At 70.4% G+C, this 57671-nt stretch carries 50 protein-coding genes (2 of these 50 only partly in view); 26 read left to right on the top strand and 24 right to left on the bottom strand.

Features of this window, described 5'->3' with window-relative positions:
* Positions 1 to 87: the final stretch of a DegV family protein gene (locus ACQPZF_RS34790; protein WP_433264346.1), read on the top strand. 756 nt of this gene lie to the left of the window's left edge; the window shows 87 of its 843 coding nt (coding positions 757–843); its start codon lies beyond the left edge, outside the window; its stop codon occupies positions 85 to 87.
* 69 nt (positions 88 to 156) lie between these two features.
* Positions 157 to 300 carry a hypothetical protein gene (locus ACQPZF_RS34795; protein ID WP_433264347.1) on the top strand — a complete coding sequence of 48 codons (144 nt, stop codon included), beginning with the start codon at positions 157 to 159 and terminating at the stop codon, positions 298 to 300.
* 4 nt (positions 301 to 304) lie between these two features.
* Here ACQPZF_RS34795 and ACQPZF_RS34800 read toward each other — a convergent pair whose 3' ends face one another.
* The 3 genes from ACQPZF_RS34800 to ACQPZF_RS34810 all read right to left on the bottom strand — a co-directional run bounded on the left by ACQPZF_RS34800 (position 305) and on the right by ACQPZF_RS34810 (position 2440).
* Positions 305 to 817 carry a hypothetical protein gene (locus ACQPZF_RS34800; protein WP_433264349.1) on the bottom strand — a complete coding sequence of 171 codons (513 nt, stop codon included), beginning with the start codon at positions 815 to 817 and terminating at the stop codon, positions 305 to 307.
* Between the two features lie 67 nt (positions 818 to 884).
* Complete coding sequence (locus ACQPZF_RS34805; protein ID WP_433264351.1) at positions 885 to 1478, bottom strand: hypothetical protein; 594 nt, start codon at positions 1476 to 1478, stop codon at positions 885 to 887.
* Positions 1475 to 2440, bottom strand: a complete 966-nt coding sequence (locus ACQPZF_RS34810; RefSeq protein ID WP_433264353.1) for a hypothetical protein — start codon at positions 2438 to 2440, stop codon at positions 1475 to 1477. Before ACQPZF_RS34810 ends, ACQPZF_RS34805 begins: the two co-directional genes overlap by 4 nt.
* Before the next feature lie 316 nt (positions 2441 to 2756).
* Here ACQPZF_RS34810 and ACQPZF_RS34815 point away from each other — a divergent pair, with 316 nt between their 5' ends.
* From ACQPZF_RS34815 to ACQPZF_RS34825, 3 genes are all read left to right on the top strand, one after another.
* Entirely contained in the window at positions 2757 to 3503 is a 747-nt protein-coding gene (locus tag ACQPZF_RS34815; protein WP_433264354.1) for a class I SAM-dependent methyltransferase, read from the top strand.
* Positions 3500 to 4966, top strand: a complete 1467-nt coding sequence (locus ACQPZF_RS34820; protein WP_433264355.1) for a 1,4-alpha-glucan branching protein domain-containing protein — start codon at positions 3500 to 3502, stop codon at positions 4964 to 4966. Before ACQPZF_RS34815 ends, ACQPZF_RS34820 begins: the two co-directional genes overlap by 4 nt.
* An 82-nt stretch (positions 4967 to 5048) precedes the next feature.
* A complete protein-coding gene (locus ACQPZF_RS34825) occupies positions 5049 to 6299 on the top strand; it encodes a glycosyltransferase family 4 protein (RefSeq protein ID WP_433264357.1) in 1251 nt (416 codons plus the stop codon).
* A 26-nt stretch (positions 6300 to 6325) separates the two neighbouring features.
* Here the strand turns inward: ACQPZF_RS34825 and ACQPZF_RS34830 are convergent, their stop codons facing one another.
* On the bottom strand, positions 6326 to 7261 hold the full coding sequence (locus tag ACQPZF_RS34830) for an NADP-dependent oxidoreductase (RefSeq protein ID WP_433264358.1): 936 nt from the start codon (positions 7259 to 7261) through the stop codon (positions 6326 to 6328).
* 66 nt (positions 7262 to 7327) lie between these two features.
* Between ACQPZF_RS34830 and ACQPZF_RS34835 the strand changes: the two genes are divergently transcribed.
* Positions 7328 to 7735 (top strand): winged helix-turn-helix transcriptional regulator, encoded by a 408-nt coding sequence (locus tag ACQPZF_RS34835; RefSeq protein WP_433264359.1) that lies wholly within the window; start codon positions 7328 to 7330, stop codon positions 7733 to 7735.
* 31 nt (positions 7736 to 7766) lie between these two features.
* Here the strand turns inward: ACQPZF_RS34835 and ACQPZF_RS34840 are convergent, their stop codons facing one another.
* Together ACQPZF_RS34840 and ACQPZF_RS34845 are read right to left on the bottom strand one after the other, a co-directional pair.
* A complete protein-coding gene (locus ACQPZF_RS34840) occupies positions 7767 to 8513 on the bottom strand; it encodes an acyltransferase (RefSeq protein ID WP_433264361.1) in 747 nt (248 codons plus the stop codon).
* Positions 8510 to 8932 (bottom strand): GNAT family N-acetyltransferase, encoded by a 423-nt coding sequence (locus ACQPZF_RS34845; protein WP_433264363.1) that lies wholly within the window; start codon positions 8930 to 8932, stop codon positions 8510 to 8512. The genes ACQPZF_RS34840 and ACQPZF_RS34845 overlap by 4 nt, the downstream gene beginning before the upstream one ends.
* 52 nt (positions 8933 to 8984) lie before the next feature.
* On the opposite strand from ACQPZF_RS34845, the gene ACQPZF_RS34850 reads away from it, so the two are divergent.
* A complete protein-coding gene (locus ACQPZF_RS34850; protein ID WP_433264365.1) occupies positions 8985 to 9923 on the top strand; it encodes a nucleoside hydrolase in 939 nt (312 codons plus the stop codon).
* Positions 9924 to 10033: 110 nt separating this feature from the next.
* Here ACQPZF_RS34850 and ACQPZF_RS34855 read toward each other — a convergent pair whose 3' ends face one another.
* From ACQPZF_RS34855 to ACQPZF_RS34870, 4 genes are read right to left on the bottom strand one after another with little or no spacing between them, the layout of a single operon-like run.
* A complete protein-coding gene (locus tag ACQPZF_RS34855) occupies positions 10034 to 11188 on the bottom strand; it encodes a THUMP-like domain-containing protein (protein WP_433264367.1) in 1155 nt (384 codons plus the stop codon).
* Between the two features lies 1 nt (position 11189).
* Positions 11190 to 12143: a class I SAM-dependent methyltransferase gene (locus tag ACQPZF_RS34860; protein ID WP_433274847.1), complete on the bottom strand. Its 954-nt coding sequence runs from the start codon at positions 12141 to 12143 to the stop codon at positions 11190 to 11192.
* Positions 12144 to 12147: 4 nt separating this feature from the next.
* Positions 12148 to 12927 carry an enoyl-CoA hydratase/isomerase family protein gene (locus ACQPZF_RS34865; protein ID WP_433264369.1) on the bottom strand — a complete coding sequence of 260 codons (780 nt, stop codon included), beginning with the start codon at positions 12925 to 12927 and terminating at the stop codon, positions 12148 to 12150.
* A gap of 37 nt (positions 12928 to 12964) precedes the next feature.
* On the bottom strand, positions 12965 to 13741 hold the full coding sequence (locus ACQPZF_RS34870) for an ABC transporter ATP-binding protein (protein ID WP_433274849.1): 777 nt from the start codon (positions 13739 to 13741) through the stop codon (positions 12965 to 12967).
* 143 nt (positions 13742 to 13884) lie between these two features.
* On the opposite strand from ACQPZF_RS34870, the gene glgX reads away from it, so the two are divergent.
* From glgX to ACQPZF_RS34890, 4 genes are all read left to right on the top strand, one after another.
* Entirely contained in the window at positions 13885 to 16008 is a 2124-nt protein-coding gene (glgX, locus tag ACQPZF_RS34875; protein ID WP_433264371.1) for a glycogen debranching protein GlgX, read from the top strand.
* A gap of 1001 nt (positions 16009 to 17009) precedes the next feature.
* A complete protein-coding gene (locus tag ACQPZF_RS34880; RefSeq protein ID WP_433264373.1) occupies positions 17010 to 17591 on the top strand; it encodes a cysteine dioxygenase in 582 nt (193 codons plus the stop codon).
* Complete coding sequence (locus ACQPZF_RS34885; protein ID WP_433264375.1) at positions 17588 to 17974, top strand: rhodanese-like domain-containing protein; 387 nt, start codon at positions 17588 to 17590, stop codon at positions 17972 to 17974. The genes ACQPZF_RS34880 and ACQPZF_RS34885 overlap by 4 nt, the downstream gene beginning before the upstream one ends.
* 44 nt (positions 17975 to 18018) lie before the next feature.
* Positions 18019 to 19134, top strand: a complete 1116-nt coding sequence (locus ACQPZF_RS34890; protein ID WP_433264377.1) for a tetratricopeptide repeat protein — start codon at positions 18019 to 18021, stop codon at positions 19132 to 19134.
* Positions 19135 to 19242: 108 nt separating this feature from the next.
* On the opposite strand, the gene glgP is transcribed toward ACQPZF_RS34890, so the two are convergent.
* Positions 19243 to 21813 carry an alpha-glucan family phosphorylase gene (gene glgP / locus ACQPZF_RS34895; protein WP_433264379.1) on the bottom strand — a complete coding sequence of 857 codons (2571 nt, stop codon included), beginning with the start codon at positions 21811 to 21813 and terminating at the stop codon, positions 19243 to 19245.
* A 591-nt stretch (positions 21814 to 22404) separates the two neighbouring features.
* On the opposite strand from glgP, the gene ACQPZF_RS34900 reads away from it, so the two are divergent.
* The 6 genes from ACQPZF_RS34900 (at position 22405) to ACQPZF_RS34925 (ending at position 32003) form a co-directional block, all read left to right on the top strand.
* Entirely contained in the window at positions 22405 to 24384 is a 1980-nt protein-coding gene (locus tag ACQPZF_RS34900) for an alpha-1,4-glucan--maltose-1-phosphate maltosyltransferase (protein ID WP_433264381.1), read from the top strand.
* Positions 24385 to 24474: 90 nt separating this feature from the next.
* Complete coding sequence (gene treS, locus ACQPZF_RS34905) at positions 24475 to 26286, top strand: maltose alpha-D-glucosyltransferase (protein ID WP_433264383.1); 1812 nt, start codon at positions 24475 to 24477, stop codon at positions 26284 to 26286.
* Positions 26287 to 26291: 5 nt separating this feature from the next.
* On the top strand, positions 26292 to 27626 hold the full coding sequence (locus ACQPZF_RS34910) for a maltokinase N-terminal cap-like domain-containing protein (RefSeq protein ID WP_433264385.1): 1335 nt from the start codon (positions 26292 to 26294) through the stop codon (positions 27624 to 27626).
* Positions 27623 to 29779: a 1,4-alpha-glucan branching protein GlgB gene (glgB, locus tag ACQPZF_RS34915; RefSeq protein WP_433264387.1), complete on the top strand. Its 2157-nt coding sequence runs from the start codon at positions 27623 to 27625 to the stop codon at positions 29777 to 29779. Before ACQPZF_RS34910 ends, glgB begins: the two co-directional genes overlap by 4 nt.
* Before the next feature lie 35 nt (positions 29780 to 29814).
* Complete coding sequence (locus ACQPZF_RS34920) at positions 29815 to 31011, top strand: RNA-binding domain-containing protein (RefSeq protein ID WP_433264389.1); 1197 nt, start codon at positions 29815 to 29817, stop codon at positions 31009 to 31011.
* On the top strand, positions 31008 to 32003 hold the full coding sequence (locus ACQPZF_RS34925; RefSeq protein WP_433264391.1) for a ParA family protein: 996 nt from the start codon (positions 31008 to 31010) through the stop codon (positions 32001 to 32003). Before ACQPZF_RS34920 ends, ACQPZF_RS34925 begins: the two co-directional genes overlap by 4 nt.
* Here the strand turns inward: ACQPZF_RS34925 and ACQPZF_RS34930 are convergent.
* The 4 genes from ACQPZF_RS34930 to ACQPZF_RS34945 all read right to left on the bottom strand — a co-directional run bounded on the left by ACQPZF_RS34930 (position 31975) and on the right by ACQPZF_RS34945 (position 36788).
* Positions 31975 to 32805 (bottom strand): hypothetical protein, encoded by an 831-nt coding sequence (locus tag ACQPZF_RS34930; RefSeq protein WP_433264393.1) that lies wholly within the window; start codon positions 32803 to 32805, stop codon positions 31975 to 31977. The genes ACQPZF_RS34925 and ACQPZF_RS34930 overlap by 29 nt on opposite strands.
* Positions 32748 to 33953 carry an MFS transporter gene (locus tag ACQPZF_RS34935; protein WP_433264395.1) on the bottom strand — a complete coding sequence of 402 codons (1206 nt, stop codon included), beginning with the start codon at positions 33951 to 33953 and terminating at the stop codon, positions 32748 to 32750. Before ACQPZF_RS34935 ends, ACQPZF_RS34930 begins: the two co-directional genes overlap by 58 nt.
* Positions 33953 to 35518, bottom strand: coding sequence for a discoidin domain-containing protein (locus ACQPZF_RS34940; protein ID WP_433264397.1), 1566 nt, complete (start codon positions 35516 to 35518; stop codon positions 33953 to 33955). Before ACQPZF_RS34940 ends, ACQPZF_RS34935 begins: the two co-directional genes overlap by 1 nt.
* A 91-nt stretch (positions 35519 to 35609) precedes the next feature.
* Positions 35610 to 36788: an FAD-dependent monooxygenase gene (locus tag ACQPZF_RS34945; RefSeq protein WP_433264399.1), complete on the bottom strand. Its 1179-nt coding sequence runs from the start codon at positions 36786 to 36788 to the stop codon at positions 35610 to 35612.
* 88 nt (positions 36789 to 36876) lie between these two features.
* On the opposite strand from ACQPZF_RS34945, the gene ACQPZF_RS34950 reads away from it, so the two are divergent.
* Together ACQPZF_RS34950 and ACQPZF_RS34955 are read left to right on the top strand one after the other, a co-directional pair.
* Complete coding sequence (locus tag ACQPZF_RS34950) at positions 36877 to 38253, top strand: neutral zinc metallopeptidase (RefSeq protein ID WP_433264401.1); 1377 nt, start codon at positions 36877 to 36879, stop codon at positions 38251 to 38253.
* 71 nt (positions 38254 to 38324) lie between these two features.
* Entirely contained in the window at positions 38325 to 39764 is a 1440-nt protein-coding gene (locus ACQPZF_RS34955) for a neutral zinc metallopeptidase (RefSeq protein WP_433264403.1), read from the top strand.
* 611 nt (positions 39765 to 40375) lie between these two features.
* Here ACQPZF_RS34955 and ACQPZF_RS34960 read toward each other — a convergent pair.
* Genes ACQPZF_RS34960 through ACQPZF_RS34970 form a run of 3 tightly spaced genes read right to left on the bottom strand, consistent with a single transcriptional unit; the run spans position 40376 to position 42579 of the window.
* The gene (locus ACQPZF_RS34960) at positions 40376 to 41332 is read right to left on the bottom strand and encodes a co-chaperone YbbN (protein ID WP_433264404.1); all 957 of its coding nucleotides are present in this window, start codon (positions 41330 to 41332) and stop codon (positions 40376 to 40378) included.
* Positions 41333 to 41373: 41 nt separating this feature from the next.
* Complete coding sequence (locus ACQPZF_RS34965; protein ID WP_433264405.1) at positions 41374 to 42225, bottom strand: SCO6745 family protein; 852 nt, start codon at positions 42223 to 42225, stop codon at positions 41374 to 41376.
* A gap of 51 nt (positions 42226 to 42276) precedes the next feature.
* Complete coding sequence (locus ACQPZF_RS34970) at positions 42277 to 42579, bottom strand: MTH1187 family thiamine-binding protein (protein WP_433264406.1); 303 nt, start codon at positions 42577 to 42579, stop codon at positions 42277 to 42279.
* A 44-nt stretch (positions 42580 to 42623) separates the two neighbouring features.
* Between ACQPZF_RS34970 and ACQPZF_RS34975 the strand changes: the two genes are divergently transcribed.
* A complete protein-coding gene (locus ACQPZF_RS34975) occupies positions 42624 to 43127 on the top strand; it encodes a MarR family winged helix-turn-helix transcriptional regulator (protein ID WP_433264407.1) in 504 nt (167 codons plus the stop codon).
* Positions 43128 to 43185: 58 nt separating this feature from the next.
* Entirely contained in the window at positions 43186 to 44226 is a 1041-nt protein-coding gene (locus tag ACQPZF_RS34980; protein WP_433264408.1) for a phosphotransferase, read from the top strand.
* On the opposite strand, the gene ACQPZF_RS34985 is transcribed toward ACQPZF_RS34980, so the two are convergent.
* From ACQPZF_RS34985 to ACQPZF_RS35005, 5 genes are all read right to left on the bottom strand, one after another.
* Positions 44208 to 44522 (bottom strand): DUF3817 domain-containing protein, encoded by a 315-nt coding sequence (locus tag ACQPZF_RS34985; RefSeq protein WP_433264409.1) that lies wholly within the window; start codon positions 44520 to 44522, stop codon positions 44208 to 44210. The two genes, ACQPZF_RS34980 and ACQPZF_RS34985, sit on opposite strands and share 19 nt — an antisense overlap.
* A gap of 617 nt (positions 44523 to 45139) precedes the next feature.
* Positions 45140 to 46183: an ABC transporter permease gene (locus tag ACQPZF_RS34990; protein WP_433264410.1), complete on the bottom strand. Its 1044-nt coding sequence runs from the start codon at positions 46181 to 46183 to the stop codon at positions 45140 to 45142.
* Entirely contained in the window at positions 46180 to 47094 is a 915-nt protein-coding gene (locus ACQPZF_RS34995; RefSeq protein WP_433264411.1) for an ABC transporter ATP-binding protein, read from the bottom strand. Before ACQPZF_RS34995 ends, ACQPZF_RS34990 begins: the two co-directional genes overlap by 4 nt.
* A gap of 132 nt (positions 47095 to 47226) precedes the next feature.
* Positions 47227 to 49485, bottom strand: coding sequence for a GH92 family glycosyl hydrolase (locus ACQPZF_RS35000; protein WP_433264412.1), 2259 nt, complete (start codon positions 49483 to 49485; stop codon positions 47227 to 47229).
* 96 nt (positions 49486 to 49581) lie between these two features.
* Complete coding sequence (locus ACQPZF_RS35005; RefSeq protein WP_433264413.1) at positions 49582 to 50112, bottom strand: RICIN domain-containing protein; 531 nt, start codon at positions 50110 to 50112, stop codon at positions 49582 to 49584.
* Between the two features lie 124 nt (positions 50113 to 50236).
* On the opposite strand from ACQPZF_RS35005, the gene ACQPZF_RS35010 reads away from it, so the two are divergent.
* Complete coding sequence (locus ACQPZF_RS35010) at positions 50237 to 50959, top strand: AfsR/SARP family transcriptional regulator (protein ID WP_433264414.1); 723 nt, start codon at positions 50237 to 50239, stop codon at positions 50957 to 50959.
* On the opposite strand, the gene ACQPZF_RS35015 is transcribed toward ACQPZF_RS35010, so the two are convergent.
* A complete protein-coding gene (locus tag ACQPZF_RS35015) occupies positions 50956 to 54213 on the bottom strand; it encodes a GH92 family glycosyl hydrolase (protein ID WP_433264416.1) in 3258 nt (1085 codons plus the stop codon). The genes ACQPZF_RS35010 and ACQPZF_RS35015 overlap by 4 nt on opposite strands.
* A gap of 166 nt (positions 54214 to 54379) precedes the next feature.
* Between ACQPZF_RS35015 and ACQPZF_RS35020 the strand changes: the two genes are divergently transcribed.
* The 4 genes in view from ACQPZF_RS35020 to ACQPZF_RS35035 are tightly spaced (at most 1 nt apart) and all read left to right on the top strand, a layout consistent with a single transcriptional unit that may run on beyond the window.
* A complete protein-coding gene (locus ACQPZF_RS35020) occupies positions 54380 to 55363 on the top strand; it encodes a LacI family DNA-binding transcriptional regulator (RefSeq protein ID WP_433274851.1) in 984 nt (327 codons plus the stop codon).
* Entirely contained in the window at positions 55360 to 56364 is a 1005-nt protein-coding gene (locus ACQPZF_RS35025; protein WP_433264418.1) for a class I mannose-6-phosphate isomerase, read from the top strand. Before ACQPZF_RS35020 ends, ACQPZF_RS35025 begins: the two co-directional genes overlap by 4 nt.
* Before the next feature lies 1 nt (position 56365).
* Positions 56366 to 57127, top strand: a complete 762-nt coding sequence (locus tag ACQPZF_RS35030) for an ATP-binding cassette domain-containing protein (protein ID WP_433264420.1) — start codon at positions 56366 to 56368, stop codon at positions 57125 to 57127.
* On the top strand, positions 57124 to 57671 hold the 5' portion of the coding sequence (locus ACQPZF_RS35035; protein WP_433264421.1) for an ABC transporter permease. It continues 460 nt past the right edge of the window; 548 of the gene's 1008 nt are visible here — the first part of the coding sequence; its start codon is at positions 57124 to 57126; its stop codon lies off the right edge, out of view. The genes ACQPZF_RS35030 and ACQPZF_RS35035 overlap by 4 nt, the downstream gene beginning before the upstream one ends.

Here is a 57671-nt window from a genome sequence, read left to right on the forward strand (position 1 = left end):
CGGCGATTCCTGTTGACACAGGTCAGCTCGGCGATCGGCGCGCACGTCGGACCGGGCGCCGTCGGCGTGACCGTTTCGCCCGTTTAGCCCGCACTCCGCCGGTTTGGGAACTCCCGGCGGTGTTTGCCCGTTGTGCGGAACGGGAAGGTGATGGCCATGGCTTCGCTGTTCAGCAAGATCACCGCATTCGCACGCAGTCCTCAGGGGCGGCGGGTCACCGAGCAGCTCAAGCACGCCGCTCGGGATCCCCGCAACAAGACCAAGGCTCAGCAACTCCTGCGCAGGTTGCGCCGGCGCTGAGAAGTCAGGGCGTCCGCCGGCGCGTGGCCTCGAAGGTGCGGAGGTAGCGCCGGCGGATCTCGCCGGTGTCCGTCAGGGCGACCGACCGCACGGGAAGGTCTTCGGAGGCACCGAGCGGCTCGGGTTCGGCTGGTTCAGGTCCCACGAGTTCCGGTTTCACGAGATCGGAATCGACGGGTCCGGATTCGGCAGGTCCGGAATCGACGAGTTCGGAATCGACGGGTTCGGATTCGGCGGGTTCGGATTCCACCGACACTGCGGCCGGCTCCGGCTCGACCGACGTCCCGGGCTCCACCACCGGTGCCGGATCCGGCACTAAAGCCAACGCCGGCCGGCTCTCCACGGCAGGCGGCGCGGAGACCGGCAGCCCCATCACCGGGTTGCGGTGGATCGGCTTGGTCGCGTAGTCCTCCGGCGGCCGGCGGAAATCCAGTCTCGGCTCCGCGCGCGGCGCCGGTGCCGGCGGCGGAGCGGGCTCGGCTTCCGGCTCACGTCTCAGCATGAACGCCGTCAGCACGCAGCCCGCCGCGAACGACAGGGCGCACAACCCGAACACGAAGGCGATCGCACCTGGCATAACGCTCCTACCCGACGAGCACGTCGACTTGCGGCCCGCCCTCGGACGGCGAGCCCCAGACCGGGTCCACCACGACCCGCGTGCTGATGGCCTCTTCCGGCACCCCCGAGCCGACCAGGAACTCCCGCACGAGCGCCGCCCGCCGCAGCGCCAGCACATCGCACCGGTGGCTCGCGGTCTCCCCGTTCCACGCGTGCGCGACCAGCGTCACCACCGCGCCGGTCGAGCCGCCCAGCAGGGTGCCCACCCCCTGCTGCACGGCCGCTCCCCGACCCACGTGCTCGGTGCTGCCGGGCGCGAACGTGATGCCCTTGACCCCGTTGCCGGCGAACAGGCTCGCCACGCCGCGCGCGATCGCCTCCGGCGACGGCGGAGGAGGCTGCGCGGGCGCGGGCTCCGGCGGCTCGGTGGTCGGCCGCACCGGCACGGACCGCGGCGTCGGGTGCGCCACGACGTGGTCCGGCGGCACCGACGAGGGCGTGAACCACAGCGCTCCGGTGATCTCCTCGCCGTACACCGCGAAGCCGAACGCCGTGAGCGCCGTCGGCACCACCAGCGCGCCCACCAGCAGCGGCGCGACCGACGTCCCGCGCCTCGTCAAGCGCCGACCCGTTCCTCGTCGGACACGGCCTGCTCCGGGATCAGGCTCGGCATCCGGTCCGCGGCGGCGGCCAGCGCCGCGCGGGCGGAAGCGAGCTGGGCGGCCACGGTCTGGCGCAGCTCGTGCAGCTCGTCGGCCTGCTGGTGGATCTCCGCGATCCGCCGCTGCGCCTCCCGGCAGGCGATCTTGATGACGAACGCCGCGCGCGCCTTGCTCAGGTCCTCCTGCTCGGCGAAGTGCTGCGCGGCCTCGTTGCGCTGCCTGGTCATGGTCAGCTCGAAGAAGTTGCGCGCCTTGACCCGCTTCGCCTCGGCCTCCGCCGCCAGCCGGTCGCACTCCTCGGTGGTCTCGCGCCGCAGCCGGTCCGCGTCCTCGTGCGCCCGCGCCATGGCGGCGGCGCACTCGGCCTCCACCTGCTCGGTGCGGGCCTGGAGGTGGGCTTCGACCTCGGCGCGGCGGCGTTCCAGGTCGACCTCGCGCTGGTCGAGTTCGGCGGTGCGGTCGGCGGCGGCTTCGCGCAGCTCGCGGGAGCGCTGCTCGGCGGCGGCCCGGAGGGCGGCGACCTCCTCCTCGGCGACCCGGCGCTGCTCGGCCACCTCCACGTCGGTGCGCTTGCGCAGCGAGTCGACCTCGCGCTCGGCCCGCAGCCGCAGCTCGGCGGCCTCGTCCTCGGCGAGCAGCAGCATCCGGTGCAGGCGTTCGCTCGCGCCCAGCGTGGTGTCCGGCGACATCTCCAGCCGCTCGGCGCGCGCCCGCGCCTCCTCCAGGTCGTGCCTGGTCATCTCCAGCAGCTTGCGCAGGTCGGCCGCCTGCGCCAGCGCCTCGGCGCGGTCCACGTTGGTGAACCGGAGCTGTTCTTCCAGGTTCTCCAAGTGCTCGATCACCTGTCGGCGGTGGAAACCGCGGTAGACGACGTCGAAACCCGCGTGCAGCGGAACAATCTCCTGCTCTTTCGCACTCATGGTCGCCCCACTCGTTTGAAGATTCTCCGAGGATACCGAGGGTGAGAGGACCCAACCAGCACGTCACCGGCCTGGCCGGAACGGGTGGGTTGAAGGCGCACGAGCCGCCAGGCAGCATAAACACAAGCATGAAAGATCAAAACAGCGGGGTTGCGAGTCACCCGATAGTGTCATTCTCGGAAAACGCCGGAACCCTTTGCCACCGCGTGCGACACGGGCCCCGGTAATCGCCGACCGGCAAGTTCACACGAAACAGCGACACCCGATACGGCCAGGCGATGGCTACCCACGAGTAACGAGCAACTACGCTGCCCGCGTGACCGTCGAGCCGCTGCCCCTCACCGGCGAGCGCACCGTGCCCGGAATCGCCGTCGAGAACTACTGGTTCCGCCGCCACGAGGCCGCGTACCTCGATCTCGCGCACCACTGCGTGGGCGCCGTGGTGCTGGAAGCCGGCTGCGGCGAGGGCTACGGGGCGGCGCTGATCGCCCGGCACGCCGCGCGGGTGGTCGCCCTGGACTACGACGAGCCGACCGCCGCGCACGCCGCGCGGACCTACCCGGAACTGGCCGTGCTGCGCGGCAACCTGGCGTCGCTGCCGCTGCGCGACCGGAGCGTCGACGTGGTGGCGAACCTCCAGGTCATCGAGCACCTGTGGGACCAGGAGGGGTTCCTGGCGGAGTGCGCGCGGGTCCTGCGGCCCGGCGGGCGGCTGCTGGTGACCACCCCGAACCGGATCACCTTCTCCCCCGGCCGCGACACGCCGCTCAACCCCTTCCACACCAGGGAACTCGCGCCCGACGAGCTGGCCGGGCTGCTGACCGGGGCGGGGCTGGCGGTGGAGACGCTGGCCGGGGTGCGGCACGGGCCCCGGTTGCGGGACCTGGACGCGCGGTTCGGCGGGTCGGTCATCGACGCCCAGGTGGCCGTGGCGGTGGCCGGCGGCCCGTGGCCGGCCGACCTGCTGGCCGCGGTGAGCGGCGTCGAGGCGGCGGACTTCGAGATCACCGCCGACGACCCGGACGCCTCGCTGGACCTGGTGGCCGTGGCGGTCCGGACATGACCGAGGGCACGTTCTGCCTGGTCCTGCACAGCCACCTGCCGTGGCTGGCGCACCACGGGGCCTGGCCGGTCGGCGAGGAGTGGCTCTACCAGGCGTGGGCGCACTCGTACCTGCCCGTCGTGGACCTGCTGGAGCGGTTCGCCGCCGAAGGCCGCGAGGACGTGCTGACGCTGGGCGTGACGCCGGTCCTGGCCGCGCAGCTCGACGACCCGTACTGCCTGCACGGCGTGCACGACTGGCTGGGGAACTGGCAGTTGCGCGCGCACAGCGCGAGCGCCCGCCTGCCGGAGCTGTCCGCCCGCGAGCACCGGGCGTCGCGGTGGGCGCTGGAGACGTTCGAAACGCGGTGGCGACACGGGTTCTCGCCGATCCTGCGGTCCCTTGTGGACAGTCGGGCGATCGAGCTGCTGGGCGGTCCGGCGGCGCACCCGTTCCAGCCGCTGCTGGACCCGGAGCTGCGGGCGTTCTCGCTGCGCACCGGCTTGGCCGACACCCGGCGGCGGATCGGCACGGCGCCCGAGGGCATCTGGGCGCCGGAGTGCGCGTACGCGCCGGGCCTGGAGGAGGGCTACGCGGCGGCCGGTGTGCGGCGGTTCCTGGTCGACGGTCCGTCGCTGCACGGCGACACGGCGGCGGGGCGTCCGGTGGGCGACTCCGACGTGGTGTGCTTCGGGCGCGACCTCGAAGTGTCGTACCGGGTGTGGTCGCCGAAGGTCGGCTACCCGGGCGACCCGGCCTACCGGGACTTCCACACCTACGACCACCCGAGCGGCCTCAAGCCGTCCCGGGTGACCGGCGTCCACGTGGCGCCGGAGGACAAGAAGCCGTACGAGCCTTCGGCGGCGGCTGCTGCGGTCGAGCGGCACGCCACGGACTTCGTGGACACGGTGGTGCGGCGGCTGAGGGCGTTGCGGGAGCAGCACGGGAAGCCTTCGCTGGTCGTCGCCGCCTACGACACCGAGCTGTACGGGCACTGGTGGCACGAGGGCCCGGCGTGGCTGGAGGCGGTGCTGCGCGCGCTGCCCGAGGCGGGAGTCCACGTGACGACGCTGCGCGGCGCGGTGGAGGCGGGGCACGTGGGCGCGCCGGTCGAGATCCACCCGTCCTCGTGGGGCGCGGGCAAGGACTGGCACGTGTGGAACGGGCCGCAGGTCTCGGACATCGTGGACCTGAACGCGGGCGTCCAGCGCGAACTGCTCGGCCTGGAGTTCTCCGGGGTGGCGCGGAACCCCGTCGCCGACCAGGCGGTGCGGGAGGCGTTGCTGGCGCTGTCCAGCGACTGGGCGTTCATGGTCACCAAGGACTCCGCCGCCGACTACGCCCGGTACCGCGCCAAGGCGCACGCCGACCGGTTCGCCGAGTTGGCCGCGCTGCTGCGGCACGGGCGGGGTCACGAGCGGGCGGCCGAACTCCGCCGGGTCGACGGTCCCTTCGGCCACCTCGACGCGCGGGACCTGGCCTGATGGCCCACCCGGAGCCGACGCGGACCTCCGCGCACCACACCTCAGCCGCCCCGAGGCCACCGTCGAAATGCGAGGATGCGACATGCGCGTGCTGATGTTGTCGTGGGAGTACCCGCCGGTCGTCGTCGGCGGGCTGGGCCGGCACGTGCACGCGCTGGCCACCCGGCTTTCCGCGCAGGGCCACGACGTCGTGGTGCTGTGCCGGCAGCCGGCCGGGTCGGACGCGGCCACGCACCCCACGTCGGACACCGTGGTGGACGGCGTGCGGCTGGTGCGGGTCGCCGAGGACCCCGCGCACCTGGTGTTCGAGCGGGACCTGGTGGCGTGGACGCTGGCCATGGGGCACGCGATGACCCGGGCCGGGTTGGCGCTGCTGCGGAACTGGCGGCCGGACGTCGTGCACGCGCACGACTGGCTGGTGACGCACCCGGCGATCGCGCTGGCCGAGGCCGCAGGCGCGCCGCTGGTGGCGACCGTGCACGCGACGGAGGCCGGCCGGCACAGCGGGTGGCTGTCGCAGACGTTGAACCAGCAGGTGCACTCCGTGGAGTGGTGGCTGGCGAACCGGGCGGACTCGCTGATCACGTGCTCGGCGGCGATGCGGACCGAGGTGGCGCACCTGTTCGAGGTCGACGCCGGCGGGATCACCGTGCTGCACAACGGGATCGAGGCGCGGCGGTGGCGCGTCCGGTCGGCCGACGTGGCGGCGGCGCGGGCGGCGTACTCGCCCGACGGCGCGCCGCTGCTGTTGTTCTTCGGCCGGCTGGAGTGGGAGAAGGGCGTGCAGGACCTGATCGCCGCCCTGCCCCGCATCCGCCGCGCGCACCGCGGGGCCCGGCTGGTCGTGGCCGGTGAGGGCACGCACGGCGAGTGGCTGGTGGAGCAGGCCCGCAAGCACAAGGTGCGGCGGGCGGTGGACTTCGTGGGCCACCTGCCGGACCGGGCGCTGGCGGCCCTGCTGGCGGCGGCCGACGCGGTCGTCCTGCCGAGCCGGTACGAGCCGTTCGGGATCGTGGCCCTGGAGGCCGCCGCCGCCGGGACGCCGCTGGTGGCGTCCACGGCCGGCGGCCTGGGCGAGGTCGTGCTGGACGGGGTCACCGGGCTGTCGTTCGCGCCGGGTGACGTGGAGGCGCTGGCTTCGGCGGTCCGGTCGGTGTTGGCCGACCGCCCTTCGGCGGTGCGGCGTGCCCGCGCGGCCAAGGCCCGGCTCGCGACCGACTTCGACTGGGCACGGATCGCCGAGGACACGACCGCGGTGTACCGGGCCGCCGCGGCACGCGACCACGAGCCGCTCGGCCGACCGAAGATCGCCACCGGCAACGCGTTCCTCTGAGGTCCGCATCACCGGCGGACCCGACATCACACAGTCAGCACGATCTTCCCCGTGGTGCGGTTGGTCTCGCCCGACTCCTGTGCCTTCGCGGCATCGGCCAACGGGAAGGTCTCGGCCACGACCGGGCGCAGCTTGCCCTCGTCCACCAGGTGCGCGATCTTCTCCAGCGCCGTGTGGTCGCCCGCGACCATGACGGCGGCGGCCCGGACGCCGTGCGGCTCGGCCTTCGCCCGGAGTTCGGCGAGGCCGGACGGGCTGACGCTCACGTGGACGCCGCCGCGCTTGAGGACGGTCAGGGAACGGTCCTCGTAGTCGCCGCCGACCAGGTCGACCACCACGTCCACCGGGTCGATGGCGGTGAAGTCCTCGTTCCGGTAGTCGACCAGGTCGTCCGCGCCCAGGTCGCGCAGCAGGTCGTGCTTGGCCGCGCTCGCCGTGCCGGTGACGTGGGCGCCGAGGGCCTTGGCGAGCTGCACGGTCAGGTGGCCGACCCCGCCGGCGGCGGCGTGCACCAGGACGCGCTGCCCGGGTCGGACGTCCGCCGCCTCGGTCAGGGCCTGCCAGCCGGTCAGCGCGGCCAGCGGCAGGGCGGCGGCGTGGACGTGGTCGAGGGTCCGGGGTTTGCGGGCGAAGTGGCGGGCCGGCGCGGCGACGTACTCGGCGTAGCCGCCGCCCACCTCGGGGAAGTACGGCATGCCGTAGACCTCGTCGCCCACCCGGAAGCGGTTCTCGCCCGGTCCGGTGTCCTCCACCACGCCCGAGACGTCCCAGCCGGGGATCAGCGGCGGCCGGTGCCAGTAGCCGTGTTCGCGGACCTTCCAGTCGACCGGGTTCACGCCCGCCGCCACCACCCGGACCAGGATCCGGCCGGGGCCGGCGGAGGGGCGTTCGGTCTCCACCGGTTCGAGGACTCCGGGGCCGCCGAGGGCCGTCTGGCGGATCGCGCGCATCGTCTTCGTCATGGGAAAAGCATCATCGCGACCGGTACCCGTTGTGAAGAAGGCACCTTGATGGTATCCAGGTACCTCATGTATACCGTTCCCGACCTGCGCTCCTACGGCGGAGCCGACGCTTTCCTGCGCGACTGCGCCTCGCGGACCGTGCTCGACCTGTTGACGAACAAGTGGGTGTGCCTGGTCCTCGGCGCGCTGCGCCCCGGCACCATGCGCTTCGGCGAGCTGCGACGCAGGCTGGACGGCATCACCCAGAAGATGCTCACCCAGACCTTGCGCGACCTGGAACGGGCCGGCCTCGTCCACCGCGCCGTCTACCCGAGCGTCCCGCCGCGCGTCGAGTACAGCCTCACCCCGCTCGGCGAGAACGTCGGCGGGCTGACGGACGCCATCCGCACGTGGGCCGAGGACCACATCGACGACATCCGCACCGCGCAGGTGGCCTACGACGCCAAGGCGGGCGAGGAGCTGCGTCCGGTCTGAGGTTCGGCCGCCGCTGCGACCGGTTCGAGGGTCAGCCGCCGTTCTGCGAGCGCTCCAGCGCCTCACGGGCCTTGCGCGCCATGTCGGCCACCGCCGCGCGGCGCACCGCGTCGGCCTCGTAGTCCTCGCGCCGGTCCTTCACGACGCGGGCCGGGATGCCCACGGCGATCTTGTAGTCCGGCACGTCGCCGCGCACCACGGCGTGCGCGCCCAGCACGCAGCCGCGCCCGATCCGCGTGCCGCGCGTGACGGTGACCTTCGTGCCCAGCCAGCAGTCCGGCCCGATGCGGACCGGCGACTTGACGATCCCCTGGTCCTTGATCGGCAGGTTCACGTCGGCCGTCACGTGGTCGAAGTCGCAGATGTACACCCAGTCCGCGATCAGGGTCGCCGCGCCGATCTCGACGTCCAGGTAGCAGTTGACGGTGTTGTCCTTGCCGAACACGGCCTTGTCGCCGATGCGCAGCGACCCCTCGTGGCACCGGATGGCGTTGCCGTCCCCGATGTGCACCCACCGCCCGATCTCCAGCCGCCCGTACCCCGGACGGCAGTGCAGGTCGACGTCCTTGCCGAGGAACACCATGCCGCGCAGCACGACGTGCGGGTTGGCCAGCCGGAACCGGAGCAGCCGCCAGTACCGCACCAGGTACCACGGCGTGTACGCACGGTGGCGGAGGACCCACCTCAGCGACGCGAGGGTGAGGAACCGGGCCTGCGCCGCGTCCCGCCGCGACCTACGCCACCTGGACCACACCGGCGCACCCCACATGCTCGTCACGCGGGCACTCTAACCAGCGTCCGGCCGTCCCCCGCCACGAACCCGTGCCGCAGGTAGAGGGCGATGGCGTGGCCGTTGTCCGGCGCGACCCGCAGCCGCACGGGGCGGGGCGCGGCCCAGTCTGCGACGGCTTCGACCAGCGCGTCGCCGACGCCCCGGCCGCGTGCGCCGGGCGCCACCCAGAGTGAGATCAGCTCGACCTCGTCCCCCGGCACCCCGCTCACCATGCCCACGTCCGCGCCGTCCACGGCGGCGACCAGGTTGTGCGCCGCCGCCAGCCTCTCCCGCCGGCGTTCCGCGGGCGCGTCCACCCAGTCCGCGTAGGTCGACGTGAACGCCTCCGGCGCATCCAGCAGCGCCGCGAGCCTGAGCCCGCGCCACACCAGCCAGTCGTCGGCCCCCAGCACCCGCGTGTCCACCCATCCAGAATGGCTTCGACGGCGGTCGGGCGGTGCGGCAGGATCGGTTCGCGTGACCACCCCACTCATCATCGACACCGATCCCGGCGTGGACGACGCGTTCGCCCTCGCGCTGGCGGCGGCGAGCCCCGAGGTCGACCTGATCGGCGTGACCACGGTGTTCGGCAACGTGTCGCCGGAACTCACCACGCGCAACGCCCTGCGGGTCCTGGCGCTGCTGGGGCGGGAGGACGTGCCGGTCGCGGCGGGCGCCGCGCGTCCGCTGGTGCACCCGCAGCCGCACGTGTCGTCGGCGCACGGCTCGGACGGGCTGTCCGGGTTCGCGGACACGCTGCCGGAGCCCACCCGGGGCCCGGACGCGCGGGATGCCGTGACGCTGCTGAAGGACCTGCTCGAAGCCGCCGAGCGGCCGGTCACGATCGCGCCCATCGGGCCGTTGACGAACATCGCGCTGCTGCTGGCCGCGCACCCGGGGCTGCACCGCAGGATCGAGCGGCTGGTGGTCATGGGCGGCGGTGTCCGGGGCGGCAACATCACCGCCGCCGCCGAGTTCAACCTCTGGTGCGACCCGGAGGCGGCCCGGCGGGTGCTGGTGGACGCCGAGGTGCCGGTCACGCTGGTGCCGATGGACCTGACCCGGCGGTGCGCGGTGGACGTGGCGTGGCTGGAGGAGCTGGGCGCGTCCTCGGCGGTCGGCGCGAAGCTGTTCGGGCTGACGCCGGACTACCTCGCCGCGTACCGGAGGTTCCTCGGGTGGGACGGGATGGCGGTGCACGACGCGGTCGCGGTGGCCGAGGCGGTGCGGCCCGGAATTCTTCAGGTGCGGCGTTTCCCGGTGGACGTGGAGTGCGCGTTCGGGCCCGGCCGGGGCGGGCTGCTGGTGGACGAGCGGCTGGAGTCGGCGCGGGGCGGCGGGATCGACATCGCGGTGGACGCGGACCTGGACGGGTTGCGCGGCTTCATCCTGGAACGGCTGCTCACGTTGGTCTGACCCGAACGACGGTCGACGCCGACGGATCCGGAGACGGTGACCGGTCAGGGCGTTCGGCGGGCGATCGAGTGCGTGCGGCGTGGGCGGTCAGGTGCGTTCGGCGTGGGCGGTCAGGTGCGTTCGGCGTGGGCGAGCAGGTAGGTCGGGGTGCGGCCGATCCTGGTGAGCACGACGGTGGCTTCGGCCGCGCCGGTGGGCTTCAGCCTGCGGCGCAGGGTGTTCGGGTCGACGTCCAGGCCGCGCACCAGGATCTCCAGGCGGCCGACGTCGTGGGCGCGTAGGACCGGGCGCAGCGACTTCTCGCTGTAGTGGCCGTGCTCGACCACCCGGAACGCCCGGATGCCCGGCGGCGGCGTGGGCCCGGTCAGGTAGGCGATCCGCTCGTCAAGCTGGGCGAGCCCGTGGCGGGCCGCGTAGTGGCGCACCAGGCCGGCCCGGACCACCGCGCCGTCCGGGTCGACCAGCCATTCGCCGGGCGGGGTCACCGGGCAGTCGTCGGGCTCGGCGTCCGTGATCGTCCACTCCGGACCGCCGGAGCGGAGGACCGACGCCCGTCGGGCGACACCCGGCGTGGCCAGCCCTCTCGTCCACAGGCACGCCTCGCGCACCTGGCCGTCCAGTGACACCAGCTCGACCTCGTCCGCCCACGGCGCGACCGTGAAGTCCACGCCCGGCGCGCACTTCACGGCCAGGTCGCGGTCGGCGTAGGCGGCGGCGAGCCCGTCCAGCGGCGGCGCGAAGTCCGAGGGACGCCAGGTCCGCCTGCCGGTCGCGTCGCGGCGGGCGGGGTCGGCGATCACCGGGACATCCCGCGAGGTCGGGCGCAGCGCGTCGGCCCGGAGGAGGGTCCGGGAGCCGCCCAGGTTGTGCCGGGCCATGGCGAGTCGCACGGGATCCAGGTCCGAGCCGAGGGAACCCTCGGGGAGCGCCGCCAGGTCCGCGCCGATCGAGCACGTCACGTCGTGGGTGACGCGGCCCGCGAAGCGTTCGGCGCGGTGGGCCGCCACCGGACGGGGCGTCGCCTGCTGCAGGGCGTCATCGGTGAACAGGCCGTCCGGGAAGTCCACTTTGGACGCTGCTTTTCGGCGCAGGATCAGGGTTTCCAGGACGGCCGCGAAGTGGTCCGGCGAGACGTGCCGCGCTTTGTCCACATCGGACAGCCGGGAGGCGGGCGTCAGCGGCAAGTCGGCCAACGCCGACAGCGCGGCGCACCCGGCGTCGGAACGCAGGTACGCCACGTCGTCGAGGCTGAAGGCGTAGCCCAACTCAGGCGGCCGGCTTGCGGCCGGTCACGGAGACGTTGTAGAAGACCTCGCGCGGCAGGAGCTTGGACAGGACGTTCTCGTCCACCCACGACAGCCGCTGCCACGTCCGGTACGCGAACATCGCCCAGCCGAAGCCCAGCTTCTCGCGCGGCACGGCCGCTTCGAACGTCCGCACCGGCCAGCCGAACAGCGCGGCCGACAGCTCCTCCGTCACGGCCCGGACCTCGGTCGCGCCCGCCGCGCGGGCGGTGCGCTCCAGGTCCGACGGGTCGAACGTGTGCAGGTCCACCACGGCTTCCAGCGCCGCCGCGCGGGACGACTCGTCCAGCTCCTCCTGCGGGCGCCGCCAGCCGTTCAGCGGGGCCAGCCTGGTGACGTTGGTGGTCAGCCACCAGGTGAGCTGCCCCAGCTTGCGGGCGTAGAAGTTGCCGACGTCGGTCGGGTCGCCCGCGAACACGAACCGGCCGCCCGGCTTGAGCACGCGCAGCACCTCGCGCATCGCGGCGGGGACGTCCGGGATGTGGTGCAGCACCGCGTGCCCGACGACGAGGTCGAAGGTGTCGTCGTCGTACGGGATCCGCTCGGCGTCGGCGACCCGGCCGTCCACCGGCAGGCCGAGGTGCTCGGCGTTGCGCAGCGCCACCTCCACCATGCCGGGCGACAGGTCGGTGACCGAGCCCTTCTTGATCACGTCGCCCTGCATCAGGTTGAGCAGGAAGAAACCGGTGCCGCAGCCCAGTTCCAAGGCGTGGTCGTACGGGCCGACGCCGCCCGCCACCGCCCGGAACCGGTCGGTGGCGTAGGTGATGCAGCGCTCGTCGTAGGAGATCGACCACTTCTCGTCGTAGGTGCCGGCTTCCCAGTCGTGGTAGAGCACGTTGGCGAGCTTGGCGTCCGAGTACGCCGCCCGCACCTCGTCGGCCGTGGCGTGCGGGTTGGGCTTGGGGTCCTGCACCGGGTCAGCGGCCACTGAACTTCGCCTTCCCCGGGCCGTTCTCGATGAACGACGCCATGCCGGCCTTCTGGTCCTCGGTGGCGAACATGGCCGCGAACAACTGGCTCTCCAGCTTCAGGCCGCTGCCCAGGTCGGTGTCCAGGCCGCCGTCGATCGCGGCCTTGGCGGCGGCGTAGGCGCGCACCGGACCGTTGACGAACTGCCCGGCCCAGCGCCTGGCCGCCACGTACACGTCGTCCGGCGCGACGACCTCGTCCACCATGCCGATCCGCAGCGCCTCCTCGGCGCCCACGAACCGGCCGGTGTAGATCAGGTCCTTGGCCTTGCTGGGGCCGACCAGGCGGGGCAGCCGCTGCGTGCCGCCCATGCCGGGGATGACGCCGAGCAGGATCTCCGGCTGGCCCACCTTGGCGTTGTCGCCCGCGACGCGCCGGTCCGCGCACAGCGCCAGCTCGAACCCGCCGCCCAGCGCGTACCCGGTGATCGCGGCCACGGTCGGCTTCGGGATCTCCTCCACCGTGCGCAGCGCCGACTGGAACGACCCGGCGCGCGCCGCCATCTCGGCGTAGGACAGCTCGGCCATCTCCTTGATGTCCGCGCCCGCCGCGAACACCTTCGTGCCGCCGTAGACGATGACGGAGTAGACGTCGTCGCGCCGCGCGGCCTCCAGCGCGGCCGTCCGGATCTCCTCTTGGACCTGCCGGTTCAGCGCGTTCATCGGCGGGCGGTCCAGCCGGATGGTGCCGATGCCGTCCTCGACTTCGAGCTTCACGAACTCACCCACAGGTCCTCCTCGACCTCGGTCGGTAGCGCCTCGCAGGTTACCCCTGGGTAGCTTTGCGCCGCGCGAAGTACCGGTCGCCCGACTTCTGCAGCTCCAAGGGCTGGTCGAACGTCTTGGACAGGTTCTCCTCGGTGAGCACGTCGGCCAGCAGCCCCTGCGCCACGATCGCGCCCTCGCGCAGCAGCAGCACGTGCGTGAACCCCGGCGGGATCTCCTCGACGTGGTGCGTGACCAGCACGGTCGCCGGCGCGTCCGGGTCCATCGCCAGCTCGGACAGCCGGGCCACCAGGTCCTCGCGGCCACCCAGGTCCAGGCCCGCCGCCGGCTCGTCCAGCAGCAGCATCTCCGGATCGGTCATCAGCGCACGCGCGATCAGGGTCCGCTTGCGCTCGCCCTCCGACAGCGTGCCGAACGCGCGGTCCGCCAGGTGCTCGATGCCGAGCTGCCCCAGCAGCTCCTTCGCCCGACCGGTGTCCAGCCGGTCGTACTCCTCGCGCCACCGGCCCAGCACCGCGTAGCCGGCGCTGACCACCAGGTCGACCACCTTCTCGTCGGCCGGGATGCGCCCGCTCAGCGCCGCCGAGCACAGCCCGATGCGGGGCCGCAGCTCGAAGACGTCGGTCTTGCCGATGCGCTCGCCCAGCAGGTGCAGCTTGCCCTTGGTGGGGTGCAGCTCGGCGCTCGCGAGCCGCAGCAGGGTGGTCTTGCCCGCCCCGTTCGGGCCGAGCACCACCCACCGCTCGTCCAGCTCCACGTTCCAGTCGACGTCCCCGACCAGGGTGGTCTTGCCACGTCGAACCGAAACACCCTGCATGTGGATGACCAGATCTTCGTTTTCCACGCCTGCCCTCGCCCCGTCGGTGCCTCGCCCCGGCCATTGTCGTGCAACGCCCGACGCGTGGAGGCGGCAGGTCTCTCATCCCCAACGCGCGCGCGGATGCTGGGAAGATCCCCGGTATGGCTGTCGACTCCTCCCTGCTCGCAGGCCGACCGTTCCCACTGGGGGCGTACCCCGAGGCCGGTGGTGTGCGGTTCGCGGTGTCCGCAGCGCCCGCCGAGGCGGTCGAAGTGTGCTTGATCAGCGAAGACGGCACCGAGGAACGGCTGGAGCTGACCGAGCGCACGTTCGGCGTGTGGCACGGCACCGTGTCCGGCATCACACCGGGCCAGCGGTACGGCTACCGGGTGCACGGGCCGTACGACCCGTCCCGGGGCCTGCGGTGCAACCCGGCGAAGCTGTTGGTGGACCCGTATGCGAGGCAGATCACCGGGACGCTGACGAACCTGGACGCCGCGCTGGGCTACGTGGACGACCCGATGCTGGGCCCGCCGTCGCCGGTCGACTCGCTGGGCAGCGTGCCGCTGTCGGTCGTGACGTCGCTCGGCGGATCGGACACCGGGGTGAAGCCCGAGGTGCCGTTCGAGGAGGCGGTGATCTACGAGCTGCACGTGCGGGGGTTCACCCGGCTGCACCCTGGGGTGCCGCCACACCTGCGGGGGACGTACCTGGGCCTGGCCCACCCGGCGGTGATCGACCACCTCGTGCGGCTCGGGGTGACGTCCGTCGAACTGCTGCCGGTGCACGCGTTCGTCGACGAGCCGGCCCTGATCCGGGCCGGGCGGCACAACTACTGGGGCTACTCGCCGCTGAGCTACTTCGCGCCGCACCCCGGCTACGCGAGCGAGCCGGGGCGGGAGGTGGAGGAGTTCCGGACGATGGTCGCCGCCATGCACGGCGCCGGCATCGAGGTGCTGATCGACGTCGTTTTCAACCACACCTGCGAAGGCGGGCCGGAGGGTCCGACGCTGTCCTATCGCGGGTTCGACGCGCCGGGCTACTACCTGCACATCGAGGGTGGCGGCACGCTGGACATCACCGGGTGCGGCAACACGCTGGAGGCCGGGTCGCCGCAGGTCGTCCGACTGGTGACGGATTCACTGCGGTACTGGACGACCGAGCTGGGCGTGGACGGGTTCCGGTTCGACCTCGCGTCCACCCTGGGCCGGCCCGGCGGGGGGCGGTTCGACCGGGCTTCGGCGATGTTGACGGCGATCACCTCGGACCCCGTGCTGTCGCGGTGCAAGCTGATCGCGGAGCCCTGGGACGCCACCGGGGACGGGTACCGGGTCGGCGATTTCGGCGTGCAGTGGGCGGAGTGGAACGGGCGGTACCGGGATACCGTGCGTGATTTTTGGCGCGGGCACACCGGGGTGCGTGATCTGGCTTATCGGCTGTCCGGGTCTTCCGACCTGTACGCGGACGATCTGCGGCGGCCTTGGCAGTCGGTCAACTTCGTCACCGCGCATGACGGGTTCACGTTGCGGGATCTGGTTTCTTACAACTCTAAGCACAATGAGGCCAATGGGGAGAACAACCGGGACGGGACGGATGACAACCGGTCCTGGAATTGTGGGGTCGAGGGGGAGACTGCCTCGGCTGACGTGGTGACGTTGCGGGCTCGGCAGGCTCGTAACCTGTTGGCTACGTTGTTGTTGTCCACTGGGACGCCCATGCTGACTGCCGGGGATGAGTTGTGGCGCACTCAGGGTGGCAACAACAATCCTTATTGTTTGGATGACGAGACTTCTTGGGTGGGGTGGAAGCTTGCCGGCGATGCGGAGTCTATGCTGGCTTTTGCTCGTCGGGTGATTTCGGTTCGGGCCGGGTCTCCTGCTTTGCGGCAGCCTTGGTTTTTTGATGGTCGTACTACGCCTTCCGGGGCTCCTGATCTGGTGTGGTTTCGGGCTGATGGGGAGGAGATGGCCGAGACCGATTGGTTCGATGAGGGGCGGCGGTTTTTGGGGATGTGGATCGATGGGTCCACTTCGTTGTCCCGGACTCGGGAGGGGGAGTTGGTTTCCGATGATTCCTGGTTGTTGTTGTTGCATGCCGGTGGGGATCGGATGTCGGTTACTTTGCCTGGGGCGGATTATGGGGCTCGGTTTTTGCCGGTGATTGATTCTGCTGTTGCGGATGGGGTTCCTGAGGGGGTTCCGGGGTATTCTCCTGGGGAGGTTGTGGTGTTGGAGGCCCGGTCGTTGTTGTTGCTTCGGATTCCTGAGTCCGGTGAGGGGTTCTGAGCCTGGGCGTTCTCAGCTTGGATCGCCGGTTGTCGTACCGCTGTGGTGGGATGTGTATCGGGGGGTGCTCAGTTCGGTCTTGGGGTCGAACTGCGTTAAGGGCACGCTCGCCGCTTGGCAGGCCGCCAAGGATGATCACAAGTGCCAGGGCGTCGTGTCATCCCCGTATGGCCCAATGCCACTAACTTTAGCCACGTTTTCACAGCTCAGATCGATCCAGAGGACGTTCAGCTCGACCGGATCCGGGCCATCCCGGACTCGTTGGGGCGAGAGGCGACCTGGGGATCTGCGCCTGCGCGATGCAACTATGTCCTAAGTGGACAATCTTTCGTAGTGTCATCCGGCCTGTTCGGCGGACGAACCTGGCCCTGACCAGCGGAAAGCTTAAGTTAGTGGCATTGCCGTATGGCCTGGTCAAAGACCACCACCCTTGTCCAGGGAGCGCAAGCGAAGAGCGTGCTTGCACTCCCTGGACAAGCGCGGTTCCCTGCGGGCAGGCCATACGGGGATGACACGCAGCCCACCGCTCGGTGTGCGCGCTGCGCGCGCCTCGGCTTCTTGCGGAGCGGAGCGCGTCTGCGGGCTCCAAGGCGAAGGGCGTCTGCTGGCTTCTTGCGGAGCGAAGCGTGTCTGCCGACCCCAGCGCGAAGCGTGTCTACTGGCTTCTTGCGGAGCGAAGGGTGTCTGCCGGCTTCACGGCGGAGCGCGTCGGTGCTGCACGCCTGTCGTGGCTGGCGGTGGTTGGGTCGGTGTCCGAGGCAATCTTGGCTGGTGGGAGGGGTCTGCGGTGGGGGCGGGGGCGTGGCAGTATGCGGGTGTGGCCCCTCCATTGCTTACCTGGTGCGACCGCACGATCGACCTGCTTCTCGTGGCGTCGTGTGGGTGTAGCCGGACGCGGCGGGGTGGCTGGGTGTGACCGTTGGCGGTTGTCGGCGGTAATTCAGGGCCTCGTCGCGTCTTGATCGCTACCCCTCATCTCTTCGTAGCCATCAGGAGCGGTTTTGACTGCCTCAGTTCTTTCGCGGGTCGATGTGCACCCCGTGCTGGACGTTCCGTTGTTGCGGGACATCATTCATCCTTCTCGTGAGTTGTGGACCCCTCGCGAGCTTCGTGAGTTGACCTCGTTCGTCGCCAGTGAATTGACCACTCCCTTGCTGTCCATTCTTGAATTCGACTCCACTCGTCGGTGGTGGGCCCGTCTGGGACTCACCGAAGGCGTCGAGTTGTGGTTGTTGTCATGGCTTCCCGGCCAGGGCACCGAACCTCACGACCACGGTGGCGCGGCCGGGTCGTTCACCGTGCTCACCGGGGAACTGTTCGAGGCCTACCGGTATCCCGGCGGGCCTGTCCGCAGTGCCGTCCGTGGGGTTGGCGCGGCTGTCGGCTTCGGGGCCGGGCGGGCCCATCAGGTGCTCAACAACGGTGGCGTCGGGGCATCCAGTGTGCATGCCTACTCACCACCCTTGGTGCCTACTCGGGAATATCCCAGCCTCGCCGACATCCCACGGGACATTCCGCCGTTGCCCGCGTCGCGGCTGCCGTTGGAGCAGTTGCGGGTTCTTGCCGACCAGGAGGGGCCGTGAGCGCCGAGAGTTTCCTCGAAGAAGCCCGTGAAGACCTTCGCCGGATCGCTCCGGAGGAGCTTGCCGGGTTGTCCGACGCCTTGGTCGTGGACATCCGGCCGCACCACAACCGGTTGAGTGAAGGCGAAATTCCGGGGTCCGTCGCGGTTGAGCGGATTGTGCTGGAGTGGCGGTTGGATCCTCGTGGCGAGCATCGGATTCCCGGCTTCGACGTCGACACGACCGTCGTCGTGCTGTGCAACGAGGGGTACGCGTCCAGCCTCGCCGCTCGTGACCTGCGACGGGTCGGGTTGCCCAACGCCACGGATCTCGTGGGGGGCTTCCGGGCCTACGCGGCTGCCGGGTTGCCGGTGCGGGACGGGGCTACGCCTGCCGTCACCTAACAGCCCCTCGGAACCCGGGACGGCGCGGTAGCGTCTTCAGGATCGTGTGGAAAGTGCTGACGGCGCTCGTCGTCCTGGTCCTGGTGGTGTGGGAGCCCGGCTCCTGGCTCGTCGGCCTTGCCGGGGCGGTGTGCGGGTTGCCGGTCGCCTTGGCCTTGTTGCAGGTCGGGTTGCTGCTCGGCGCGCTGGTGTGGCGGGTCCGCGTTACGTTGATCGTCATCGGGGTCGGTGGCGAGGTGCGCACCTGGGACCGGCCGCATCGGCGCGTCGTGTTGCGGAACGTGCCGTTGATCATGTCGGTCGGGCTCACGTCGGTGCGCGCACCGGTCCGGCGGCGGCTCTGGCTGACCTCGCTGGTCTCCGTCCTCCTCACCGGGGCCGCCGTGGCGTTGTGCTGGGTGTTCGCCGGTGGGACGCCGTTCGGGCGCGGGCTGGCGGTCGCCGGGTCGGCGGTGCTGCTCAACGGGCTGGTGCCGCGCCGTGGGGCCGGGGGGACTTCGCCCGGCTGGTTCCTGTTGCGGCTGCCCCGGTTGGCCGGGCGCGTGGTGGACGAGTTGGAGGCCACGCCGATGGTCAACGAGGTGTCCGACGCGTTGGCCGCCGGTGAGGTGGACCGGGCCGAGGAGATCGCCGCCCGGCTGGTCGCGGCTCATCCGACGTTGCTGGTCGCGATCGGGTCGCAGATCGCCGTGCTCACCATGCGGACCCGGTACGCCGAGGCGCTGCACGTGGTCAGCAAGCTGGTCGGGCGGACCGATCTCGACCAGCGGGACATGGCGTTCGTGATGGCCGAGATGGCCAGTTCGACCGCCAACGCGATGGAGGCCGGGCAGTTGCCGCTCGACGTGGGCATGGGCGCGGCCAAGCGGGCTTCCGAGGGCGCGTTGCAGCTCGGGTACCCGAAGTACCGCTGCACGGGGACGTTGGCCCAGCTCGCCTTGCTGGAGGACGACACCGCGCTGGCCATCGAACTCGCCGGCCAGGCGAAGCGGTCCAGTGAGAGCGCGTTGGCGCGGGCGGACGCGTTGGCGACGCTCGCCCGTGCGCAGATGGCCGCCGGGGACAACGCGGCGGCTCGGCGGACGCTGGTCGAGGCGCACGCGCTGGCGGGCTGGATGCCCCGGGTCGCCGAGACCTCCGCCCGGCTCGACATCCGCTAGTCCGAGCCCCCGGGAGGTCGCGTGTGAGGTGGGAGTCCTCGCGCGTGATGCGGGCGGCGCCGGGTGACCGGAAGCTCGGGCTCCCGGTCCCCGCGTCACGTCACCCGATCAGCCGGCCAGGACGACCCGGCCCAGTTCCGCCGAGGACGCCAGCAGGTCGTGCCGCGGCAGCACGCGGACCGTGTAGCCGACGGCCCCGGCGTGCGGCAGGGGCACCTCGATCTCGTAGTTGCCGTTCCCCGCGTACCGCATGGCGTGCGTGACCACGTCGTACAGCTCGTCCGAGTCGCCGACCTTGCCCAGCACCACCTGCACGTCCACCTCGGACGGCTCCAGCCCGGCCAGCTCGATCCGCGCCCGCACGGCCACCGGCGTGCCCAGCAGCGGAGCCGTCGAGCCGTTCAGCGTCAGGTCCGACTCCAGCACGCGCACCCGCGTCCACGACGCCCGCAGCCGCTGCCGGTACGCCGCGAGTTCCTTCGCGCCCCGGAACCCCTCGCCGACCACGGAGGCGGCCGAGGACGCGGCGGGCGCGTACAGGTTCTCCACGTACTCGCGCACCATCCGCGACGCCTGCACGGCCGGGCCGAGGGTCGCCAGCGTGTGCCGCACCATCGCCAGCCAGCGGGTCGGCACGCCGTTGTCCGAGCGGTCGTAGAACAGCGGCGCCACCTGGCTGCCCAGCAGGTCGTAGAGGGCCGCCGCCTCCAGGTCGTCACGTCGGGTCGGGTCGGTCACGCCGTCGGCGGTGGGGATCGCCCAGCCGTTGCTGCCGTCGTACAGCTCGTCCCACCAGCCGTCCCGGATGGACAGGTTCAGGCCGCCGTTGAGCGCCGACTTCATGCCGGACGTGCCGCACGCCTCCAGCGGGCGCATCGGGTTGTTCAGCCACACGTCGCAGCCCCAGTACAGGTAGCGGGCCATCGACATGTCGTAGTCGGGCAGGAACACGATCCGGTGCCGCACGCCCGCGTCGTCCGCGAACCGCACGATCTGCTGGATCAGCGCCTTGCCGCCGTCGTCCGCCGGGTGCGACTTGCCCGCGACCACGAGCTGCACCGGGCGCTCCGGGTGCAGCAGCAGGGCGCGCAGGCGCTCCGGGTCGCGCAGCATCAGGGTGAGCCGCTTGTAGGTGGGCACGCGGCGGGCGAAGCCGACGGTCAGCACGTCCGGGTCGAACACCGAGTCCGTCCAGCCCAGTTCGAGGGCCGACGCGCCGCGCTGGAGCCAGGACAGCCGGGTGCGGCGGCGGACCTCGTGGACGAGCTTGGCGCGCAGGTCGTCGCGCAGCTCCCACAGCCGCTGGTCGGTGACGGGCTCGAAGCCGTGCGGGTCGGCGCCGCTGTCGTCGGACTCGCCGAGCAGCCGGCTCATCTCGGTGGCGGCCCACGTCGGGCCGTGCACGCCGTTGGTGACCGAGCCGATCGGCACCTCGGTGACGTCGAAGCCCGGCCACAGGCCGCGGAACATGTCGCGGCTGACCTTGCCGTGCAGCTTGGACACGCCGTTCGCGCGCTGGGCGAGCCGCAGGCCCATGTGGGCCATGTTGAACAGGCCGGGGTTCTCCTCCGCGCCGAGCGCCAGGACGCGCTGCGTGCTCACGCCGGGGATCAGCGTCTCGGAGCCGAAGTAGTGCTGCACGAGGTCCACCGGGAACCGGTCGATGCCGGCCGGGACGGGCGTGTGCGTGGTGAAGACGGTGCCCGCGCGGACCGCCGCCAGGGCCTGGTCGAAGTCCAGGCCCTCGCCGGTCACGAGTTCGCGGATGCGTTCGAGGCCGAGGAAGCCCGCGTGTCCCTCGTTGGTGTGGAACACCTCGGGGCTCGGGTGGCCGGTCAGGTCGCAGAACGTGCGCACCGCCCGGACGCCGCCGATGCCGGCCAGGATCTCCTGCCGGATGCGGTGGTCCTGGTCGCCGCCGTAGAGCCGGTCGGTGACGCCGCGCAGGTCCTCGTCGTTCTCCTCCACGTCGGAGTCGAGCAGGAGCAGCGGGATGCGGCCGACCTGGGCCTTCCACACCTTGGCACGCAGCACGCGGTCCCCCGGCATGGCCACGTGGACGAGGATCGGCGCGCCGGAGGGCTCGGTGAGCAGCTCCAGCGGCAGGCCGCGCGGGTCCAGCACGGGATAGTGCTCGATCTGCCAGCCGTCCAGGGACAACGCCTGGCGGAAGTAGCCGGAGCGGTAGAGCAGGCCCACGGCGATCAGCGGGACGCCCAGGTCCGAGGCCGCCTTCAGGTGGTCGCCGGCGAGCACGCCGAGGCCGCCCGAGTAGTTGGGCAGGGCCTCCGTGACGCCGAATTCCATCGAGAAGTACGCGATGGCCTCGGGCAGCGGGCTCAGGTCGTGGTCGCCGTGCTCGCGCCGCTGCCGCACCTCGTCCTGCCGCCGCTGGAACCAGCGCGGGCCGGTGGTGTACCGGGTGAGGTCGTCCGCGAGCGCACGCGTGTGCGCGAGGAACCGCTCGTCGCGGGCGAGGGCCTCCAGCCGCTCCGACTCGACCGTGGACAGCAGTCGCAGCGGGTCGCCGCTCTGCGCCCACCGGTCGGGGTCGACCGAGGCGAACAGGTCCTGGGTCGGCTGGTGCCAGGTCCAGCGCAGGTTGGTGGCGAGCGTGCCCAGTGCGGACAGCGGCTCGGGCAGGCTGGCTCGGACGGTGAACCGGCGGAGTGCTCGCATGGCGTCGGACCTTATCCCCCATCCAGCGGTGCGGAGCAACGTCGCCCGAACCGATGCAGGGACCGATCCAGCCCGAGCTGGGCGGATGGTCCTGCGCGTGTTCTTTCGTACACAGCTTGCAAGCGTTACCGCAACGCACCGATGCGGTCCTACACGTTACGCCGGTCGGACGTCAGGACGATGGTCTTAATGGCGCCCTCGGACTCCGGCGTGTGAAAACGGATGACCGCGAGACCTGGGAGATCGACCGTCTTGCGTGCACTCACGGTAGTGACCACCGGGGTTTGTCACTCGTCGGCGTAGGCCGAGGTCCACCTGGTCGGTGACCGGACCACCCCAGCGCCTCCCCAGCGCCCACAAGGGCGAACAGCACGGCGATAAGCCGCCATTTCCGTTCACCCGTCCGTGTAACGCCCGCTCCGGGGGTTGAGATCACCGTCTCCCATGCCGAGACCGAAGTCACCACCAAGTGTGCGATCCAATCAGACGGGGTAGGAACAGCGGGTACGGAGTCCCCAGTGACAGCCTGCGCGGTCGGGACGGGCAAACTTGACGGCGCAAGCGTCACACCAGGCGAGAGGGGCGCTGCCGATGAGCGGACGACTCGGCATCGACGAGGTCTCCCCGACCGTGAGCTGTGGCCGCTACCCGGCCAAAGCCGTGGTCGGAGAACACGTCCCCATCGCGGCGACGGTGTGGCGCGAGGGCCACGACGCCGTCGCCGCCACCGTGACGTGGCGGGGGCCGGGCGACCGGGTCGCGAGACAGACCCGCATGGCGCCGGAGGGCGTCGGGCTGGACCGGTGGGTCGCCGCGATCGTCCCGGACGCCGCGGGCTCGTGGACGTTCCGGGTCGACGCCTGGTCGGACCCGTGGGCCACCTGGCTGCACGCCGTGGAGGTCAAGATCGCCGCCGGCCAGGGCGCCGACGAGCTGCACAACGACCTGGAGACCGGCGCGCGGCTGCTGGACCGGGTGTCCCGCCGGCCCGACCGCCGCAAGGACAAGCCGCTGCTCGCCAACGCCGCGCGGGCGCTGCGGGACGAGGACCGGCCGCTGGCCGAGCGGGTCGCGCCCGCCCTCGCGCAGGACGTGCGGCAGGTCATGAACGACCACCCGGTGCGCGAGCTGGTCACCAAGGGCAAGCCGCGGAAGGTCTGGGTGGACCGGACGCGGGCCGCGTTCGGGTCCTGGTACGAGTTCTTCCCGCGCTCCACGGGCGGGCTGGACGAGTCCGGGGTGCCGGTGCACGGCACGTTCGCCACGGCGACCAGGGAACTCGACCGGATCGCCGCGATGGGCTTCGACGTCGCCTACCTGCCCCCGATCCACCCCATCGGCCGGGTGAACCGCAAGGGCCCGAACAACTCCCTCGTCGCCACCGAGGACGACCCCGGCTCGACCTGGGCGATCGGCGCGGACGAGGGCGGGCACGACGCGATCCACCCCGAGCTGGGCACGATCGAGGACTTCGACGCGTTCGTGCAGCGGGCCGGCGAGCTGGACCTGGAAGTGGCGCTCGACCTGGCCCTCCAGTGCGCGCCGGACCACCCGTGGGTGCTCAAGCACCCCGAGTGGTTCACCACGCGGCCGGACGGCTCCATCGCCTACGCCGAGAACCCGCCGAAGAAGTACCAGGACATCTACCCGGTCAACTTCGACAACGACCCGCAGGGCATCTACAACGAGGTGCTGCGCGTCGTCCTGCACTGGGTGGAGCACGGGGTCCGGATCTTCCGGGTGGACAACCCGCACACCAAGCCGCCGGACTTCTGGGCGTGGCTGATCTCGGCGGTCAAGGACTCGCACCCGGACGTGCTGTTCCTGTCCGAGGCGTTCACCCGGCCGGCCCGGCTGTACGGGCTGGCGAAGCTCGGCTTCACCCAGAGCTACACGTACTTCACCTGGCGGACGACCAAGGAAGAACTCACCGAGTTCGGCGTCGAGCTGGTGCGGCACTGGGACGAGGCCCGGCCGAACCTGTTCGTGAACACGCCCGACATCCTGCACGAGTCGTTGCAGCACGGCGGTCCCGGCATGTTCGCGTTGCGCGCCGCGCTGGCCGCGACGATGAGCCCCACCTGGGGCGTGTACTCCGGTTACGAGCTCTACGAGCACCAAGCCGTGCGCGAGGGCAGCGAGGAGTACCTCAACTCCGAGAAGTACCAGTTGCGGCCCCGTGACTTCCGGCAGGCGGTGGCCGAGGGCCGTTCGCTGGAGCCGTGGCTGCGCAAGCTGAACGGCATCCGCCGCGCGCACCCCGCGTTGCAGCAGATGAGGACGCTCCGCTTCCACCACATCGACAACCCCGCGCTGATCGCCTACTCCAAACAGGACCCGGGCAGCGGCGACACGGTGGTCGTGGTGGTGAACCTGGACCCGCACCACACCCAGGACGGAACCGTCTGGCTCGACCTGCCCTCGCTCGGCTTCGACTGGCACGAACGGCTGATCGCGCACGACGAGGTGAGCGGGGAGACCTGGGACTGGGGCCAGGCCAACTACGTCCGCCTGGAGCCGTGGCGCGCGTCGGCGCACATCGTGGCCGTGCAGCGCAGGTTCAGCGGCTAGCAGCGACAGCCGGACTCACACAGTCCCCGCGTGCCGCAGCGCGAGGGACCGTCGACCGTACCCCCGACAAGGTGGGACGAGGTGGAGCAGATGGCAGAAGACCCCCGACCCGACGCCGCGCTGACCGGCCTGGAAGGCGTGCCGCACACCGGAGAGGCCTTCGGCGCCGACGGGCTGCTGGTCGAGCCGCAGGCCGAGGACTTCCGATCGGCGAAGCTCGCGCCGCGCGAGCCCGACTGGTTCAAGGGCGCGGTGTTCTACGAGGTGCTGGTGCGGGCCTTCAGCGACTCCAACGGCGACGGCACGGGGGACCTGCGCGGCCTCGCGTCCCGGCTGGACTACCTGGAGTGGCTCGGGGTGGACTGCCTGTGGCTGCCGCCGTTCTACGCCTCCCCGCTGCGGGACGGCGGGTACGACATCTCCGACTTCCGCGCGGTGCTGCCCGAGTTCGGCACGGTCGAGGACTTCGTCTACCTGCTGGACGAGGCGCACCGGCGGGGCATCCGGGTGATCACCGACCTGGTGCTCAACCACACGAGTGACGCGCATCCGTGGTTCCAGCAGTCGAGGGCCGAGCCGGACGGCCCGTACGGCAACTACTACGTGTGGAGCGACGACGACCAGCGCTACCCGGACGCGCGGATCATCTTCGTGGACACCGAGACCTCGAACTGGACCTACGACCCGGTGCGCGGGCAGTTCTACTGGCACCGCTTCTTCTCCCACCAGCCGGACCTCAACTTCGAGAACCCGGACGTGCAGGAGGCGATGCTCGACACCCTCCGGTTCTGGCTCGACCTGGGCATCGACGGGTTCCGGCTGGACGCCGTGCCGTACCTGTTCGAGCAGGAGGGCACGAACTGCGAGAACCTCCCCCGCACCCACGACTTCCTCAAACGCTGCCGCAAGGTCGTGGACGACGAGTACCCCGGCCGGGTGCTGCTGGCCGAGGCCAACCAGTGGCCGTCCGACGTCGTGGAGTACTTCGGCAATCCCGGGCTGGGCGGTGACGAGTGCCACATGGCGTTCCACTTCCCGCTGATGCCACGCATCTTCATGTCGGTGCGCCGCGAGTCGCGGTTCCCGATCTCGGAGATCCTGGCCCAGACGCCGCAGATCCCCGACGGCTGCCAGTGGGGCATCTTCCTGCGCAACCACGACGAGTTGACGCTGGAGATGGTCACCGACGAGGAACGCGACTACATGTACGCCGAATACGCCAAAGACCCCCGCATGAAGGCGAACATCGGCATCAGACGCCGCCTCGCACCCCTGCTGGAGAACGACCGCAACCAGCAGGAACTGTTCACCGCCATGCTGCTGTCCCTGCCCGGATCACCCGTTCTCTACTACGGTGACGAAATCGGCATGGGCGACAACATCTGGCTGGGCGACCGGGACGCCGTCCGCACCCCGATGCAGTGGACCCCGGACCGCAACGCGGGGTTCTCCTCCTGCGACCCCGGCCGCATCTACCTGCCGGTGATCATGGACCCGGTCTACGGCTACCAGGGCCTGAACGTGGAGGCGCAACTGAACAACCAGTCGTCGCTGCTGAACTGGACGCGCCGGATGATCGAGGTGCGCAAGCAGCACCACGCCCTCGCCCAGGGCGACTTCACCGATCTCGGCGGCTCGAACCCGAGCGTGCTGGCCTACCGGCGGCGGTGGCGACGGCCGGACGGGCAGGAGGACATCGTGCTGTGCGTGAACAACCTGTCCCGGTTCCCGCAGCCGGTGGAACTCGACCTGTCCGACCACCGGGGCAGTCGTCCGGTGGAGCTGACCGGCGGGGTCCGGTTCCCCGCGATCGGCGACCTGTCCTACCTGTTGACGCTGCCCGGTCACGGCTTCTACTGGTTCCAGCTCGTGGACACGGGCGACGAGGGCGAGGCGAGGTGAACGAGGTGAACGCTCCGCACGACCTGGTCGACAAGGTCGTGGCCGAGCTGCCGGGCCGGCTGCCCTCGCAGCGGTGGTTCGGCGGCAAGGACCGCCCGGTCACGTCCGTCCGTCCACTCCGGACCTGTGTGCTCAGCGCGGCGGAACCGCTGCTGGTGCACCTGGTGGTGGAGGTGGCGCAGGCGGACCGGCGCGAGCCGTACCAGCTACTGGTGACCGACCAGGCGGAGAACTACGACGCGACGGGCGAGCCCGAGCTGGCGGGCAGGCTGCTGGACCTGATCGCGGAGAACGCCTCCGTCGACGGTCTGGCGTTCGAGCACGAGCCGGACGTCGAGCTGCAGACCGGGCTGCGCGGCCGGCCGATCACCTCCGAGCAGAGCAACACGTCGCTGGTGTTCGGCAGCCAGTACATCCTCAAGCTGTTCCGCAAGCTGACGCTCGGCGAGAACCCGGACCTGGTGCTGCACCGCGCCCTGCACGCGGTGGGCTGCGAGCACATCGCGCAGCCGCTGGGCTCGATCACCGGCTCGCTGGACGGCGGCATCACCACCGTCGGGATGCTCCAGCAGTTCCTGCCGGACGCCGTGGACGGGTGGGCGATGGCCACCACCAGCGTGCGCGACCTGATGGCCGAGGGCGACCTGCACGCCGACGAGGTGGGCGGGGACTTCGCGGGCGAGGCGCAGCGGCTGGGCCAGGCGGTGGCGACCGTGCACGCCGACCTGGAACGCGCGCTGGGCACGGAGCACGCGGACGCCGGCGACATCGAGCGGACCGTGCGGACCATGCGGACGCGGCTGGACGCGGTGGTCGAGTCGGTGCCCGAGCTGCGGCCCTACGTGCCCGCGCTGCGCGAGGCGTTCGAGCAGGCCCGGGACACGCCCGGCGCGATCGCCATCCAGCACATCCACGGCGACCTGCACCTTGGCCAGGTGCTGCGGACCGTGCACGGCTGGCTGCTGATCGACTTCGAGGGCGAGCCGGGCGCGCCGATCGCCGAGCGGACCGCGCTGCGCTCGCCGCTGCGCGACGTGGCCGGGATGCTGCGATCCTTCGACTACGCGGCCCACCAGCTCCTCGTCGGGCAGCCGGAGGACCACCAGCTCACGGTGCGGGCGCTGGAGTGGTCGCGGCGCAACCGCGCGGCGTTCACCGAGGGCTACGCGGAGGCGGCGGCGTCCTCGGTCGGCGACCCGCGCGGGCGCGGCTACCTGCTGCGGGCGTTCGAGCTGGACAAGGCGGTGTACGAGGTGGCCTACGAACACGCGAACCGGCCGGAGTGGTTGACGGTCCCGTTGTCGTCGATCGCCCGGATCACGGGAGAGGGAACACGATGAGCCAGGACGTCGACCGGCTGCTCTCCGGGTCGCACCACGACCCGCACTCGGTGCTCGGCGTGCACCACCTGCCGTCGGGCGACGTGGTGGCGCGGGCCCTGCGCCCGAACGCGACCGCGGTGGCCGTGCTGGCCGCCGACAAGAGGTTCGAGCTGGACCTGGTGGCGGACGGGCTGTTCGAGGGCGAGCTGCCCGAGCACCCCGGCGACTACCGGCTGGAGGTCTCCTACCCCGGCGGCACGACGGTGGAGGTGGACGACCCGTACCGCTGGCTGCCGACCGTGGGCGAACTGGACCTGCACCTGATCGGCGAGGGCCGGCACGAGCGCCTGTGGGACGTGCTCGGCGCGCACTACCGCTCGTACGACACGGCTTCCGGCACGGTGACGGGCGTGTCGTTCGCGGTGTGGGCGCCGACCGCGCGCGGCGTGCGGGTGTGCGGCGACTTCGACGGCTGGGACGGCCGGGCGAACCCGATGCGCTCCCTGGGTTCCTCGGGCGTGTGGGAGGTGTTCATCCCCGGCGTCCCGGTGGGCAGCAGGTACAAGTTCCGCATCCTCGGCCGGGACGGCGGCTGGCACGAGAAGGCCGACCCGATGGCGTTCGCCACCGAGACGCCGCCCGCGACGGCGTCGGTGGTGACCGCGTCGTCTCACGTGTGGGGCGACGCCGAGTGGGAGACCCGCCGGGACGCCACGCAGTGGATCAACGCGCCGATGAGCGTCTACGAGGTGCACCTGGGGTCCTGGCGTCCCGGATTGGGGTACCGCGAGCTGGCCGACGAGCTGGCCGCCTACCTGGTCGACGCCGGCTTCACGCACGTCGAGCTGATGCCGGTCGCCGAACACCCGTTCGGCGGCTCGTGGGGCTACCAGGTCACGTCGTACTACGCGCCCACCTCCCGGTTCGGCTCGCCGGACGACTTCCGGCACTTCGTGGACGTGCTGCACGGCCACGGCATCGGCGTGATCATGGACTGGGTGCCCGCGCACTTCCCCAAGGACTCGTGGGCGCTGGCCCGGTTCGACGGCAGCGCGCTGTACGAGCACCAGGACCCGCGCCGGGGCGAGCACCCCGACTGGGGCACGCTGGTGTTCGACTTCGGGCGCAACGAGGTGCGCAACTTCCTGGTCGCCAACGCGTTGTACTGGATCGAGGAGTTCCACATCGACGGCCTGCGGGTCGACGCGGTGGCCTCCATGCTGTACCTGGACTACTCGCGCGAAGAGGGCCAGTGGCTGCCCAACCAGTACGGCGGGCGGGAGAACCTGGACGCCGTGCGGTTCCTGCAGGAGCTGAACGCGACCGTCTACAAGCGACACCCCGGCGTGGTGATGGTGGCCGAGGAGTCGACCGCGTGGCCGGGCGTGACGCGGCCGACGCACCTGGGCGGCCTGGGCTTCGGGTTCAAGTGGAACATGGGCTGGATGCACGACACGCTGCACTACCTGTCGCGCGAGCCGGTGCACCGGTCGTTCCACCACAACGAGATTACGTTCTCGCTGGTGTACGCGTGGAGCGAGAACTTCGTGCTGCCGCTGTCGCACGACGAGGTGGTGCACGGCAAGGGCTCGCTGTGGCAGCGGATGCCGGGCGACGACTGGAACAAGGCCGCCGGCCTGCGGTCGCTGCTCGCGTTCATGTGGGCGCACCCCGGCAAGCAGCTCCTGTTCATGGGCGGCGAGTTCGGTCAGCGCGACGAGTGGTCGGAGTCCCGTTCGCTCGACTGGCACCTGCTGGACACGCCGTTCCACGCGGGCATCCGGTCGCTGATCGGCGACCTGAACGGGGTCTACCGGCAGTCGCCCGCGCTGTACAGCGCCGACGCGAAGCCCGAGGGGTTCTCGTGGATCGACGCGAACGACTCGGCGGGCAACGTGCTCAGCTTCCTGCGGGTCGGCGAGGACGGCTCGGTGCTGGCGTGCGTGGCCAACTTCGCGGGCATGCCGCACCACGACTACCGGGTGGGCCTGCCTTCGGCCGGTCGGTGGCGCGAGGTGGTGAACACCGACTCGGAGGCCTACGGCGGGTCCGGGGTGGGCAACCTCGGCGGTGTGGTGGCGGAGGAGAAGCCGTGGCACGGCCGGCCGGCGTCGGCGGTGTTGCAGCTCCCACCGGCCGGGGTGGTCTGGCTGGTTCCAGAGGCGCACTGACCTGCGTCTGATCGACCTGCCAGTAAGATCGCGGCATGGCGCTGTCCGACCAGGATCTGCACACCTTGCTCGCCGACATCGAGTCGGATCGAGTCGAGCGCAAGGAGTCGGCCGCCAGCGGGAACTCCGACCGGATAGCTCAAGCCATCTGCGCCTTCGCGAACGATCTGGCAGGTCACCGCCTGCCCGGTGTGTTGTTCGTCGGCGTCCGGGACAACGGTGAGCTTTCGGGCGTCCCGATCACTGACCAACTGCTCCAAAACCTCGCCTCCTTCCGCGATCAGGGGAACATTCTCCCACCCCCTTCCATTACGGTACGAAAGCTGAAGATCGACGACGGCGAAGTCGCGGTGGTCGAAGTGCAGCCGAGCAATTCTCCACCGGTCCGGTACAAGGGTCAGATCTGGATCCGGGTGGGCCCACGTCGGGCGGTCGCCAATTCCCAGGACGAGCGCCTGCTCAACGAACGTCGTCGGTCGCTCGACCTCCCCTTCGACACCCGTCCGGTGAGCGGCGCCACGCCGGCTGACCTCGACCTGGCCCTGTTCGAAGACCTGGTCGTCCCATCGCTCGTACCCCCCGCCGTGTTGGCCGCGAACGGCCGGACCATCGACCAGCGGTTGGCCGCGCTACGACTGACCTCTCCGGACGGGATCCCGACGGCCGCCGGGATCATCACCATCGGACGCGATCCGCTCTCCTGGATACCCGGCGCCTGGGTGCAGTTCCTTCGGGTCGACGGCACGACGCTCGCCGACCCGTTGAATGACGAGAAACGACTTGACGGACCACTTCCGGACGTCCTGCGACAACTCGACGAGATTCTGGCTCTGAACATCAGGTCAGCGGTGGACTTCACGTCCGGAACCACCGAGAGCCGGGTGCCGGACTATCCGATCGCCGCATTGCAGCAGGTAGCGCGGAATGCGGTGATGCACCGGAGCTACGAGCACACCAACGCACCGGTCCGCCTCACCTGGTACCGCGACCGGGTAGAGGTGGTCAGCCCTGGTGGCCCGTTCGGCGTGGTCACCGTCGACACCTTCGGCCAAGGGCTGACGGACTACCGGAACCCGACCTTGGCGGAAATCATGCGCGGCTTGGGGTATGTGCAGCGGTTCGGTGCAGGCATTCCGGTCACGGTGAGCAGCCTGGCCGGCAACGGCAATCCGGATGCCGAGTTCACCCCGACCTCATCACACGTGGCAGTCACCTTGAGGAGTCGCGAGTGAATGTCCCAGTGGTCGCCTTCTTCAACAACAAGGGCGGGGTCGGGAAGACGTCACTCGTCTACCACCTGGCCTGGATGCTGGCCGACACCGGGCACCGGGTGCTCGCCGCCGACCTCGATCCACAAGCCAATCTGACTTCCGCTTTCCTGGACGAAGGTCGACTCGAACAACTGTGGCCGGAGAACAGCCACCATGAAACGGTATGGGGAGCTATCCGACCCTTCCACACCGGCGAAGGCGGCTTTGCCGAGATCAACTTGACGTCGACTTCGGAGAGCCGGCTGGCCCTGTTGCCGGGCGACCTCGCGCTGTCCGCGTTCGAAGACGAACTGAGCAGCGCGTGGCCCAAGTGCCTGGACGGGGACGCACGCTCCTTCCGGGTCATTTCCTCCTTCTGGTCGATCATCAACCGCGCCGTCGAGCAGCACTCGGCCAACCTGGTGCTCGTTGACGTCGGCCCGAGCCTGGGCGCGATAAACCGGGCCGCCCTGGTGAGTTCGGATTACGTGGTGATCCCGGTCGCGCCGGACCTCTTCAGCCTCCAAGGCCTGCGGAACCTCGGCCCGACACTCCGCCAGTGGCGCTCCGGATGGCGCAACCGACTGGAGGTCCGCCCGGCCTCGATCGACTCCTCACCGGCCGGCCGGATGGATGCGCTCGGCTACGTGGTGCTCCAGCACGGCGTTCGACTCGACCGCCCGGTGAAGGCCTACCAGAGGTGGATGGACCAGATTCCGGGTGAATTTCGTTCGGCGGTCCTCGGGGTCGACGAGCCGGCTCCTCCGGTTGATTCCGATCCGCACTGCCTGGGCCAACTCAAGCACTACCACAGCCTCATGCCGCTCGCGCAGGAAGCGCGCAAACCGATCTTTGCGCTGACCAGCGCGGACGGCGCCTTCGGAGGCCATTTCCAAGCCGCGAAAGATGCGTACGGCCACTTCGACTCACTCGCCAAGAGGATCCTCACCGCGATGGAGTCGGATTCCGCATGACCATCCGGTGCGGTGTGCCCGTGCCGTCGGCGGGCACGGACCAGGTTTCCCTCGCCAGGCCGTAGCCCACGGTGGCGGCGTCGGGCCACACCGCCTGGTCGTCGACGCTGCGGGTCTCGGCCAGCGGGGTCTCCGCCATGGTGGCCAGGTCCAGCACGTGCAGCCGCCACGGGCCCGGGTCGACCCGCTTCTTGAACGCCAGCCGGGTGCCGTCCGGCGACAGCGACGGGCATTCCACGTTGTCCCGCAACGCCTCCGCCTCCCACGTCCGGTAGTCGGCCCGGATCAGGTGGGTCCGGCCACGGCTGGCGGCGGTGGCGTAGAACCGGGTGTCGTCCGCGCCGAACGTGACGCCCCAGAAGTTCAGGTCCGGCGCGTGGTACCGCTTCCCGTCGACGGTCAGCGGGATGTCCTCGATCGACTTCCGCAGGTCGTCGGTTTCGGTGTCGAGGATGCCGGTCCGGGTGGAGAAGCCGGCCGTGTTGTAGGAGTCGCCGGACACGAACACCGTCCACGACACCATCCGCCCGCTCGGCGACACCTGGAGCCTGCTCGGGATGCCGGGCACGGCGTGCCGCCGCTCCAGTCCCGCGCGGGTGACCACGAGTTCCGCCATCGGCGGCACGCCCAACCGGGCGGCGAGGCAGGCGACGGTGCCACCCCTCGCCGACTGGCGGTCGCACGCCGCGCCCGCCTCGGCCGGGCGACCGCGGGCGTGCACGACGTACACCGCCGCGGCTGCGATCAGGACGAGGGCCGCGGCGACAGCGGTCGCCCGACGACCGCGCCGGCCAGCACGCACGCCAACAGGACCAGCGACACCAGGATCGCCGTCGACACTCCCCAGAGAGTCCACATCGCTCCAAAAAGGACGGAGGAAACGAGTTTCGCCAACGCCTGACCGGTCTGCAGCACCGCCATCCCGCTGGTGCGCAGCTCGGCCGGCAGCAACGGGCTCGCGGCGGCCATCAGCACGCCGTCCGTGGCCGCGTAGAACACGCCGTGCAGCACCAGGACCACGACGGCGCCCGCGTACGGCGTGAGCAGCAGGCCGAAGGCCAGCGCCAGTGCGACGTGCCCGGCGAGGAACACCGGCCACCGCCCCACCCGGTCGGCCAACCGGCCCAACGGCACGGCCAGCAGCAGGTACACCGCCGCCGTGCCCAACGCCAGCAACGGGAAGTGCACCGCGTCGAGCCCGAGCCGCTGTTGCAGCACCAGGTACAGGAAGGCGTCGCCGACGGTGACCACGCCGAGCACCGCCGCCCAGCCGACCATCCGCCGGAACGGCTTGCGCCACAACGTCTTCAGCGGTGGACGGGCGGGCGTCGGCGCACGGTGGTCGCGCACCAGCAGCCCGAGCAGCACGACACCCAGCGCGGCGACGCAGAAGCTGGTGACGAACACCGCGTCGTAGTCGCCGAGGCTCGCCCACAGCACGAACATCGCCACCAACGGCCCGATGAACGCGCCCACGGTGTCCATCGCCCGGTGCACGCCGAACGCCCGGCCGAGGGTGTCCGGTGTGCTGCTCAACGAGATCAGCGCGTCCCGCGGCGCGGTGCGCAGCCCCTTGCCGGTGCGGTCGACGGCGAGCACGCCGCCCAACGCCACCACCGAGGAGCCCACCGCGAGCAGCCCGAGCTTGGCCAGCGCGGACAGCCCGTACCCGGTCAGCGCCACGGCTTTGCGCCGCTGCCACCGGTCGGCCACGTGCCCGCCGAGCAGTCGCACCACGGCCGTCACGCCGGAGTAGAGCCCGTCCAGCACACCGAACTGGAACGGGCTCAACCCGAGCGCGACCACGAAGTACAGCGGCAGCACCGCGGTCACCATCTCCGAGGAGACGTCGGTGACCAGGCTGACCAGGCCGAGCGCGAGCACGTTGCCCGCGACCCGGCCCCGGCCGGCGGTGCCGCCGGGAGCCTGCCGCGCGGTCGCGATGTACATCAGTGGCAGGTGTAGGTCGGCGTGCTGTCGACCGGCTTCCCGTCCAGGCCCAGGTACTGCCAGGAGTAGGTGCTGTCGGTCAACGTCAGCTTCAGCACGCCGTGGGTGGACTTGGCGAACTCGGTGATCGCCGGGTTGGCGGACACCTTGTAGAGCGACGCGCCGCCGCCACCGCCGATGACCGACCGGGTGCCGTCGGGATCGGCCTTCCCGCCGGCGTTCAACGGCTTGAACCGCTCGTAGTGGTGGTCGTGGCCGCCCAGCACGAGGTCGGTCTTGTTGGCCACCAACGTCTCCCACAACCCGGCGCTGCTGGTGTTGTGGCCGTGCTCGCCGGAACTCCAGCGCGGGTGGTGGAAGTACGCGGCCACACAGCCCTTCCGGTTGGCCGCGAGGTCGCGCTTGAGCCACTCGGCCTGCTCCGAGCCGGGTTTGCCCGACTCGTTCGAGTCCAGCGCGACGAAGTGCCAGTTGCCGTGGTCCCACGAGTAGTAGGTCTTGCCCTGCGGCGTGGCGAGCGCGCCGAAGTAGCCCTTGTACCCGGCCAGCGGCGGGTCGGAGTACGTCTCGTGGTTGCCCGGCGTCGGCTTGGTCTTTGCCTTGAACCGGCCCCAGGTCTTGTCGTAGTAGTTCCGGAAGTCCGACAGGTGCGCGTCGTCGTACTGGTTGTCGCCCATGGTGATCACCGCGAGCGGGTTCATCTGCTCGACCAGCCGCGCGGTCTTCGGGTGCACGCAGGAGGAACTGCTCGCGGTGCACTGCTCGGCGATGTCGCCGGCCGCCGCGATCACGAACGACCCGGAACCGGCGCCCGTCGTGGCGCGGACCTGGTTGCCCGGCGCGGACGTGTTGCCCGCCGCGTCCCTGGCCCGGACGGTGTAGTCGTAGCCCGTGCTCGGGGCCAGGCCGCCGTCGGTGTACGCGGTGCCGGCCGCGGTCGCGACGACCACGCCGTCACGCACGATGTCGTACCCGGCGACGCCCACGTTGTCGGTGGCCGCCGTCCAGGCTAGCGACGCGCTGCTCGACGTCGTGCCGGTGACCCGGAGGCCGGTCGGCACGCTCGGCGGAGTCGTGTCCCCACCACCGGCGCGGACCCCGTAGACCTCCAGTTCCCAGATCGAGTAGCCCCACTCGGTGGCCCGTTCGGTGCCGAAGATCCGCAGGTAGCGGCCGGTGCCGGTGAGCCCGTTGTGGGTGTCGGAGGCACCGTCGCCGGTGCTGCGGCTGCTGATGTCGGTCCACGACGAGCCGTTGGCGGAGAGCTGGACCTGGTACTTGGTCGCGTGAGCGGCCTCCCAGCGGACGACCACCTGGTGGACCTCGGCCGCGCCGCCGAGGTCCACGGTGAGCCACTGGGGATCGATGCCGGGCGCGCTGGCCCAGCGGGTGTCGGGGCGGCCGTCGACCGCGAACTGGCCGGCCAGACCGTTGTCCTCGACGGACGACGTGGTGACCGGTTTTCCTTGGGAGAGTAGGGAATCAGCGGGTGCGCTGGCGGCCGTCAACGGCTGTGCGAGCAGAGCGAACACAGCCACCGAGGCCAGTGGTGCGACTCGGCGCACGGGTTCTCCTCACGGTCCGGGGCGGCGGCTCGGGAGCAGAATCGTAAAGGTTGTTTACAATCGGCAGGTTAGCGGCAGCCGAGCGCCGAAGTCAACGCACCCCGCCGCCCGGCTGGACCGCGAGGATCCGGGCGTAGTCCTTGAGCTTGACCGCGTTCGCCGCCTTCGTCGTCATCCGGTTGAAGAACCCGGACAGCAGCCTGGTGTTCAGCACCCGGTACATGCGGTTGCGCTGACGGATCCTGGCCTCGGTCGGCGGGGCCAGGAACCGGCCCGCGTCGCGCGCCAGCTTCTGGCCGCCCTCGACGTACCGGCGCAACTCGTGCTCGTAGTTCGCGAACGCCGTCACGTGGTCGTCCCGCGCCGCCGCCAGCTCGCCCGCCAGCACGTACGCCCCGACGATCGCCGCGCCGGTGCCGAGGCCGCCCACCGTCGCCCCGTACGCCGCGTCGCCGAGCAGCACGACCCGGCCGGACGACCAGCGGCCCACGTCGATCCGGCTGATCGAGTCGAAGTACAGGTCGTCGGACCGCTCCAGCAGCTCCAGCAGGCGCGGCACCTCCCAGCCGGCGCCGTCGAACACGTCGGCCAGCACGCGCCGGGCGTCGTCGCGCGCGAGCTGCACGGGCGCCGGGAACACGAAGGACGCACTGGTCGGGCCGACCAGCACGCACCGGTTGGGCTCGGTGTAGATCAGGCCGGAGCGGTCCAGGCCGAACGGGTTGCCGACCAGCTCGAAGGCCGCGATGTGGTGGTCGAGGTAGGTGAGGTACTGCTCCTCCGGGCCGAACGCCAGCCGCCGGATCGTGGAGTGCAGCCCGTCCGCCCCGATGACCAGGTCGAACGTCCTCGGTGCGGCGTTGCGGAACGTGACGTCCACCCCGGTCCGGGTCTCCTTCAGCGACGTGACCGTGTCGCCGAAGACGTAGTCCGTGCGGTCCCGGGTCCGCTCGTACATGAGCCGCGCCAGGTCGCCGCGCCGGATCTCCACGTCACCGCTGAAGGCCTCGCCCGGCAGCCGCGCCACCTCGCGCCCCGTCCCGTCGACGACCACCTGCGCGCCCATGTGGGTCGCCCGCTCGCGGACCTCGTCCAGGATGCCCATGCGGCGCAGCACGGTCAGGTGCGCCTCGCCCCGGAAGTCGACGCCGAACCCGCCGTCCCGCAGCACGGGCGCACGTTCGACCACGGTCGTCGTGTGGCCGTACCGGTTGAGCCAGAGCGCGACGGCGGGACCGGCCACGCTCGCGCCCGAGATGAGGATGTCCATGGGCGCACGATGCGTCGAGTCGCTGACAGGTCGCGCACGAAGTGCTGACAACGCCCCCTAAGGGGTTCGGAGACGGCACAATGGTGCGATGCGGCACGCTTCGGCTCGGCTGATCCTGCTGGTGGCGGTGGCCCTCGTGGCCTCGGGATGCACTCAACTGGTCGACGGCCGTCCGATGGCGGGCAAAGTCGTGGCCAAGGACGGTGTCGACCCGGGCTTCATCAAGGGCACCGACGGCGGGCCCATCGACCAGCTCGCGGCCACCGCGATCACCGACATCGACACGTTCTGGGCGGACGCGTTCCAGGCCACGTTCGGCGAGAAGTGGCGTCCGCTGGAGGGCGGCATCTACTCCGTCGACACCTCCGACCCGTCGGCCAAACCGCCGCCGTGCACGGAGAAGGCCAGCGACGTGGAGGGCAACGCGTTCTACTGCCCCAGCGCCGACGCCATCGCGTGGGACCGGGCCGCGCTGCTGCCGGTGCTCAAAGACCAGTTCGGCGACGCGGCCGTGGTGATCGTGCTCGCCCACGAGATGGGGCACGCCGTGCAGCGCCGGATGGGCATCACGCCCGAGGCCGAGCGCCGGGAGCCGCAGAAGTACCCGACGATCCTCACCGAGGCGATGGCCGACTGCTTCGCGGGCAGCTTCGTCAAGTGGGTCAACGACGGCAGGTCCGAGCACCTCGACATCGGCACGGACACGCTCGACTCGGCGCTGGGCGCGCTGATCACGTTCCGCGACCCCGTCGGCACGTCCCCCAACGACCGGTCCGCGCACGGCAACGCGTTCGACCGGGTGTCCGCGTTCCAGGACGGCTACCAGCAGGGCACGAAGTTCTGCGCCGCGATGACGGTGGAGAACCGGCCGTTCACGCAGCAGGCGTTCACCAGCGTCGACGACCGGGACCGGGGCGGCAACCTGCCCTTCGACGAGATGCTGGAAGCCGTCACGCCGGACCTGAACACGTACTACGCGGCGCTGGTCGCCACCAAGGGCAAGACTTGGACGCCGCCGAAGACCACGCCCGTCCAGGACGAGCCGGACTGCTCGGGGGACCAGGGGCCGATCGCGTTCTGCCCGAAGGACAAGTCGGTCGAGATCGACGTCGCCCGGGACCTGCCCGAGCTGCACGCCGAGATCGGCGACTACGCGACCGGCGTGCTGCTGGCGTCCCGCTACGGCCTGACCGCGTTGTCCGTGATGGGCAAGGACATCGAGGGCTCCGACGCGGCGACCGGCGCCCTGTGCCTGGCCGGCGCGTACACGCGCGAGGTGTTCACCAACCCGCAGAAGTTCGGCCTGTCCCCCGGCGACCTCGACGAGGCCGTGCGGGTCCTGCTCGCGTACGACTACGCGGCCCGCGACGCGACCGGCAAGTCCGTGGTGGACCCCGGTTTCGCCCGGGTCGACGTGTTCCGCGGCGGTGTCTTCGAGGGCGTGAAAGCCTGCGGGCTCGGCTAGACCGGTCACACGACGGCCGTTCGCCAAGTAGGGTTCGGGCCGGATCGCACGGATCGGGATGGGGCTGGGGCATGGCTCGACGAGTGTTCACGGCCGCGGCGCTGGTCGCGGTCACGGCGCTGGCCGCCGGCTGCACGCAGGCGGTCGACGGCTTGGCGAAAGCCGTCCGACCGGACGTGTCGAAGGTGTCCGGCCTCGACATCACGACCGGTGAGAGCGGGGCCAAACCCGGCGTGCCGGACGCGGACCTGAGGGTGGAGAACGCCGACGGCGGCGAGATGGACCGGTTGGCCATCAACACGCTCGCCGACGTCGAGGAGTACTGGTCCGAGCAGTTCCCGACGAACTTCGACGACAAGAAGTTCGAGCCCGTCAAACGCCTGGTGTCCTACGACTCCAACGGCACGGGCGTGGAGATCTGCCGCACCAACACCAAGGGCGTGGCCAACGCCTTCTACTGCTCGCTGGACGACAGCATCGCGTGGGACCGGGGCGACCTGCTGCCGATGCTGGACGACGCCTTCGGCCCCATGGCGGTGGTGACCGTCCTCGCCCACGAGATGGGCCACGCCGTGCAGTACAAGCTCGGCGAGAAGGGCGGCATCAACCAGAGCACGCCGTCGATCATCAAGGAACAGCAGGCGGACTGCTACGCCGGCAACTTCTTCCGATGGGTGGCGGAAGGCAAGTCCAAGCACTTCCGGATCTCGACGGGACCGGGCCTGAACCAGGTCCTGGCGACGATGTTCTTCATCCGCGACGCGGCCGGCACCTCAGCCGAGAAGCAGGGCGCACACGGCAGCGCCTTCGACCGCGTGGCAGCGTTCCAGTTCGGCTTCGCCGGCGACCCGAAGCGCTGCGCGGACATCGACGAGCAGGAGATCAAGAGCCGGATCACCCAGCAGAAGTTCGACCCGCAGGAGAAAGATGAAGGGCAGGGCAAGGGCAACCTGAAGGTGGACGACCGCCGTTCCCTGGAACTGCTGGAGGAAAGCCTCCGAAACGCCTACAAGCAAAGCGGAGCAACCCCGCCGACCTTGAAACAGGGCGACGCCGAGTGCCCGGACGCGCAGGAAACCTCACCGGCCTCGTACTGCCCGGCCACGAACACCATCGCCATCGACCTACCCGACCTGGCCAAGATCGGCACCCCGCCGAAACGAGGCCAGAAGGGCGGCATCGGCGACTTCGCGGCCTTCGCCGAAATCGCCTCCCGCTTCGCGCTGTCCATCCAGAAGGCAACGGGCTACTCCCTGGAAGGCCCGGCCGCCGGCCTCCGCACGGCCTGCCTGACCGGCGCCTGGGCAGGCACCACAACCGAATCTTCGGCCCGGCTACGACTGTCGTCCGGCGACCTGGACGAGGCGGTGGCCGAACTGCTGGCCGACAGGAGCCTCATCGCGGCAGACGTGAACGGCACCGTGGTGCCTTCGGGCTTCGCCCGGGTAGAAGCCTTCCGAGACGGCTTCTTCGAGGGGTCCGGCCTCTGCACCCGCAAATACTCGGGCTGACTTCAAGAGACCTGCGCGAGCACCCAGGCTAGGAGCCTGCGCGAGCACCGCAGTCAGGAGCTGGCGCGAGCACCGCAGCAAGAAGCCTGCGCGAGCACACAAAGGGGCCTCGTGTTCTCCCCGTATGGCCTGCCCGCAGGGCTACCGCGCTTGTCAAGGAGGTGCAAGCACGCTTTTCGCTTGCGCCTCCTTGACAAGTGTGGTGGTCTTTGACCAGGCCATACGGGGAGAACACGACGCCTTGGCATTTCCTCCCCGGAGGCCTGCCTAGCGGCGAGCGTCGCTTTTCGCTTTTAGACGAAGAGCTAAAAGCGTCCTCGCCGGACAGGCAGGCCGCCAAGGATGTACACAAAAGCAAGACTCGGGCGTCGTGTCATCCCCGCATGACCTGGTCAAAGACAACCACCCTTTTCCTGGGTATGCAAGCGAAAAGCGTGCTTGCATACCCAGGAAAAGCGCGGTTCCCTGCGGGCAGGCCATACGGGGATGACACGCAGCCCACCACTCGGTGTGCGCGCTGCGCGCGCCACTGCGAGGAGCGCGGCGCGCGCCAAGGGCAAGAGCGCGAAGGGCGCGGTGCGGCTGTGTGTGTTTGTTCGGTTCGTGCTTGGTCAGAACAGGGCGCTGGCCAGGTTTCGACGGGCCTTTGCCACTCGTTCGTCGTCGGGTGGGAACAGTTCGAACAGGCCCACCAAGTGTTCGCGGACCTTGTCTCGGTCGTCTCCGAACACCCGGCGCACGGTGTCGATCAGTCGTTTGAAGGCCGCGTCCACGTCCTGCCCCGCCAACTCCACGTCGGCGGCTGCGAGTTGGGCGTCGACATCCTCCGGGTTGGCGTTCGCGGCCTGCACCACGTCGGGGGTCAGGCTTTCCGCCCTGGCGGTGAAGCGGACCTGGGCCAGGGCTGCCTTGGCTTCCGCGTTCGCCGGTTCGGCGGACAGGATGGCCTCGTAGGCTGCCTCGGCGGCGGCGAAGTCGCCCTGTTCGAACGCCTCCTCGGCGGCGACGAAACGGGGGTCCTCCGGGGCCTCGGTCGGCGCTTCCTGTCCGGCCTCCGCTGCCTTGATGCCGGGCAGCCGATCGCGCAGGGCGTCCAGCAGGCGGTTGATCCACTGCGTGAACTCGGCTTCCGGCAACGGGCCGGCGAACGCGTCCACGGGCTGGCCGGCGGCCACCGCCACGACGGTCGGCACGGACTGCACGCCGAAGGCCTGGCCCACCCTGGGGCTGGCGTCGAGGTCCACTCGGGCCAGGATCCAGGCGCCGCCGCCTGCTCGGGCGGCTCGTTCCAGGATCGGGGAGAGCTGCCCCGCCTCCGGGCTCCAGGACGCGGTCAGCTCGACCACGACCGGGAGGTCCAGGGAGCGCTCGATCACCGACTGGAACGTCGCCTCGGTGACGTCGAGCACCCACGGACTGGGGCCGGTGTCCGCCCCGGCCGCGCCGGACGGCGGTGTGGTGGGGCGCTGGCGGGCCGCGTCGGCCCGTGCCTTCAGCGCGCCGAGGTCGACCGCCCCGGACAGCGCGGCGGACAGTGCTGCGGTCTTGCGAGGGTCTGGCCTTGTCACGGTTCCATCCTGGCACGAGTCCTCTACTCGACCGCGACCGGTCAGGCGGTCAGTTCACCTACTGGGTCGATCGCCATGGGGTTGGTGCGCATCATCTCGTTCTGCCGGCCGAGCGACAACGCGATCGGCGTCATCAACTCCAGGAACCGGGCGGTGCCGTCCGCTCCCAGGACGTCCCAGGGCCGCGCGGCGGCCTCGTCGGTCCGCCGCTCGATCTCCGCCCGCAGGGAACGGCCCGCCGGCGTCAGACCGTCGTCATAAAGACCCCGCGAGGTCAACGCCGCTTCGGCGGCCCGCCACTCCTCCTCGTTCCACCCGCGCGCCACCCGCAGGTAGGCCGGGTCCAGGCCCTTGTCCGCCCCGAACAGCACCAACGTCTCGCACGCCGACAAACCGGCCGCGACCAGCGCCGCCAGGTGCCCGTCACCCCGTGATTCACGCAGGGTCGTGCACGCCTGCCACAGCGCGAGGTGGGGCTCGTCCGGGACCGGCAGAGCCGCGTTGGCCGCGCCCAGCACCCGTCCCGGCAGCGGCACCTCCGAAGCTGCCTGGACGGCCAGTTCGGCGGCTTCCGCGACATCCAGGGACGGCAGCATCCGACGCAACGCCCCGTCCACGCCCCGCAGCCGCGCCTCCAGGAACGCTTCGGGCGAAGCGATCTCCCAGGCGTCGGGCAGCGCCCGCGACACCATGCCGACGTGGAAGGTGAAGAACGCGGCGGTCACGGTCTGCGGGGCCGCCGCGCCCAGCGGTGCGGCGCGCATCCCGAAGTAGCCCATCCAACCGCCCTTGCACCCCAGCTCGTCGGTCACCGCGCGGGACTCCGGCGTGAAGTACGTGACGTCGTGGTAGGTCTCGAAGCGCAACCACAGGTCTCGGGGCGAGGGCGACATGGCCCCAAATTAGTAGGACTTCCGACTATTTGCCAGAGGCAACCTGCGTGGCTACTCGCCCGGGTCCAGGTGCCGCTCGACCCGCTCCACCTTGGCCCGGAGCTGTCCGGTGTAGCCGGGCCGGATGTCCGCCTTGATCACCAGACCCACCCGCGGCGCGGTGGCCTGCACGACCTCGGTCGCCTTCTTCACCACCGCCATCACCTCGTCCCACTCCCCCTCGACCAGGGTGAACATGGCGTTGGTCTCGTTGGGCAAGCCGGACTCCCGAACCACCCGCACGGCCTCGGCGACCGCCGCCGCCACGCTGTCGGACTCCCCGCCGAGCGGGCTGACACTGAACGCGACGAGCACTGCTGCCTCCTGATAGCCGGGTACCCACTGGTAGCTTCGGCGGCATGACGTCCCAGCCGCTCCCGTTCGACCCCATCGCGCGCGCCGCCGAGCTGTGGGAGAAGCGGATCGGACCGTCGACGTCGATGGCGGCGGTCACGAGCGTCATGCGAGTACAGCAGATCATCCAGTCCGCCGTGGACACCGCCCTCAAACCGCACGGCCTGACGTTCGCCCGGTTCGAGGCCCTGGTCCTGCTGACCTTCGCGCGGACCGGCAGCCTCCCCATGCGCGTCATGGGCGAACGCCTCCAACTGCACCCCACGAGCGTGACCAACATCGTGGACCGCCTGGAGGCGGACGGCCTCGTCCGCCGCAACCCCCACCCCACCGACCGGCGCACCACCCTGGTGGAGATCACCGAGGCCGGCCACACCCGCCGCGAGGCCGCCACCGAGGCCGTGGTCGGGGTGGAGTTCGGCTTGCGCGGCCTGACGGACCGGCAGACCGAACAGCTCACCGACCTGCTGGCGAAGGTCCGCCGCGCGGTGGGCGACTTCGAGGACTGAACTCTGCTCGGGGGAATCCATTCGACTGTTCGGGCGCGGATAGGCCACGCTGCACGGCGTGCGGGAAATCGTGGCGTTGGTGACCGTGGACGGGCAGTACGTCGGCTCCGTCCCGCCGTTCGTGGTCGACAGCCCTTGGTGGAACGACGTGGAACCGGTCACCGCGCACCTGGACTCGACACTGGGCGTGACCACGAGCGTGCTGCGCCTGGTCTCCGCCACGGGATCGGGGATGCGCGACGGGACGGTCACCTACCAGGTGGAAGCATCCGACGTCCCCACCGGTCTGTCCGCTGTGGACACGTACGAATTCCCCGACACCCCACTCCGAATGCCCTGGGCCCGCCCCGGCGGACCGGCCGCTCTGGTGGCGTGGGCGGATCGCTTCGTACCGGTACGTCGTGCCGAACAGGTGAAGACGTGGAACCTGTCCTGCCTGTACCGGTTGCGCACACCGGCCGGAACGCTGTGGGCCAAGGAGATTCCCGCGTTCATGGCCGATGAGGCAGCGGTGATCCGACTGGTCGGCGAGGAGGATCCGACCCTCGTGCCCGCAGTGGTCGCGTCAGAACCCCGACGCCTGCTGATGGTGGAAGCCCCCGGAGAAGATTGCTGGCGCCCCACACCGGAGATGATCGCCGACATCGTCCCACGGTGGGTGGCGGTGCAGGCGGCACTGGCCGGCCCGGCCCGACTGCGGGTCAGGGACGTCCCAGTGCCCGACTTCGGCCTGCCGAACACCGTGCTGCACGGCGACTTCCACCCCGGCAACTGGCGGTCGGGCGGCACACTCCTGGACTGGGGCGACGCACACTGGGGCCACCCGGCACTCGACGCGGCCCGACTGCTCGGTTTCGTACCACCCGAGACCCGTCCCGTGGTGGAAGAGGTGTGGTCCTCAGCCTGGCTGCGACACCGACCCGACAGCGACCCGTCGGGCGCACTGCGGCACGCCCGACCCGCCGTGCACTTGGTCGGGGCGCTGGTGTACCAGGAGTTCCTGGACAACATCGAGGAAAGCGAACGGCTCTACCACGCCGGAGACCCGGAACGGGAACAGGCACTGGCCCAGTCGTTGACTCAGTCGTTGGCGCTCTGAGCCTCGACCAACTTGCCGTTCCGCTGAGCCCACCGCTCGAAGACGATCGTCCCGAACGGCGGGATGCTCGCCAGCAGCGCCCACACCGTGGTCCGACGATCCCAGCGGTGCGCCAGCATGAGGGTCACCAGGACGTAGCCCACGAAGACCACCCCGTGGATCGGCCCGAAGACCTTCACCCCGATCTCGTTGTTGACCAGCACGTACTTGAAGAACATCCCGATCAGCAGACCTGCCCAGGACACGGCTTCGGCCAGCGCGAGAAGACGGAAACGGCCAACGGGGCTGCTCAGCATGTCCCCCATTGTGGTGAGTGACCCGGCTCACCGAACGCCGGGGTCCGTTTTGCCGGTTGCCGGCACGGCAGCACAGCAGTCCGGGCCCGCACACGAGCACACCAACCCGAAGCCTGCGCGAGCACAGCAGCAAGAAGCCTGCGCGAGCACACAAGTGGGGCCTCGTGTTCTCCCCGTATGGCCTGCCCGCAGGGCAACCGCGCTTGTCAAGGAGGTGCAAGCACGCTCTTCGCTTGCACCTCCTTGACAAGTGTGGTGGTCTTTGACCAGGTCATACGGGGAGAACACGACGCCTTGCCCTTCCCTCCCCGGAGGCCTGCCAAGCGGCGAGCGTCGCTTTTAATCTTTTAAGACGAAGAGCGGTCGCGGCTGCCCATAGACGAAGAGCTAAAAGCGTCCTCGCCGGACAGGCAGGCCGCCAAGGATGTACACAAAAGCAAGACTCGGGCGTCGTGCCATCCCCGCATGACCTGGTCAAAAGACAACCACCCTTGTCAGGAATGCGCAAGCGAAAAGCGTGCTTGCGCATTCCTGACAAGCGCGGTTCCCTGCGGGCAGGCCATACGGGGATGACACGCAGCCCACCGACAGGTGTGGCGCTGCGCGCCGTGTGTGGGCTAGTCCTCCCAACGGAAGATGCGGGCGGCGATGAAGCCGACTACCAAGGTGAAGCCGATGAGCACTGCCGAGGGGACCAGTAGTGCTTCGACTCCCTTGCCTCGTACCAGGACGTCCAGCATGCCGTCGTTCATGTGGCGTAGTGGGAAGATGTTCGACACGGTTTGCAGCCAGCCCGGGGTGTTCTCCACGGGGAAGAACGTGCCGGACAGGAATGCCATCGGCAGAATGATGATGTTGGCTGCTCCGCTGGCGGCTTCCTCTGTCTTGCAGAACGAACCGACGAGCATGCCGACCGCGAAGAACGCTGTGGTGCCCAGCACCAGCAACGGGAGGGCCAGCCACCACTGACCGGTCAGTTTGAGGCCGAACATCGGGGTCAGGGCCACTGCCACGAAGACCACGCCCTGGGCCACGGCCGTGCCGATGCTCACCAGGACGCGTGAGCTGAGGACGGCGGTCGGGCCGACGGGGGCCAACCGAATCCGGCGCAGGACCTGCTTCTTGCGCCAGGACACCAGGGTCAGTGCCGCGCCGAAGACGCCTGAGATCGAGACCGCCCACGACAGGATGCCGGGGGTCAGGTACTGGATCGGTTTGAGGGACGCGTCTTCCACCGACTTGGCTTCGAGGGTGAATGTCGGGGGCGCGTTGGTCACGCCCAGGTTCACCTTGTCCACGACACCGGAGACGATGCCTACCACGGTCTGTGCCTTGACCTGGTCGCTGGCCGCGAAGGTCAGCTCCACGTCATTGCCGTTCACCGCCACCAAAGCAGGCAGGTCGCCGTCGTGGACCTTTTGCCTCGCCGTGTCGGCGTTGTCGTACTTCTCCAGTTCCAATGCGCCGGTCTTGTCCAGTGCGGTGATCACGGGACCGTCGCCGACGATCGCGATCTTCGTCTTGTCGGCGCCCGCGTCGCGGAACAACAAGCCGAACACGACGAGGAACATCAACGGGAAGATGAAGACGAAGAACAGTGTCATCTTGTCGCGGACGAAACCCTTGAGCATCGCCACGGAAAGGCTCTTGAACGCGGTCATGCCCGGTACTCCCGTCCGGTCAGGTTGAGGAACACGTCCTCCAACGTGGCCGTTCGCACCTGCAGGCCGTCGAGCGTGCCGCGTTCGGCCAAAGCCGACAGCACGGGTGCGGGTTTGCGGGTCGAGATGGTCAGCGAGACCTCGTCCTCCTGGGCCTGCTCCACGCCGACGATCGCCTTGGCGTCGGCCAGCGGGAGGCTGCCCTTCTGGAGGACGACGTGCGTGGGCGCGTCCAGGCCCCGGACGAGGGTCGCGGGTGCGTCCATGGCGAGGATCCGGCCCCGGTCCATGATCGCCACGCGGTCGCAGAGGATCTCCGCCTCGTCCAGGTAGTGCGTGGTGTACACGATGGTCTTGCCGCGCGCCTGGATCGCCCGCAGCACGTCCCACAGGTTCCGCCGGGCCTGTGGGTCCAGCGCGGCGGTCGGCTCGTCCAGGAAGACGATGTCCGGGTCGTGGACCAGGGCGCACGCGATGGACAGCCGCTGCCGCTGGCCACCGGAGAGCTTGTTCTCCTGCACGTCGGCCTTGTCGGTCAGGCCCACCAGCTCCAGCATGTCGACGGCTTTCGCGGCGGTGACGCCGTAGAGCGAGCCGAACGTCTGCAACTGCTCCTTGGCGGTGAGCTTCTCGAAGAAGCTCGAAGCCTGGAGCTGCACGCCGATCCTGGGCAGCAGCTTCGCGTTGCGCGGCCACGGGTTCTCGCCGAGCAGCGTCACGGAGCCGGCGTCGGCCTTGCGGAGGCCTTCCACGATCTCCAGGGTCGTGGTCTTGCCCGCCCCGTTCGGCCCGAGGATGCCGAAGAACTCCCCCTCGGCGACGGTGAACGAAACACCGTCCACCGCCTTCAAGTCACCGTAGTGCTTGCGGATGTCCGCGACCACGACGGCTGGTATGCGCGCCCCTGTCATGGCTGGACCGTAGTCCGTTGGAGTGAGAGTGACCGGCGAACCGGAGGAAGCGTGCGACGAAAGTGAACAAAGCTCGATACGTTGGATGGTCCGCCGTCGCTCTGCGCGCTCGACCGTCCGCGCAGCGTGAAATCACCGGTCGGGGCAGAGCGAGGGCGGCGCGGCGCCCGGCCCGGTGCCCCAGGTCGCTTCGCCCGGGTCGGCGGTCAGGTCGAACGCCAGGGCGGCGCCCTCGGTGAGGCTCTCGTAGTCGACCCAGACGCGATCGTGTGGTGTGTCGTCCAGCCGGGCGGCTTTGACGTACTGGAGCGTGGAAGTGTCCGTGCCGGATGCGGTGATCGTGATGTCCCGACCTGATTCGAGGTGGATCACGGCACGGCTGAACCTGGGCGCGTGCAGGACGAACTGCCCGGTGCCCGGTGTCACGGGGTAGAGGCCGAGCGCGCTGAACACGTACCAGGCCGACATGGTGCCGAGGTCGTCGTTGCCGGTCACGCCGTTCGGGGCGTTGACGAACAGGGACTGCGCCGCGCGGTTCACGGCCGAGGTCTTCCACGGTTCGCCGACCAGCGCGTACATCCACGGCGCGTGGAGGTCCGGTTCGTTGTTCGGGTTGTAGCGGAACTGGTTGTAGTAGTCGTAGGGACCGACCACCCACTTCTCGCGCACGGTCCCGGCCGGGTCCGCCACCAGGTCCGGATAGGCGAAGAAGTCGTCCAGGCGGGCGGCGGCCTTCTCCTTGCCTCCCAGACGTTCCACCAGACCGGGCACGTCCTGCTGCACGAGCCACTGGTACTGCCAGGCGGTGCCCTCGTGGAAGCCGTCCTGCCCCTGCGGGGTGAACGGTCGCAGCCACTCGCCGTTCGCGGTCTTCGGGCGCGGAAACCCGGTGAAGCCCCGGTCGGCGACCGTGGTGTCCCACAGCACGCGGTAGTTCCGGCCACGCCGGCGCAGCTCGGCGGCGTCCTCCTGGTGTCCCAACGCTTCCGCCATGACCGACAGCGCGGCGTCGGCCAAGGCGTACTCCATGGTCGCGGACGCGCCGTGGTGCGGGTCCACGTCCTGGCCCTTCTTCGGGAAGTCCTTGTCGAACTGGACGAAGCCGTTCGCCAGGTACGACGGGTTCCCGGCGCGGCCCTCGAAGGGGGACGACGCGGGCGGGACCTCGTCGGCGTTCCTGATCAGCGCCGCGTACGCCTTGTCCTCCAGGCCTTCCAGCGCGCCGAACCGCCACAGGTCCACCAGGAACGGCGTGACCGGGTCGCCGGTCATCGTGTTCGTCTCCTGGTTGGCGTACGCCCAGCGGGGCAGCCGGCCGCCCTGCTCGTGGATGGCCAGCACGGACCGGGCGATGTCCCTGGCGCGACCCGGGCGGAGCAGGGCCAGCAACTGGTTGTGGGCGCGATAGGTGTCCCAGAGCGAGTAGTACTCGTAGTAGGTCCAGCCGTCCGCCGTGTGGACCTGGTCGTCGAAGCCCCGGTAACGGCCGTCGATGTCGTTGCCGGTCAACGGTTGCAGCAGCACGTGGTACAGCGCCGTGTAGAAGACGGTGCGGTCGTCGGCGTCGGCCGTGTCGATCTCGATCGACCGGAGTTCGTCGCGCCACCGCGACTGCGCGGCGTCGCGGAGTACGTCGAACGGCTTGCCCCGGGCCTCGGCCAGGTTCTTCGCCGCGCCCTCGGCGTCCACGTGCGAGATGGCCGTCGCGGCGGTGACCGGGCCGTCGGCGAACGTCACCCACTGGCCGCGCAGGCCCGCGCCGCCTGCCGCGCCGCCCCAGTTGCCGGTCCGCGCGAACGGCCGGTCGAACGTCGTGGTGAAGTAGGTCGTGTACGGCTTGCCGCCGCAGAACGCCTGCGCGGTGACGGTTCCCGCCAACGTCCGGTCGTCCACCACCCGGACGCTGCTGCGGGACACCGGCTCCCGGTCGTTGGCCTGCCCCACGTTCACCAGCACGTGCGGCGTCGTGCCGGGCGGGAACGCGAACCGCTCGACACCGGTCCGCGTGGTCGCCGTGCTCTCCACCGTGATGCCGGAACCGAGCCGGACGCGGTAGTGGCCGGGCCGGCCGACCTCACCGTCGTGCGCGTAGGCCACGCCGTACCGCCGGTGGTCGAAGCTCGCCGGCAGGCCGGTGGTGGGCAGGATCGACACCAGGCCGCCCTGTTCCGAGCACCCCGCGCCGGAGAGGAAGAAGTGGCCGAACCCGCGGATCACCGGGTCGTCGTAGCGCCAGCCCGCGTAATGCGACCCGATCGGACTGGAATGGGCCATGCCGAACGGCACGGCCGCGCCGGGGAACGTGTTCCCGTCGTCCTTGCTGCCGATGAACGTGTTCACCGACGCCACCGGGTCCGCCTGCGCATTCACGGGTATCACCATAGTGGCCATTACCACGAATAACGCCAGGCCGCCGGACGAGAAGTTCCGCGGTATTGCCCGCAAGGACGTGCGGCCACCCGGAGCGGGCAGCCGCACGTGCCCCGGTCAGCGCCAGCGCTGGTTCGCGCCGCCGTGCCAGTCCCACTGCACGGCCCGGCCGCCGTTGGCGGTCGACCACTCGTAGACCTCCAGCGCCTTGCCGCTGTGCTTGCTCACGTACCGGAAGCTGTTGGTGTCGTCGTACCAGGTCTGGTACCAGCGTTGGTTGTTGCCCCAGTGGCAGTCCCACTGGACGAGCTTGCCGCCGTTCGAGGTCGACCACTCGTAGACGTCCAGGCACTTCCCGCTGTGCGCGCTCTTCAGCGAGTAGGAGCCGTCGTCGCCGTGCCGGACGAACGTCCACAACTGGTTGTTGCCGTAGTGGCAGTCCCACTGCACGATGTCGCCACCGTTGGCGGTGGACCAGCCGTGGACGTCCAGACACTTGCCGCTGTGGTCGTTGCGGAGCGAGTACGTCCCGTTCGTGGCCTGGATCCGGTCGGCCGCGGAGTCGGCGTCCTGCGCCGCGGCGGACGCGCCGGATGGTGCCACGAGCAGTGCGAGCACCGCCATGGCTCCCGTCAACACACTCACCATGATTCGCCTCATCGGGTCTTCTCCCAATAGTTGCGGTAACGACCGACTCAGTCTCGGAGAAGGTCCTGATGAACGGCTTGATTTGTGCTTAAGAACCGGTACGAGCAGATCGTGAGGCACAGGGGTGAACTTCACAGTTCTCGGCGAGGTATGCGCATGGAAGGGTCGTCAGGTAATTCCATTGGGTGGTCCTCGGACACGTGCGCTACTCGCCGTGTTGCTTTTGGAAGCCGACCGGGTGGTGCCGGTAGATCGAATCATCCGACTGTTCTGGGAGGACGAGGTGCCGGTCACTGCGCGCAACGCCGTGCAAGGTCTGGTGGTGGCGCTGCGGCGATCGCTGAGAGGCCAGCCGGACGTGCGGCTGGTGACCCGCGGCCCCGGCTACCTGCTGCACGTCGACCCCGGTTCGGTCGACGTGTTCCGGTTCCGCGTCGAGGTGGAGCGGGCCCGCACGCTGCCCGACCGGGAGGCGGCCGACGTGCTGCGGGACGCGTTGGCGCTGTGGCGGGGCGCGCCGCTGGCGGACATCCCGTTCGAGTCGGTGCGGGTGCGGCTCGGCGGCTTGCTGGAGCAGGAGCTGCTGGCGGCGCTGGAGCTGCGCGCGGAGATCGAGCTGCGGCTGGGCAAGCACCGCGACCTCGTGCCGGAACTCGCCCGCCTGGCCGACGAGCACCCGGTCCGCGAGTCACTGCACCGGCTGCTGATGCTCGCGCACTACCGCAGCGGGCGCACGGCGGAGGCGCTGGAGACTTACCGGCGGCTGAACCACCGGCTGGTCGCCGAGTACGGCATCACCACCGGCCCCGCGCTGCGGGAGCTGCACGCGACGATGTTGCGTGCCTAGGCCACCCCGATCGCGAACACGTGGAACGAGCCGCCGGTCACCGACGTGGGCAGGGTCACCGACCGCACCTGCTTGGGCAGCAGGGTGATCGGCGCGGTCGCGAAGACGAACACCGTGAGCTGCTGGGAAGTCCCGCTGGAGTTGTTGCGGTACGGCATGGTCGCCACGATCCGGTTGTCGTACGACGGCGGCGTCGAGGAGTTGCCGCCGAGCGCCCAGTCGGACAAGCCGACGTCCGCTGTCTGCGTGGCGCCGTCGGCGTAGGTGACGGTGAGCGTGCCGGCCGCCTTGCCGTTCCCGGCACTGCCCAAGAGTCCCAGTCTCGTGCCGGTGGCGTTGACCGTCACGGTCTGGCCGCTGCTGGTGGCGTTGTCCGGCTCGCCTACCGGCGAGGTGGGCCAGGTGTACGCGATGCCGTCCTGCGTCACCGTCGCGCCGGGCGTCAAGCCCTTCTCCGCCAACGACTTCCGCGAGTAGCTCCACCCCTGGCCGTCGAAGTTGCCGATCGCCTGGTCGTCGTCCGGTGACGTGCCGACGTTGTTGAACGCCGCCCGCAGGCTGCCCGGGTCGGCCACCAGCACGGAGATCGAGCTGCGCTGGCCGTTGGAGAACGCGACCGGGACGCGGTGGATCTGCTCGGCGGCGTCCGCGGCCACCTTGACGGCCACCTGCTGACCGGCCTTCTCACCGGCCGGGAGCGTGATCTCGCCCCGCGTCGGGGTGAGCGCGATCCCGGTGGGCGGCTGGGCGCTCCAGGCGAGCTTGCCGCCCTTGCCGGAGAAGTCCTGCGCCCCGACGGTCACCGCGCCGGCGCCGCCGGCGGGCAGCACCAGGCGGCTCGGCTCCACGAACCCCTGCTGGCCTGCCTCTCCGTCGCGGAAGGACGGCGGCGCGTCGGCCGGGCCGGAACCCCACGTGGTCGGGGTGGCGGACCGCCCGAACTCGACCGTGCCGCCGTTGGCGACGAGCGATTCCGGCAGCCAGGTCCGGGTCTGCGACCGGCCGTCGAGCTTGAGGTCCGAGATGTGCCCGCCCTCGCCGGACGTCTTGATGACGATCGGCTTGCCGTTCGGGCGGGTGATGGTGACCTCGTCGAACAGCGGGGTGTTGACGACGAGTTCGGCGCGGCCGGGGATCGCCGGGTACACGCCCATCGCGGCCCACACGTACCAGGAGGACATCTGGCCGAGGTCGTCGTTGCCCGACAGGCCGTTGGGCCCGGGACCGAACAGCTCGTCCACCGCCTTGCGCACCACGGCCTGGGTCTTGCCCGGCGCGCCGGCCCAGTTGTAGAGCCAGGGGGTGTGCATGGTCGGCTCGTTGCCGAGGAACGCGTGCGGCTCGTCGGGTCCGGTGTTGAGCTTGGTGAAGAAGAAGTCGAGCCGGTCGCGGACCTTCGCGTCACCGCCCATCGCGCTGAACAGGCCGCGGACGTTGTAGGGCACCATCCACGTGTACTGGGCGGCGTTGCCCTCCACCCAGGTGTCCGGGTTGCCGGGCGTGAACGGCTCCACGAACGAGCCGTCCCGGTTGCGCGCCTGGGTGTAGGCGGTGGCCGGGTTGAACACGTTCTGCCAGTACTGGGCGCGTTTCATGAACGCCTGCCAGGTCGCGCCGTCACCGAGGCGGCGGGCCAGCTCGGCGATGGAGAAGTCCGCCGTGGTGTACTCCAGGGTGGTCGCGGGCGCGCCCCAGACGTTCCGCACGCCCATCGGGACATAGCCGAGTTCCTGGTACTCCTTGAGCCCCGGGCGTTCCTCGTAGCCCAGGGTGGGCTGGTTCGCGCCGCGCAGCATCAGCAGCAGGGCCTTGGCGGCGTCGAAGTCCTTGGCGCCGAAGGCATACGCGCTGGACACCATCACGTGGTACGGATCGCCGACCATCACGCCGGTGTACCCGTTGGCGACGGTCCAGCGGTCCCACGAGCCGCCCTGTTCGGCGAACGCCATCATCGAGCGGACCATGTCCGCGGATTCTCTGGGCGCGAGCAGGGAAAGTAGCTGCATCTCCGATCGGTAGACGTCCCAACCGGAGAAGTTCGTGTAGATCGCATGGCCTTTGTCGGCCGCGTGGGTGCGGCCGTCGAAGCCCGGGTAGCGGCCGTCGACGTCGGAGAAGACGTTGGGCTGCAACAGGGAGTGGTAGAGGGCGGTGTAGAACGTGGTGCGCTGCGCGTCCGTGCCGCCGGTGACCTTGATCTGGCCGAGCCGGTCGTTCCACGCCTTGCGGGCGGCGGCGTGGACCGCGTCGAACGACAGGCCGGTGTTCTCGGCGTCGAGGTTCTTCTTCGCGCCGTCGACCGAGACGAACGACAGGCCGACGCGCATCGTCACGTCCGGGTCGTCGAACGTCACGTAGCCGCCACTGCCGGGGCCGGAGACGGTGGTGTCGAGCGCGCCGACCGAGCGCTCCTCGGTCTGCGCGGCAAGGGTTTTCCGCGCGTCGCCCAAGTCACCCTTGCGGGGCGAGCCGCCGCGCTCACTCGTCGTGCCGGGCCTGACCGAGCCGTTCTTCCACGTGCCGACGGACGCGAAGGGCTGGTCGAAGCGGGCGTGGAAGTGGATCCGGTAGCGGTGATCGGCGCCGCAGAACCGGCCGCTGGTGGCCCACCCGCTGATCGAGTCCGCGCCGATGGTGATCTCGGCGTCGTCGGTGCCCGAGATCGAGCCGGAGGTGTTGACCAGCAACGTGGACGTGGCCCCGCCGGGGTAGGCGAGGCGGCCGATGCCGGTCCGCTGGGTCACGCTCAGCTCGACCTCCGCGCCGCTGTCCAGCGTCACGCCGTAATAGCCGGGCGTGGCGGACTCGGCGGCGTGCGAGAAGGTCGAGACGTACCGGCTCGGGTCGGCGGCGGGCGAGGTCGTCACGTCGCCGACGAACGGCATGATCGGGATGTCCTGGTACGTCGAGCACCCCGCGCCGGACAGGTGGGTGAGGCTGAAGCCCTTGATCCGGTTGTCCTGGTAGTAGTAGCCGCCGTGCTGGTGGGTCACCGTGTCCGGGCTCCACTGCACCATGCCGAACGGCACGTCCGCGCCCGGGAAGTTGTTGCCCGCGCCGCCACCGGTGCCGTGGTCGGGGCCACCCGGCTGGGTGCCGACGAACGGGTTCACCCAGCGCGCCGGATCGTCCGGTTGGGCCTGGACCGCGACCGGTTGGACCAGTGCCGTTGCGACGACCGCCGCCGCCGCCAGTGCTGTCTTCACGAGCCCTCCTCGGTGACAACGCTGTCCACCCACTTCCGGTAACTGCATACTTGCGGAGAGTGCGCGGGGGTCGTCAAGGCGGTGTCCGAGTGTTGTCCGGTTCGAGACAGGCCGGGTCATTGACATCGCCCAGTCCCGGGTGTGTGATTCGGCGACTATGACAACGTTGTCCCCGAACGGCGCCGCGGGCGCCCGCAAGGTGCGGCGCGCCACCATGAACGACGTGGCGCGGCTGGCGGGTGTCAGCATCAAGACGGTCTCGCGCGTGGTGAACGACGAGGCGGGCGTGCACCCGGCGACCGCCGAGCGGGTGCTCGCGGCGATCGACCAGCTCGGCTTCCGGCGCAACCTCAGCGCGCGCAACCTGCGCCGCGGTTCGTCCACCGGCACGGTCGGCCTGGTTCTGGAGGACGTGGCGAACCCGTTCTACTCGGGCGTGACGCGGGCGGTGGAGGAGATCTCCCGGCTGCGCGGCAGGCAGGTCATCACCGGCTCGTCCGACGAGGACCCGGTCCGGGAACGGGAACTGGCGCTGGAGTTCTGCTCGCGCCGGGTCGACGGGCTGCTCATCGTGCCCGCCGGGTTGCAGCACGGGTACCTGGTGCCGGAGATGCGCGCCGGGACGCCGGTGGTGTTCCTGGACCGCCCGGCGGGTGACGTCGTCGCCGACACCGTGCTGGTGGACAACATCGGCGGCACCATCGAGGCCGTGCTGCACCTGGCGTCGTTCGGACACCGGCGGATCGCGTTCCTCGGCGACGCGCCGGACATCTTCACCGCCAACGAGCGCCTGCGCGGCTACCGCGAGGGCTGCGTGCGGGCGGGCATCGGGTTCCACGAGCCGCTGGTCGTGATGGGACCGCACGACGAGGAGTCGGTGCGCCGGGCGCTGCACCGGTTGCAGCAGTCGGCCGACCCGGCGACGGCCGTGGTGACCGGCAACAACCGGATCACCGTGCACGCCCTGCGCGCGCTGGCCGGCGCCGAGCACCGGCCCGCCCTGCTGGGTTTCGACGATTTCGAGCTGGCGGACCTGCTGTCGCCGCCGGTGAGCGTGATCGCGCACGACGCGAGCGCGCTGGGGAAGGCGGCGGCGGACCTGCTGTACGCCCGCTTGGACGGCGACGGCTCGCCGCCGCGCCGCGTGGTGCTGCCGGTGCGGTTGGTGGCACGTGGATCAGGGGAGGTTCGTGCGTGAGCAACCAGCCGGTCGCGCTACCAGCCAATCAGCCCAAGCAGTTCTACCGGGGTGGCGCGGCGATCGCGGCGCTGCGGGGTGACCCCGAGGCGGATTACGGGCCCGAGGACTGGGTGGCGTCGACCACCACCCTGTTCGGGCAGGACGAGGCGGGCCTGACCAGGCTGCCGGACGGGCGGTGGCTGCGGGACGCGGTGCGCGCGGACCCGGCGTCGTGGCTGGGCGCCGAGCACGTCGCCGAGTTCGGCGCGGACACCGCGCTGCTGGTGAAGCTGCTCGACGCCGGGCAGCGGCTGCCGGTGCACTGCCACCCGTCGAACGCGTTCGCCGCCGAGCACCTCGCCTGCCGGCACGGCAAGACCGAGGCGTGGATCGTGGTCGGGACGTCCGGCCCCGATCCCACGGTCTACATCGGCTTCCGGCGGGACGTGCCCGCGTCGAGGATCTCGGCGTGGGTGTCCGCACAGGACTCCTCGGCGATGCTCGACGCGCTCAACCCGGTGGTGGTCAAGCCCGGCGACACGGTCTTCGTGCCCGCCGGCGTGCCGCACGCCATCGGCGAGGGCGTGTTCATCGTCGAACTCCAGCAGCCGACGGACTTCTCGGTCACGTTGGAGTGGCAGGGCTTCCTGGCCGATCCCGAGGCGTGGCACCTCGGCCTGGGGCAGGAGGCCGCGCTGGGCTGCGTCGACCTGCGGGCCAAGCACGTGGAGGACCTGCTCAGCCACACCGGTTCCCGCGTCGCGCCCACCGTCAACCTGTTGCGGGCCAAGGCCGACGCGTTCTTCCGGGCCGACCGCCTGCACGTGTCCGGCAGCCGGGCTCTCGACCCGTCGTTCACGGTCCTCGTGGTCCTGGAGGGCGCCGGCACGCTGGACTCCGTGCCGCTGCGCCGGGGCAGCACGGTCGTCGTGCCGCACGCGGCCGGCGAGAGCGTGCTGACCGGCGACCTGGTCGCCGTCCGGTGCCGCCCGCCCCTGCCCGCGAGCCTAGGGAGCTGACATGGCCGAACCCCTGCTGGACGCCCGAGACCTGGTGAAGCACTACGGCAGCGTGGAAGCGTTGCGGGGTGCGTCGTTCACCGCGTACGCGGGCGAGGTGGTGTCGCTGATCGGGGACAACGGGGCGGGCAAGTCCACGCTGGTGAAGTGCCTGTCCGGGGCCGAACAGCCGGATTCGGGCACGATCACGTTCGACGGCCGGGAGATCTCCCTGCCCTCCCCCACGGCCGCGCGGGCGCTGGGCATCGAGACCGTGTACCAGGACCTGGCGGTCGCGCCCGACCTCGACCCGGCGGCGAACCTGTTCCTGGGCCGGGAGTTGCGCAAGCCGGGGCTCCTGGGCCGGCTGGGTGTGCTGGACAAGAAGGAGATGCGGCGGCGGGCCACGTCGTCGTTCCGCGATCTGGGCGTGACGCTGCAAAGCGTCGACGTGCCGATCGGCGCGCTGTCCGGCGGGCAGCGGCAGAGCGTCGCGGTCGCCCGGAGCGTGGTGTGGGCCAGCAAGCTGGTCTTCATGGACGAGCCGACCGCGGCGCTCGGCGTGGTGCAGCGGGAACGCGTCCTGGACGTGATCAAGCGCGTGCGGGACCAGGGCATGGCGGTGGTGCTGATCAGCCACAACATGCCCGAGGTGCTGGCCGTGTCGGACCGGGTGGAGGTGCTGCGCCTGGGCAGGCGGGTCGCGCGGCTGCGGGCCGCCGACACGACGGTGGAGGAGTTGGTCGGCGCGATGACCGGCGCCCTGTCCCAGGAGGAAGCATGACCCCGGACGTCCGGGAACGGACCTTGGCGCAGCGGCTGTTCAGCGCGAACACGCTGTGGATCGCGTTGGTGCTGCTGGTGCTCATCGCGGTGTTCGGCGCCATCCGGCCGGACGCGGTCCTGACAACGTTTACCCTGCAGACCACCCTGGTCGAGACGTCGGTCCTGCTCGTGCTGTCGGTCGGCATGACGTACGTGATCATCACGTCCGGCATCGACCTGTCCGTGGGCTCGGTGCTGGTGTTCTCCGGTGTCACCTCGGCGATGACGATGAACGCGATGAACGGCGGCAACGCCACCGGCGCGGGGTGGGGCACCGTCCTCATCGGACTGCTGGTCGCCCTGGTCAGCGGAGCGGCCTGGGGGCTGCTGAACGGCTTGCTGGTGGCCAAGACCGGCATCCCACCGCTGATCGTGACCCTGGGCTCGTTCGGCGCGGCCCTGGGCGCGGGGCAGCTCATCTCCAACGGCTCCAACGTCAGCGGCGTGCCGGACGTGCTGAGCGACAACCTCGGCACGGGGACCTGGTTCGGCATCCCCAACCT

The sequence above is a fragment of the Actinosynnema sp. CS-041913 genome, from assembly GCF_050942485.1.
Classification (GTDB): domain Bacteria; phylum Actinomycetota; class Actinomycetes; order Mycobacteriales; family Pseudonocardiaceae; genus Actinosynnema.

What these genes read in the sequence shown, in the direction of transcription:
- ACQPZF_RS34990 (WP_433264410.1), bottom strand. Translation starts at nt 46,183, where the DNA reads ATGACCGCGTTCAAGAGCCTTTCCGTGGCGATGCTCAAGGGTTTCGTC.
- ACQPZF_RS34870 (WP_433274849.1), bottom strand. Translation starts at nt 13,741, where the DNA reads ATGCAGGGTGTTTCGGTTCGACGTGGCAAGACCACCCTGGTCGGGGAC.
- ACQPZF_RS34795 (WP_433264347.1), top strand. Translation starts at nt 157, where the DNA reads ATGGCTTCGCTGTTCAGCAAGATCACCGCATTCGCACGCAGTCCTCAG.
- ACQPZF_RS34830 (WP_433264358.1), bottom strand. Translation starts at nt 7,261, where the DNA reads ATGACGAAGACGATGCGCGCGATCCGCCAGACGGCCCTCGGCGGCCCC.
- treS (WP_433264383.1), top strand. Translation starts at nt 24,475, where the DNA reads ATGGCAGAAGACCCCCGACCCGACGCCGCGCTGACCGGCCTGGAAGGC.
- ACQPZF_RS35015 (WP_433264416.1), bottom strand. Translation starts at nt 54,213, where the DNA reads ATGCAGTTACCGGAAGTGGGTGGACAGCGTTGTCACCGAGGAGGGCTC.
- ACQPZF_RS34965 (WP_433264405.1), bottom strand. Translation starts at nt 42,225, where the DNA reads ATGTCGCCCTCGCCCCGAGACCTGTGGTTGCGCTTCGAGACCTACCAC.
- ACQPZF_RS35005 (WP_433264413.1), bottom strand. Translation starts at nt 50,112, where the DNA reads ATGGTGAGTGTGTTGACGGGAGCCATGGCGGTGCTCGCACTGCTCGTG.
- ACQPZF_RS35000 (WP_433264412.1), bottom strand. Translation starts at nt 49,485, where the DNA reads ATGGCCACTATGGTGATACCCGTGAATGCGCAGGCGGACCCGGTGGCG.
- ACQPZF_RS34820 (WP_433264355.1), top strand. Translation starts at nt 3,500, where the DNA reads ATGACCGAGGGCACGTTCTGCCTGGTCCTGCACAGCCACCTGCCGTGG.
- ACQPZF_RS34995 (WP_433264411.1), bottom strand. Translation starts at nt 47,094, where the DNA reads ATGACAGGGGCGCGCATACCAGCCGTCGTGGTCGCGGACATCCGCAAG.
- ACQPZF_RS35030 (WP_433264420.1), top strand. Translation starts at nt 56,366, where the DNA reads ATGGCCGAACCCCTGCTGGACGCCCGAGACCTGGTGAAGCACTACGGC.
- ACQPZF_RS34950 (WP_433264401.1), top strand. Translation starts at nt 36,877, where the DNA reads ATGCGGCACGCTTCGGCTCGGCTGATCCTGCTGGTGGCGGTGGCCCTC.
- glgX (WP_433264371.1), top strand. Translation starts at nt 13,885, where the DNA reads ATGGCTGTCGACTCCTCCCTGCTCGCAGGCCGACCGTTCCCACTGGGG.
- ACQPZF_RS34975 (WP_433264407.1), top strand. Translation starts at nt 42,624, where the DNA reads ATGACGTCCCAGCCGCTCCCGTTCGACCCCATCGCGCGCGCCGCCGAG.
- glgB (WP_433264387.1), top strand. Translation starts at nt 27,623, where the DNA reads ATGAGCCAGGACGTCGACCGGCTGCTCTCCGGGTCGCACCACGACCCG.
- ACQPZF_RS34935 (WP_433264395.1), bottom strand. Translation starts at nt 33,953, where the DNA reads ATGTACATCGCGACCGCGCGGCAGGCTCCCGGCGGCACCGCCGGCCGG.
- ACQPZF_RS34955 (WP_433264403.1), top strand. Translation starts at nt 38,325, where the DNA reads ATGGCTCGACGAGTGTTCACGGCCGCGGCGCTGGTCGCGGTCACGGCG.
- ACQPZF_RS34835 (WP_433264359.1), top strand. Translation starts at nt 7,328, where the DNA reads ATGTATACCGTTCCCGACCTGCGCTCCTACGGCGGAGCCGACGCTTTC.
- ACQPZF_RS34945 (WP_433264399.1), bottom strand. Translation starts at nt 36,788, where the DNA reads ATGGACATCCTCATCTCGGGCGCGAGCGTGGCCGGTCCCGCCGTCGCG.
- ACQPZF_RS34810 (WP_433264353.1), bottom strand. Translation starts at nt 2,440, where the DNA reads ATGAGTGCGAAAGAGCAGGAGATTGTTCCGCTGCACGCGGGTTTCGAC.
- ACQPZF_RS35020 (WP_433274851.1), top strand. Translation starts at nt 54,380, where the DNA reads ATGAACGACGTGGCGCGGCTGGCGGGTGTCAGCATCAAGACGGTCTCG.
- ACQPZF_RS34825 (WP_433264357.1), top strand. Translation starts at nt 5,049, where the DNA reads ATGCGCGTGCTGATGTTGTCGTGGGAGTACCCGCCGGTCGTCGTCGGC.
- glgP (WP_433264379.1), bottom strand. Translation starts at nt 21,813, where the DNA reads ATGCGAGCACTCCGCCGGTTCACCGTCCGAGCCAGCCTGCCCGAGCCG.
- ACQPZF_RS34900 (WP_433264381.1), top strand. Translation starts at nt 22,405, where the DNA reads ATGAGCGGACGACTCGGCATCGACGAGGTCTCCCCGACCGTGAGCTGT.
- ACQPZF_RS34985 (WP_433264409.1), bottom strand. Translation starts at nt 44,522, where the DNA reads ATGCTGAGCAGCCCCGTTGGCCGTTTCCGTCTTCTCGCGCTGGCCGAA.
- ACQPZF_RS34920 (WP_433264389.1), top strand. Translation starts at nt 29,815, where the DNA reads ATGGCGCTGTCCGACCAGGATCTGCACACCTTGCTCGCCGACATCGAG.